General features: G+C 69.5%; 53 protein-coding genes and 1 pseudogene (1 of these 54 only partly in view). 35 read left to right on the top strand and 19 right to left on the bottom strand.

The genetic code is table 11. The annotated features are described in order from the left end of the window. The 5 genes from purN to murQ all read left to right on the top strand — a co-directional run. Positions 1–560, top strand: partial view of a phosphoribosylglycinamide formyltransferase gene (gene purN / locus ACJ8AN_RS37360; protein WP_407760378.1) — the 3' portion only. It extends 103 nt beyond the left edge of the window; 560 of the gene's 663 nt are visible here — the last part of the coding sequence; its start codon lies beyond the left edge, outside the window; its stop codon occupies positions 558–560. 219 nt (positions 561–779) lie between these two features. Then, positions 780–1,541 carry an arginyltransferase gene (locus ACJ8AN_RS37355; protein ID WP_407760377.1) on the top strand — a complete coding sequence of 254 codons (762 nt, stop codon included), beginning with the start codon at positions 780–782 and terminating at the stop codon, positions 1,539–1,541. Between the two features lie 159 nt (positions 1,542–1,700). Beyond that, complete coding sequence (locus ACJ8AN_RS37350) at positions 1,701–3,221, top strand: NAD(P)-binding protein (protein ID WP_407760376.1); 1,521 nt, start codon at positions 1,701–1,703, stop codon at positions 3,219–3,221. Between the two features lie 101 nt (positions 3,222–3,322). After that, complete coding sequence (rpmB, locus tag ACJ8AN_RS37345; protein ID WP_407760375.1) at positions 3,323–3,514, top strand: 50S ribosomal protein L28; 192 nt, start codon at positions 3,323–3,325, stop codon at positions 3,512–3,514. A 7-nt stretch (positions 3,515–3,521) separates the two neighbouring features. Beyond that, a complete protein-coding gene (murQ, locus tag ACJ8AN_RS37340; protein WP_407760374.1) occupies positions 3,522–4,436 on the top strand; it encodes an N-acetylmuramic acid 6-phosphate etherase in 915 nt (304 codons plus the stop codon). Between the two features lie 99 nt (positions 4,437–4,535). Here the strand turns inward: murQ and ACJ8AN_RS37335 are convergent, their stop codons facing one another. Then, complete coding sequence (locus tag ACJ8AN_RS37335; protein WP_407760373.1) at positions 4,536–5,474, bottom strand: TraB/GumN family protein; 939 nt, start codon at positions 5,472–5,474, stop codon at positions 4,536–4,538. A gap of 70 nt (positions 5,475–5,544) precedes the next feature. Between ACJ8AN_RS37335 and ACJ8AN_RS37330 the strand changes: the two genes are divergently transcribed. After that, entirely contained in the window at positions 5,545–6,696 is a 1,152-nt protein-coding gene (locus ACJ8AN_RS37330; RefSeq protein ID WP_407760372.1) for a hypothetical protein, read from the top strand. A 9-nt stretch (positions 6,697–6,705) separates the two neighbouring features. On the opposite strand, the gene ACJ8AN_RS37325 is transcribed toward ACJ8AN_RS37330, so the two are convergent. Both ACJ8AN_RS37325 and ACJ8AN_RS37320 read right to left on the bottom strand, forming a co-directional pair. Beyond that, positions 6,706–7,890 (bottom strand): DUF6051 family protein, encoded by a 1,185-nt coding sequence (locus ACJ8AN_RS37325; protein WP_407760371.1) that lies wholly within the window; start codon positions 7,888–7,890, stop codon positions 6,706–6,708. 475 nt (positions 7,891–8,365) lie between these two features. After that, positions 8,366–9,154, bottom strand: coding sequence for a hypothetical protein (locus ACJ8AN_RS37320; protein ID WP_407760370.1), 789 nt, complete (start codon positions 9,152–9,154; stop codon positions 8,366–8,368). A 212-nt stretch (positions 9,155–9,366) separates the two neighbouring features. Between ACJ8AN_RS37320 and gstA the strand changes: the two genes are divergently transcribed. Further along, entirely contained in the window at positions 9,367–9,975 is a 609-nt protein-coding gene (gene gstA / locus ACJ8AN_RS37315) for a glutathione transferase GstA (protein ID WP_407760369.1), read from the top strand. A gap of 38 nt (positions 9,976–10,013) precedes the next feature. Here the strand turns inward: gstA and ACJ8AN_RS37310 are convergent, their stop codons facing one another. Next, positions 10,014–11,363 carry an alpha/beta fold hydrolase gene (locus tag ACJ8AN_RS37310; RefSeq protein WP_407760368.1) on the bottom strand — a complete coding sequence of 450 codons (1,350 nt, stop codon included), beginning with the start codon at positions 11,361–11,363 and terminating at the stop codon, positions 10,014–10,016. Between the two features lie 244 nt (positions 11,364–11,607). On the opposite strand from ACJ8AN_RS37310, the gene ACJ8AN_RS37305 reads away from it, so the two are divergent. Continuing rightward, entirely contained in the window at positions 11,608–12,936 is a 1,329-nt protein-coding gene (locus ACJ8AN_RS37305) for an amidohydrolase (RefSeq protein WP_407760367.1), read from the top strand. Between the two features lie 38 nt (positions 12,937–12,974). On the opposite strand, the gene ACJ8AN_RS37300 is transcribed toward ACJ8AN_RS37305, so the two are convergent. Continuing rightward, positions 12,975–13,382: a DoxX family protein gene (locus ACJ8AN_RS37300; protein ID WP_407760366.1), complete on the bottom strand. Its 408-nt coding sequence runs from the start codon at positions 13,380–13,382 to the stop codon at positions 12,975–12,977. A 90-nt stretch (positions 13,383–13,472) separates the two neighbouring features. After that, on the bottom strand, positions 13,473–13,928 hold the full coding sequence (locus ACJ8AN_RS37295) for a MarR family winged helix-turn-helix transcriptional regulator (protein WP_407760365.1): 456 nt from the start codon (positions 13,926–13,928) through the stop codon (positions 13,473–13,475). 356 nt (positions 13,929–14,284) lie between these two features. Here ACJ8AN_RS37295 and ACJ8AN_RS37290 point away from each other — a divergent pair, with 356 nt between their 5' ends. Together ACJ8AN_RS37290 and ACJ8AN_RS37285 are read left to right on the top strand one after the other, a co-directional pair. Then, positions 14,285–15,391, top strand: coding sequence for a hypothetical protein (locus ACJ8AN_RS37290; protein WP_407760364.1), 1,107 nt, complete (start codon positions 14,285–14,287; stop codon positions 15,389–15,391). Positions 15,392–15,535: 144 nt separating this feature from the next. Beyond that, positions 15,536–16,192: a M12 family metallopeptidase gene (locus tag ACJ8AN_RS37285; RefSeq protein WP_407760363.1), complete on the top strand. Its 657-nt coding sequence runs from the start codon at positions 15,536–15,538 to the stop codon at positions 16,190–16,192. Positions 16,193–16,214: 22 nt separating this feature from the next. Here the strand turns inward: ACJ8AN_RS37285 and ACJ8AN_RS37280 are convergent, their stop codons facing one another. Continuing rightward, complete coding sequence (locus ACJ8AN_RS37280; protein WP_407760362.1) at positions 16,215–17,276, bottom strand: patatin-like phospholipase family protein; 1,062 nt, start codon at positions 17,274–17,276, stop codon at positions 16,215–16,217. Between the two features lie 217 nt (positions 17,277–17,493). Between ACJ8AN_RS37280 and ACJ8AN_RS37275 the strand changes: the two genes are divergently transcribed. The 4 genes from ACJ8AN_RS37275 to ACJ8AN_RS37260 are packed head-to-tail and all read left to right on the top strand — an operon-like array spanning position 17,494 to position 21,253. Beyond that, positions 17,494–18,639 carry an anhydro-N-acetylmuramic acid kinase gene (locus ACJ8AN_RS37275; RefSeq protein WP_407760361.1) on the top strand — a complete coding sequence of 382 codons (1,146 nt, stop codon included), beginning with the start codon at positions 17,494–17,496 and terminating at the stop codon, positions 18,637–18,639. Continuing rightward, positions 18,636–19,826 (top strand): GTP-binding protein, encoded by a 1,191-nt coding sequence (locus ACJ8AN_RS37270; protein WP_407760360.1) that lies wholly within the window; start codon positions 18,636–18,638, stop codon positions 19,824–19,826. The genes ACJ8AN_RS37275 and ACJ8AN_RS37270 overlap by 4 nt, the downstream gene beginning before the upstream one ends. Positions 19,827–19,885: 59 nt before the next feature. Then, positions 19,886–20,602: a hypothetical protein gene (locus tag ACJ8AN_RS37265; protein ID WP_407760359.1), complete on the top strand. Its 717-nt coding sequence runs from the start codon at positions 19,886–19,888 to the stop codon at positions 20,600–20,602. A gap of 39 nt (positions 20,603–20,641) precedes the next feature. After that, on the top strand, positions 20,642–21,253 hold the full coding sequence (locus ACJ8AN_RS37260) for a hypothetical protein (RefSeq protein ID WP_407760358.1): 612 nt from the start codon (positions 20,642–20,644) through the stop codon (positions 21,251–21,253). A 12-nt stretch (positions 21,254–21,265) separates the two neighbouring features. On the opposite strand, the gene ACJ8AN_RS37255 is transcribed toward ACJ8AN_RS37260, so the two are convergent. Next, entirely contained in the window at positions 21,266–22,348 is a 1,083-nt protein-coding gene (locus tag ACJ8AN_RS37255) for a DUF4388 domain-containing protein (RefSeq protein ID WP_407760357.1), read from the bottom strand. 38 nt (positions 22,349–22,386) lie between these two features. Between ACJ8AN_RS37255 and ACJ8AN_RS37250 the strand changes: the two genes are divergently transcribed. The 3 genes from ACJ8AN_RS37250 to ACJ8AN_RS37240 all read left to right on the top strand — a co-directional run bounded on the left by ACJ8AN_RS37250 (position 22,387) and on the right by ACJ8AN_RS37240 (position 24,827). Then, positions 22,387–23,322 (top strand): metalloenzyme, encoded by a 936-nt coding sequence (locus ACJ8AN_RS37250; protein ID WP_407760356.1) that lies wholly within the window; start codon positions 22,387–22,389, stop codon positions 23,320–23,322. A gap of 47 nt (positions 23,323–23,369) precedes the next feature. After that, on the top strand, positions 23,370–24,200 hold the full coding sequence (locus ACJ8AN_RS37245; protein WP_407760355.1) for a hypothetical protein: 831 nt from the start codon (positions 23,370–23,372) through the stop codon (positions 24,198–24,200). Between the two features lie 111 nt (positions 24,201–24,311). After that, the gene (locus tag ACJ8AN_RS37240) at positions 24,312–24,827 is read left to right on the top strand and encodes a GbsR/MarR family transcriptional regulator (RefSeq protein ID WP_407760354.1); all 516 of its coding nucleotides are present in this window, start codon (positions 24,312–24,314) and stop codon (positions 24,825–24,827) included. Between the two features lie 61 nt (positions 24,828–24,888). On the opposite strand, the gene ACJ8AN_RS37235 is transcribed toward ACJ8AN_RS37240, so the two are convergent. Then, on the bottom strand, positions 24,889–25,812 hold the full coding sequence (locus ACJ8AN_RS37235) for a hypothetical protein (protein ID WP_407760353.1): 924 nt from the start codon (positions 25,810–25,812) through the stop codon (positions 24,889–24,891). Positions 25,813–26,214: 402 nt separating this feature from the next. Further along, complete coding sequence (locus tag ACJ8AN_RS37230) at positions 26,215–27,144, bottom strand: hypothetical protein (RefSeq protein ID WP_407760352.1); 930 nt, start codon at positions 27,142–27,144, stop codon at positions 26,215–26,217. Between the two features lie 445 nt (positions 27,145–27,589). Between ACJ8AN_RS37230 and ACJ8AN_RS37225 the strand changes: the two genes are divergently transcribed. The 5 genes from ACJ8AN_RS37225 (at position 27,590) to ACJ8AN_RS37205 (ending at position 32,799) form a co-directional block, all read left to right on the top strand. Beyond that, a complete protein-coding gene (locus ACJ8AN_RS37225) occupies positions 27,590–28,804 on the top strand; it encodes a Dickkopf N-terminal cysteine-rich domain-containing protein (RefSeq protein WP_407760351.1) in 1,215 nt (404 codons plus the stop codon). A gap of 170 nt (positions 28,805–28,974) precedes the next feature. Next, positions 28,975–30,213: a di-heme oxidoredictase family protein gene (locus ACJ8AN_RS37220; RefSeq protein ID WP_407760350.1), complete on the top strand. Its 1,239-nt coding sequence runs from the start codon at positions 28,975–28,977 to the stop codon at positions 30,211–30,213. A 26-nt stretch (positions 30,214–30,239) separates the two neighbouring features. Beyond that, positions 30,240–31,256, top strand: coding sequence for an EfeM/EfeO family lipoprotein (locus tag ACJ8AN_RS37215; RefSeq protein WP_407760349.1), 1,017 nt, complete (start codon positions 30,240–30,242; stop codon positions 31,254–31,256). 5 nt (positions 31,257–31,261) lie between these two features. Further along, on the top strand, positions 31,262–31,822 hold the full coding sequence (locus ACJ8AN_RS37210) for a hypothetical protein (RefSeq protein ID WP_407760348.1): 561 nt from the start codon (positions 31,262–31,264) through the stop codon (positions 31,820–31,822). Between the two features lie 158 nt (positions 31,823–31,980). Next, positions 31,981–32,799 (top strand): carboxypeptidase regulatory-like domain-containing protein, encoded by an 819-nt coding sequence (locus ACJ8AN_RS37205; protein ID WP_407760347.1) that lies wholly within the window; start codon positions 31,981–31,983, stop codon positions 32,797–32,799. An 83-nt stretch (positions 32,800–32,882) separates the two neighbouring features. Here ACJ8AN_RS37205 and ACJ8AN_RS37200 read toward each other — a convergent pair whose 3' ends face one another. Then, the gene (locus ACJ8AN_RS37200) at positions 32,883–33,710 is read right to left on the bottom strand and encodes an Ig-like domain-containing protein (protein ID WP_407760346.1); all 828 of its coding nucleotides are present in this window, start codon (positions 33,708–33,710) and stop codon (positions 32,883–32,885) included. Positions 33,711–34,023: 313 nt separating this feature from the next. Here ACJ8AN_RS37200 and ACJ8AN_RS37195 point away from each other — a divergent pair, with 313 nt between their 5' ends. Then, entirely contained in the window at positions 34,024–35,619 is a 1,596-nt protein-coding gene (locus tag ACJ8AN_RS37195) for a serine hydrolase domain-containing protein (RefSeq protein WP_407760345.1), read from the top strand. Between the two features lie 21 nt (positions 35,620–35,640). Here ACJ8AN_RS37195 and ACJ8AN_RS37190 read toward each other — a convergent pair whose 3' ends face one another. Beyond that, positions 35,641–37,221 carry a flavin-containing monooxygenase gene (locus ACJ8AN_RS37190; protein ID WP_407760344.1) on the bottom strand — a complete coding sequence of 527 codons (1,581 nt, stop codon included), beginning with the start codon at positions 37,219–37,221 and terminating at the stop codon, positions 35,641–35,643. A gap of 224 nt (positions 37,222–37,445) precedes the next feature. Between ACJ8AN_RS37190 and ACJ8AN_RS37185 the strand changes: the two genes are divergently transcribed. From ACJ8AN_RS37185 to ACJ8AN_RS37175, 3 genes are all read left to right on the top strand, one after another. Next, positions 37,446–38,345, top strand: a complete 900-nt coding sequence (locus ACJ8AN_RS37185) for a helix-turn-helix domain-containing protein (protein WP_407760343.1) — start codon at positions 37,446–37,448, stop codon at positions 38,343–38,345. A 56-nt stretch (positions 38,346–38,401) separates the two neighbouring features. Next, positions 38,402–39,022, top strand: a complete 621-nt coding sequence (locus tag ACJ8AN_RS37180) for a hypothetical protein (protein ID WP_407760342.1) — start codon at positions 38,402–38,404, stop codon at positions 39,020–39,022. 140 nt (positions 39,023–39,162) lie between these two features. Then, positions 39,163–40,557, top strand: coding sequence for a dihydrolipoyl dehydrogenase family protein (locus ACJ8AN_RS37175; RefSeq protein WP_407760341.1), 1,395 nt, complete (start codon positions 39,163–39,165; stop codon positions 40,555–40,557). Here ACJ8AN_RS37175 and ACJ8AN_RS37170 read toward each other — a convergent pair. Both ACJ8AN_RS37170 and ACJ8AN_RS37165 read right to left on the bottom strand, forming a co-directional pair. After that, a complete protein-coding gene (locus ACJ8AN_RS37170; RefSeq protein ID WP_407760340.1) occupies positions 40,545–41,042 on the bottom strand; it encodes a VOC family protein in 498 nt (165 codons plus the stop codon). The two genes, ACJ8AN_RS37175 and ACJ8AN_RS37170, sit on opposite strands and share 13 nt — an antisense overlap. Positions 41,043–41,098: 56 nt before the next feature. Beyond that, positions 41,099–41,731 (bottom strand): hypothetical protein, encoded by a 633-nt coding sequence (locus tag ACJ8AN_RS37165; protein WP_407760339.1) that lies wholly within the window; start codon positions 41,729–41,731, stop codon positions 41,099–41,101. 107 nt (positions 41,732–41,838) lie between these two features. Here ACJ8AN_RS37165 and ACJ8AN_RS37160 point away from each other — a divergent pair, with 107 nt between their 5' ends. Beyond that, the gene (locus tag ACJ8AN_RS37160; RefSeq protein WP_407760338.1) at positions 41,839–42,186 is read left to right on the top strand and encodes a DUF2845 domain-containing protein; all 348 of its coding nucleotides are present in this window, start codon (positions 41,839–41,841) and stop codon (positions 42,184–42,186) included. Positions 42,187–42,188: 2 nt separating this feature from the next. Here the strand turns inward: ACJ8AN_RS37160 and ACJ8AN_RS37155 are convergent, their stop codons facing one another. Then, a complete protein-coding gene (locus ACJ8AN_RS37155) occupies positions 42,189–42,842 on the bottom strand; it encodes an NAD(P)-dependent oxidoreductase (RefSeq protein ID WP_407760337.1) in 654 nt (217 codons plus the stop codon). Between the two features lie 173 nt (positions 42,843–43,015). Between ACJ8AN_RS37155 and ACJ8AN_RS37150 the strand changes: the two genes are divergently transcribed. From ACJ8AN_RS37150 to ACJ8AN_RS37140, 3 genes are all read left to right on the top strand, one after another. Further along, entirely contained in the window at positions 43,016–43,330 is a 315-nt protein-coding gene (locus tag ACJ8AN_RS37150; RefSeq protein ID WP_407760336.1) for a hypothetical protein, read from the top strand. Positions 43,331–43,489: 159 nt separating this feature from the next. Continuing rightward, the gene (locus tag ACJ8AN_RS37145; protein ID WP_407760335.1) at positions 43,490–44,869 is read left to right on the top strand and encodes an L-serine ammonia-lyase; all 1,380 of its coding nucleotides are present in this window, start codon (positions 43,490–43,492) and stop codon (positions 44,867–44,869) included. Between the two features lie 34 nt (positions 44,870–44,903). Next, positions 44,904–45,563, top strand: a complete 660-nt coding sequence (locus tag ACJ8AN_RS37140) for an SRPBCC family protein (protein WP_407760334.1) — start codon at positions 44,904–44,906, stop codon at positions 45,561–45,563. 61 nt (positions 45,564–45,624) lie between these two features. On the opposite strand, the gene ACJ8AN_RS37135 is transcribed toward ACJ8AN_RS37140, so the two are convergent. Beyond that, positions 45,625–46,104, bottom strand: a complete 480-nt coding sequence (locus ACJ8AN_RS37135; RefSeq protein WP_407760333.1) for a tetratricopeptide repeat protein — start codon at positions 46,102–46,104, stop codon at positions 45,625–45,627. A gap of 68 nt (positions 46,105–46,172) precedes the next feature. Here ACJ8AN_RS37135 and ACJ8AN_RS37130 point away from each other — a divergent pair. Next, positions 46,173–46,307 (top strand): annotated as a pseudogene (locus tag ACJ8AN_RS37130) (carbohydrate-binding module family 20 domain-containing protein); the annotation flags it as partial. On the opposite strand, the gene ACJ8AN_RS37125 reads toward ACJ8AN_RS37130, so the two are convergent. Together ACJ8AN_RS37125 and ACJ8AN_RS37120 are read right to left on the bottom strand one after the other, a co-directional pair. Next, positions 46,285–46,716, bottom strand: a complete 432-nt coding sequence (locus tag ACJ8AN_RS37125; RefSeq protein WP_407760332.1) for a hypothetical protein — start codon at positions 46,714–46,716, stop codon at positions 46,285–46,287. The pseudogene ACJ8AN_RS37130 and the gene ACJ8AN_RS37125 overlap by 23 nt on opposite strands. A 148-nt stretch (positions 46,717–46,864) precedes the next feature. Next, complete coding sequence (locus ACJ8AN_RS37120) at positions 46,865–48,736, bottom strand: hypothetical protein (RefSeq protein WP_407760331.1); 1,872 nt, start codon at positions 48,734–48,736, stop codon at positions 46,865–46,867. A 479-nt stretch (positions 48,737–49,215) separates the two neighbouring features. On the opposite strand from ACJ8AN_RS37120, the gene cglD reads away from it, so the two are divergent. Continuing rightward, positions 49,216–51,924, top strand: a complete 2,709-nt coding sequence (gene cglD / locus ACJ8AN_RS37115; RefSeq protein ID WP_407760330.1) for an adventurous gliding motility lipoprotein CglD — start codon at positions 49,216–49,218, stop codon at positions 51,922–51,924. A gap of 60 nt (positions 51,925–51,984) precedes the next feature. On the opposite strand, the gene ACJ8AN_RS37110 is transcribed toward cglD, so the two are convergent. Then, the gene (locus tag ACJ8AN_RS37110; RefSeq protein WP_407760329.1) at positions 51,985–52,473 is read right to left on the bottom strand and encodes a hypothetical protein; all 489 of its coding nucleotides are present in this window, start codon (positions 52,471–52,473) and stop codon (positions 51,985–51,987) included. Positions 52,474–52,797: 324 nt separating this feature from the next. On the opposite strand from ACJ8AN_RS37110, the gene ACJ8AN_RS37105 reads away from it, so the two are divergent. From ACJ8AN_RS37105 to ACJ8AN_RS37095, 3 genes are all read left to right on the top strand, one after another. Continuing rightward, a complete protein-coding gene (locus ACJ8AN_RS37105) occupies positions 52,798–54,258 on the top strand; it encodes a hypothetical protein (protein ID WP_407760328.1) in 1,461 nt (486 codons plus the stop codon). Positions 54,259–54,395: 137 nt separating this feature from the next. After that, positions 54,396–54,989 (top strand): SRPBCC family protein, encoded by a 594-nt coding sequence (locus ACJ8AN_RS37100; protein ID WP_407760327.1) that lies wholly within the window; start codon positions 54,396–54,398, stop codon positions 54,987–54,989. Between the two features lie 211 nt (positions 54,990–55,200). Next, positions 55,201–55,545, top strand: a 345-nt coding sequence (locus ACJ8AN_RS37095) for a hypothetical protein (RefSeq protein ID WP_407760326.1), incomplete at its 3' end; no start/stop codon positions are given.

Here is a 55,545-nt window from a genome sequence, read left to right as displayed (position 1 = left end):
CGCGGGTGGTGTCCAATGTACCCACGGCCTTCGCGCTCGAGCGGGCGAGGAAGGCCGGCGTGCCGACGGTGGTGTTGGACCACAAGGCCTTCGGCTCGCGGGCGGACTTCGAGAAGGCGCTGGTGGAGACGCTGGTGTCGGCGGGCGTGGAGTGGGTGTGCCTGGCGGGCTTCATGCGGCTGCTGGGCGCGGACTTCCTCGGGCGCTTCCCGGGGAAGGTGCTGAACATCCACCCGTCGCTGCTGCCGGCCTTCACGGGGCTGCATGCGCAGCGGCAGGCGCTGGAGCGCGGGGTGAAGCTGGCTGGGTGCACGGTGCACTTCGTGGACCCCGGCATGGACACGGGCCCCATCATCGCGCAGGCGGCGGTGCCGGTGCTGCCGGGGGACGACGAGGCGGCGCTGACGGCCCGCATCCTCAAGGAAGAGCACCGGCTCTACCCGTTGGTGGTGAAGTGGGTGGCCACCGGGGCCGTGCGGATGGTGGGCGGGCGCGTGGTGTCGACAGTGGGGCCGGCCGTGGGCGAGCAAAGCCTGCGCAACCCTGGTGAGCCGGACTGAGCGACTCCGGCTCCGTCTCCGGCATCTCCGGCGCGGTGGGCCTGGACCTGTCTGCGCGGCCTCCAGGCCATTCGCCGTCCGAGCACCCGGAGTGGGCCCATGCGCCTGCTCCCGGCGTTGTCGTGCGGGCGGCCGGCCAGCTGCGTCCACGGGCCATTCCCTCCAAGGGCGTTCCGCTTGACGGGAGGGCCGCCATCCCCCAGGAACGAGGGAGCATCCATGGCCATCATCCTGGGACATACCGTCGAGCCACCCGGCCCCTGTAGCTACCTGCCAGACCAGCGCTCCTCCCTGGAGCACGTGGTGATGCAGGACGTGAGCGCCGAGGAGTACGAGCAGATGCTCGTGCGCGGGTGGCGCCGCTTCGGGCCGCAGTACTTCCGCCCCGCGTGCCGGGCGTGCACGCAGTGTGTCTCGCTGCGCATTCCCACCGCCCACTTCCAACCCAATCGCAGCCAGCGCCGGGCCCGCGCCGCGTGCGCGCACCTGCGCATCGAGGTGGGCCCGCCCCGCGTGGACACCGAGCGCTTGCGCCTCTACCACTCCTGGCACGCCGAGCGGGAGCAGGCGCGCGAGTGGGAGGCCTCGCCGCTGGGCCCGCGCGAGTACTTCATCCAGTTCGCCTTCCCCCACCCGGCCGCGCGCGAGGTGGCCTACTACGACGACACCGCCGAGGGCGGCTCGCGGCTGGTGGGCCTGGGCATCTGTGACGAGACCCCCAACGCCTGGAGCGCGGTGTACTTCTTCTACGACCCGGCCTACGCGCGCCATTCACCGGGCTCGGCCAACGTGGTGTTCCAGGTGGAGCTGGCGCGGGCGCGGGGGATTCCCCACGTGTACCTCGGCTACCGCGTCCAGGGCTGCGCGTCCCTGCGCTACAAGGGGACGTTCCGCCCCCATGAGTTGCTCGAGGGCCGCCCCAGCCCCGAGGAGCCCCCGCGCTGGCGTGCGACGGAGCCCCCCGAGGAGCCCCAGCCGTAACGCCCCCGCCCCTACCGGCCGGCCTCCAGCCGCCCGCCCCAGAGCTGACCGTACTGCTCGCGAAACATGCTGGAGCGCTGCTCCTCCCGGCCTTTTTGGGCCCCTTTACCGGGAAAGCGCTGCCGGGCCCACGGCAACGTGTGTAGTGTGCGCCCCGCGATGCCGACGCCAGTGACCAAATCCAAGCCGCTCCCCTCCGCCACGGCCCCGTCCAGGCACGTCTATGACGTGATCATCCTGGGCAGCCAACTGGGCGGAGCGCTCGCAGCGGCACTGCTCGCCAAGCGGGGATACAGCGTGCTCCTGGTGGAGCACGATGGAACGGGGCCGGGCTACGAGCACGATGGCTTCGTGCTGCCCTACGCCCCCTTCATCGCCCCGGCGCTCAAGACGATGCCCGCGGTGGAGGAGGCCTTCACGGAGCTGGGCCTCACCACGATGCTCCAGCGCAACCAGCAGGCGCACACGCCCGAGCTGCAGCTGGTGATGCCGCGCCACCGGGTGGACCTGCACGCCGACAAGGCCCGCCGCCGCGCCGAGCTCGTCCGCGAGTTCGGCCCCGAGGGCGAGCGCATCCAGGCGGACCTCGCCGCCACGGCCATGCAGCACGAGCCCTCCGACGCCTTCTTCAAGGAGCAACCGCCGCTGCCTCCGGACGGCCTCTTCGAGGGCTGGAACCTCAAGAAGCGCGTGGGCCAGCACCCGGGACTCCAGACGGAGCCGCGGCTGGCCGGTGAGGACGAGCCCTCCAAGCTGCTGCGGGGCCTGCTGCCCTTCGTCAACCACCTGGATCAACCCACCTCGCCCCTGGCGCGCACCCGCCCCCTGTCGCAGGCGCTGCAGACGCCCTGGCGCTACCCGGGTGGACGCGACGGCCTGCGCAAGCTCCTCTTCGAGCGGCTCACGGAGCTGGGCGGAGACCTGCTCAGCCCCGAGAACACGGACACCTACGTGGTGGAGGAGCTGCACTTCGAGGGCGGCCGCTTCGCCGCGGTGAAGCTGCTGCGCTCGGACACGCTCTACCGGGCCTCGTGCCTGGTGTCCGCCACGGACGCCGGAGCGCTGCGACGGCTGATGACGGACCGCAAGAAGCACCGGGGCCTGAGCGAGCAGCTGGACCTCTCCACCCTCAAGTCCTTCCTCTTCACGGTGAACTGGGTGCTGCCGGAGGCGGTGCTGCCCCGCGGCCTGGGCGAGCTGCTGCTGGCGGACACGCAGGACCCGGAACTGGGCCCGCTGCTGCTCCAGCAGCACCCCGCTCGCACCACCGAGGGCAAGGACGACGCCTCGCTGCGCGTCCTCTGCGCGGGAGGCTTCGTGCCCGCCAGCGTGCGCGACCTGGGCGAGCCCTATCTCCAGACGCTGGCCATGCGCATCGACGCGCACCTGGACGCGCTGATGCCCTTCGCCAAGAGCAAGCGCCTGCTGCGCTCGGCTCCCTACCTGGATGCCGGCGCGGTGCGGGGCAGCCGGCTCATGCCCCACCCGCACTACGTCTTCGACTCGGAAGCGGTGCTGGGAGTCACGGGGTTGAAGCAACAAACTCCCACGAAGAACGTGCTGCTGGCCGGGCGGGAGGTCCTCCCCGGCCTGGGGCTCGAGGGGGAGTTCCTCGCCGGCGCGCGCGCCACGCGGCTGGTGCAGGAAATGCTCAAGAAGAAAGCGGTCCTCAAGCGCTGAGGCCCGATCAGACTGGATTTTCCATTGGTTTGTAAGGTAGGTTCCGCCCCTCTCTTAGGGCGGGCTCTCATTTCGTCCCTGATTTCAAGGAGTTAGCTGTCATGGCCTGGAAGTGTGACATCTGCGGGAAGCGGCCGCTCGTGGGCAACAACGTCAGCCACGCGAACAACAAGACGAAGAAGCGGACTTTCCCGAATCTCCAGAAGATCCGGGCATCCGTCGAGGGCCGCACGGAGCGCGTGTTGGCCTGCACCCGCTGCATCAAGGCGGGCAAGGTGACGAAGGCGGCCTGAGGAAGCCGTGAGCTCGCGGGTGGGAAGATCGCGTTCGAAGAAGACCGCGCTTCCGCCCACCGAGCGGCAGCATCCCCGGTCGGACGACCTGGACCTCGTTTCAGCCGAGGAGGTTGTCCGCCGTCTGCATCAAGAAGACGAAGCCGCCGTCCGTGCGGTCCGCCCCGCGTTGCGTGAAGTAGCGCGAGTGGCGCGGACCGTTGCGGAAGCATTGCGGGCGGGCGGCCGTCTGCTGTACGTGGGAGCGGGAACCAGCGGGCGCCTCGCGGTGCTCGACGCGAGTGAGTGTCCCCCCACGTTTGGAGCCTCCCCTTCCCAGGTGCAAGCGGTGCTCGCCGGTGGACGCCGGGCGATGACGCGCGCGGTGGAGGGCGCGGAGGACGACGCCGAGGACGGCGCCGCGTCGATGGGCCGGTTGCGCGTGGGGCCTCGGGACGTGGTGTGCGGCATCTCCGCGAGCGCGCGGACCCCCTTCGTATTGGGCGCGCTGGACGAGGCGAAGCGGCGGGGAGCGCGCACGGTGCTGGTGTGCTGCAACCGGCCGGGGGCGCGGGTGGAGGCGGACCACCTGCTGCTGGCCGAGACGGGGCCGGAGCTGGTGGCGGGCAGCACGCGGCTGAAGGCGGGGACGGCGACGAAGCTGATCCTGAACGCGCTGACGACGACGGCCTTCGTGACGCTGGGGAAGGTGTACCGGGGGCGGATGGTGGACGTGCGGCCGACGAACGAGAAGCTGCGCGAGCGGGCGGCGCGAATGGTGGCGGAGCTGACGGACCTGACGCCGGCGGCGGCGAAGAAGCTGCTGGAGCAGGCGGGCAACGAGGTGAAGGTCGCGTTGGCGATGCACTTCACCGGGCTGCCGGCGAGAGAAGCCAGGCAACGCCTGAAGAAAGCCACGCTTCGGACCCTGGCGGACACCTGAAGACAACCACCCCTCTCCCACCGGGAGAGGGACGGGGTGAGGGTATCTGGGACACCCGGGTCCAATCGCTGTCACAACCCGCGGGTCAATGTCTGCTCATTACTCGCGAGGAAGCTGGCGCACCTGGAAACCCTTGCGCGCCATCAAATCGAGCAGTCCGCCCTCCCCCACCAGGTGGCCGGCGCCCACGACGGCGAAGTGCGTCTCTGGCTCATCCACCAGCGCGGCCAGCTTGTCCGCCATCTGCCGGTTGCGAGCGAAGAAGAGGGCCTCGTAGAAGGGCTTGTAGACGGGGTCGTCCTTCTGGGTGAAGAGCACCTTGGCCAGCACGTCGGGGTTGCCGCCCTCCCAGGCGGTGGCCACCTGCGCCATGCTCACCTCCGTCATCTCCGAGTTCTTGAGCTGCTCCCTCAACATGAGGTCCTGCAGCTCCTCGGGGAAACCCGCCAGCATGTGCATCTGTCCCTCGAGCGTCTCCAGCTCCACGATGCGCTTGCCGCCGCGCGATCGGGTCAACAGCAGCCGATCGATTCCCCCCGCCTCCGAGTACCCCGCCTTCTGCATCTCCAGCACGGAGAGGGTGATGGACACGAGCCAGGGCCGCATGCGCTCGACGGCCGGCGCGGGGAGGCCCATCCGCTGGAGCGCCTCGGGCAGCAGCGCGCGAGTCTCCGGGCTCAGGTGCGCGCTCAGCGTGTCCGGCGGAGAGAAGAGGCCCAGGCGCATCACCAGTTGCTGCGTCTGCTGCGGAGGTGCCTTGTCCGGATCCAGCTCCACCACGAGGGCCTGGGAGCGCTCGAGCGCGGACTCCATCGAGGGCGGGAAGACGAACTGGCCGGGCCTGCCCAGGTGCACCGAGCCCGTGAGGTAGAGCGGCTTGTCCGGCGCACCCGGGCGCGTCACCTCCCAGAGGAAGGCGCGCGGCTGGGCCACGGCGGCGGAGGGCGCCGGGGAGGCGGAGACGTCCCTCGCCGGGGTGGTGGCACAGGCGGTGCCGAGCAGTGCGACGAGGGCCAACAACAATCGGGTCGGGCGCATGGTTTGTCCGTGAAGGGTCGGGCCATTATGCTCGCCCGTGCGCGGCCGGCGCACCCGTCAGGAGGGGAACATGATTCGAGATGCGATTCCGCGACACCTGCGTCTGCAGGCGCTCATCACCCTTGTCGCGATGCTGACGAGCGGGTGCCTCGGCCACTTCTATGAGGTTCCCCGGACGGAGCTGGAGCGGTTGGCGCAGACGCCGCCCGAGCAGCGCGGACAGGCCATCTACGCCGTGCAGCAGTTCTCCACGGCGGACGAGCCGGAGCCGGCACCGCCCTGGGTGCCCGTCTCGGGTCAGCCGCCGCCGGGCTACTACTTCGACGTGCGCGGCTACTGGGTGCCCGACTTCTACGTGCAATACGGCGCGCCCTACTACGAGCCGCCCCCCTACCAGTCCCCCGAGGTCCACGATGCCTCGCCCGTCACGGCGAATGGCTCGTCCGGAGGCTCGGCGCGCTCCTCCTCGGGCTCGCCGGGGAACATCGGGAACATCGGCAAGGTGGACGAGCTCCTGGTGGTCGTGGTCGTCGTCGGTGTCGTGGTGGGGCTCGCGCTGGCCGCCACCGAGGGCGCCCGCTACGAGGGCCACGTCGCCGTGCACCCGCACCACCCGCTGCACCTCCTGCACGGCAACGGCTCGCAGAGCATCGTCCCGCTCGACGAGCTCTCCCTGACCGACTTGACCACCGTCGACAGTGCCACGCTGTCGGGCGCCGAGGGCGCTGGCATGTGGCTGCGCGGTTCCGCGCCCATCAACCGCCACGGCTTCTCGTACCAGTTCGGCGGCGGCTACGACAGCCTGGCGCTGCCCGGCCTCCAGAACTACCGCAGCCTCGGCTTCCACTTCGCGCTCGGCTACTTCCCCACGCGGACGTTCGGCCTCCTCGCCCACTCGCGGCTGCAGTTCGCCGATGAATCGCTCGGCAGCTTCTACAACGTGCGCCTCGGCATGGAGGCCCAGTGGTACCCCATCTCCCTGTGGCGCCTGCACCTGGGCCCCTTCGTGGGCGGCGGGCAGTCGTGGTCCGCCTCGGCCGGAGCGGCCATGCCCACCACCTCGGGCCAGCGCCCCTATCTCTCCGCGGGCGCGCTCGCCGAGTTCGAGATCTCCACCCGGCTGGGGCTGACCTTCCGCTTCACCGAGGACTATCTGCCCACCGCCGGCCCCGACACCCACCGCTTCATCAACTCGTGGTCGGTGGGGTTGGCGGTCTACTGACGGACGCGCTCACCCCTCCAGCCAGGACACGGCCCGCTCGAACACGGCCGTGAAAGCGCGCTCGACCTCCACCTCGTCGGCGCCCTGGACCGGGAACGGGTTCGCGTGCTCGTAGGCGTACGGCGGGTCGAGCAGCTCGACCCGCGCGCCGCTGCCCTCCAGGGTCTCGGCCACCGCCAGGGCCGGCATCACCCGGTCGCCGCGCATCGAGATCGCGCTCACCCGCGAGCCGATCCGCTGGAGGGCGGCGCCGCGCTCGGCCTGGTGGCGGTCGGTGCGCACCATCAGCTCGAAGGCCCGGCCGGCGGCGTCCTCCGAGAACAACCGGCCCAGCTCGGGCCGCAGCTGCTTCTCCTGCTCGAGGTTCTCGAAGAACCGATGCACGGAACGGGCGGCCGCGCTGTCGAGAATCTCCCGCGCCAGGGGCGCCGTCTGAGACAACAGGCATCCGCCGCAGAAGGTCACCAGCCGGGACTCGGCGAACCGCGCGCCCTCGTCCGCCATGAGGAGGATCTCCGCGAGGAACGCGCCGATGGAGTACGCGAAGACATCCAACCGCGCCCCGGGAGCCAGCAGCGGCTCCTCCCCGCGATGGATGCTCTCGGACAGGCGTGAGAGATCCCTCAGGGTCCGCAGGCCGGACCAGACGAAACGATCTGGCCGCGCATGCAGGCGGGTGCTCAACGCGGCGTTCGCGAAGCTGGAGGCCTCGAGCTCCGGGATGCGGCGCATGCGCTCGCGGCTGAGCTGCCGCATCGTCCTGGGCTCGGCCCAGAGCGCGGGAGAGCGGTCCATGTGGAAGGCGACGGGAAAGAGGATGACGGGCACCCCGAGCCCCTCGACGAGCGCCTTCGCCCACGGCAGGTACTTCTCCCAGCGGCGCTCGTTGAGCCCATGGAGCACGAGCACCCCCCGAGCGCTCCGCTCGCATCCGGCGGGCGCGAGGATGCGGTACGGAAAGTCGAGGTTCTCCTCGACGCCCTCGTCGCGATCCAACAGGCCCTTCAGGGACTCCGGCTCGAGCGCGTCCACCGCGGGCGGGCGCGCCGCGAGGGACCCCACGTCCGGGCCAGCGCCCAGCTCCTCGGAGCGGAACCGGCGCTGATGCAGCACGAGCCCGGCGTCCAAGGCACCGGAGGCCCTCCCGTCCTGGAATGCCTCGGCGAGTCTGCGGAACGTCCCCACGTAGCTCATGAAACTCCTCCCGGTGGGGATACTCGCATCCCGTGGAGCCGACGTGGCGCGTCATCCGTCATGACGGGCCGTGTCAGGGCGCTCATCGACACCGGAGCGTGACACGGGCGAGGTGTGACGGGGACCAGACCAGGAGCGCGAATCCCCTGCCCTGGCCCCGTTTCACCTCACGGGCACGCCGCTACGGAGCGGAGCAGTCAACCCCTGACATCGATTCCGGCTTGCCCTCCGTCCCGAGGGCAAACGTGCCGTGGGAGCAAAACGACAACCCATGCAAAGCCATGCATGAATTGCGGTGTGCAAGACTTGCGGTGTGCAAGACTTGCGGAGCCGCGGCCCTGGACGGCCTCGCGCCCATAGGGGGTTCTTCGTATCGCCGCCGTGGGCTTCAGGCGTGGTTGAAAAATACAAAAGGGCCCGGAGAGGTCTCTCTCCGGGCCCTGTCATCAGAAACCGAGCCACGCCCGGCTACCGCTCACGGGCATTTGAGATCGTAGTTCTTCGTGCTCCCGTCGGGGGCGGTCACCTTCGCGGTCGAGGTGCCGTTGAACTCCGTGGTGAAGGCGCCGTCCTTGTTTTCCACCGTCACCTTGCCCGCGGTGGGGCACTGATTCTGGCAGCGCTGGTAGTTGGCCACGGTCGCGGTGGTGGTCAGGTCGCCCTTGGTGCTACCGCCCTGGCCGTTCATGGTCACGCATCCGCTCCCCTGCTCCCAGGTGACGGTCATCTGCTCGTCCCGGGTGCTGGCCTGCTCCGGAGAGCGGCTGTGCGAGGTCATCGTCACCACCCGCTGGGTACCCGAGCGCGTGGCGACCCCGTTCACGTCGAGGATGAAGGGGACTCCGCCCGCGGTCAGGTCCGTGGAGGTGCCGGTGAAGGCCAGCTGGCCGTTGCTGTCCGAGAGCGTGAGCTTCACGCCACCAGAGACCGACTTCAACCCGAAGGCACCCTCGCAGTTGTTGAAGGTGTAATTCACCGTGGCGCCCGAGGCCGTCGCCTGCGCACACCCGGCAGGGGTGTAGTAGGCATCTGCCCGTTGGGCGAGCGCCGCCGCGGCCGCGTTCACATCAATGGCTTGCGCGGACGGGGCGGAGAAATAGTAGACGCCGTAGGGATCGAACCACGAATAGGCGTAATACGCATCGTAGCCGTAGTAGTACGGGTCGTAGTACGCATAGTCGTAGTAGTACGGATCGTAGGTGGTCGCGTAGCACCCGCTCATCGCCAGCGCCACGAGTGAGAGCATCGTCTTGAAGCGTTTCATCGTCGGCTCCTTTGAAGTGCACCGAAGGTAGAGCCCGGTCAGGAGCAATCCCCCTTATGCGCACAGAGAGGTTAAGGAGGGGGGGGAACGCGGGAACGGGGCCCATGGGATGACCCCGCCGTTGGCTTCACGCCTATTCCATGGCGCTCGCGTCGGTCCCCGTGCAGATTGTCCGGCCGCCCACACCCAGGCGTATTCAAGGAGTCCAATTCATGAAGCTCTACTACTCCCCCGGTGCCTGCTCGCTGTCGCCGCACATCGTCCTGCGCGAGGCGGGCCTGAACTTCGACCTCGAGAGGGTTGACCTGCGCACCAAGAAGACCCGGTCCGGCCAGGACTTCAACACCATCAACCCCAAGGGCCAGGTGCCGACCCTGGAGCTGGATGACGGCGGCATCCTCACCGAGGGGCCGGCCATCGTTCAGTACCTCGCGGACAAGGCGCCCCAGGCGAAGCTCGCGCCGGCCAACGGCACCCTGGAGCGCTACCGCCTCCAGGAACTGCTCAACTTCATCAGCACCGAGCTGCACAAGGGCTTCAGCCCCCTCTTCAACCCCGCCTACCCCGACGAGGTGAAGAAGCTGGTTCGCGAGAGCCTGGGCAAGCGCTTCGACGGCCTGGGCCCGGTGCTCGAGAAGGGCCCCTACCTCACCGGCGAGCAGTTCACCGTCGCCGATGCCTACCTCTTCACCGTGCTCGGCTGGACGCAGTGGACGGGCATCGACCTGACCCAGTGGCCCGTGCTCCAGGCCTACCGCACCCGCGTGGCCGAGCGGCCCCACGTGCAGGCGGCCCTCAAGGCCGAGGGGCTGCTGAAGTAACGCGCTGACGTGAAGTCCGACCGCGTCCGGACGCGCCTTCACCCTCCGGACGCGGCCTCCTCGGGCACGAAGAACTCCCACCGGTACGGCTCCGCGAGGCACTCCGCGTCGAGCCCGGTGGCCGAGCCCGCCGAGATGAAGTCCGTCACCACCCGCTCCACGCACGCGTTGCGTTGGATGTGCGTCGCCCCCGGCCGGATGATGTGCCGGCTCAACGGGAGGTGCCGCGCGACCTCCTCGCCGAAGCGCGGCGGAGTCGAGGGATCTTGATCGCCCGACAGCAGGAGCGCGGGCACGGAGAGCGTGGTGAGCTCCCAGTAGTCCTCGGGCAGCGGGGCCCGGGGCCACTCGCTACAAATGACCTGATAGTCCCGGATGAGCTGCTCGCCCAGGAACGTCCCCGGCGTCTCGCGCGCGAGGTCCTCGGGCGTGATGCGGGCGATGTCCTCCGGGCAGACCACCGCGAGCTGCAGGCCGTAATAGATGCGATCCCGGAGGGCGTCCTCGAACGCGACCGCCAGCCGCGCGAAGGGCTCGAGGTTCCCCTGCCCCGCACCGTGGATGAGCGAAGGCAGGTGGTTGGCGAGATTCGGGATGAACAGCACCAGGTGCACCAGCCGCGCGAAACGCTCCCGGGTCATGTGCAGGGTCCGCGGCGCGGCCTCCGCGTCTGGCTTCATGTCTGACTTCATGTCTGGCTTCAGGACCACGTCCACCGGCGACTTCTCCAGCCCGGCGAGGACCCGCTGGAATTCCTCACGGACCTCCGGGAACGCGTGCCGGCACTTCACCTCCGCCGCACAGGTGGCCAGAAGGCGATCGAGCGCGTCCTGTCCCGCGCGGGGGAACGGAAGCGGATTGCGGAAGTCGGGCGGAGAGATGCCACGCAGCACGGCGCTGCGGACCCGCTCCGGATGACGCCGCATGTACACCAGCGCGAGCCTCGTCCCGTAGGAGCCGCCATCCAGGTCGATGCGCTCGGCGCCCAGCGCCCGCCGGACGGCCTCCAGGTCCTCGGCGGCGGAGGGCGTCGTGTAGAAGCGCACGTCCGCCGAGCCCCGGAGGTGCTCCAGACAGTCGCGCGCCATCTTCCGCAGGAGCGGCTCGCCCTCGGCGGACTCGTCCGAGTCGCAGCGCAGCGGGTTGGAGCGGCCCGTGCCTCGTTGATCCACGAGCACGAGATCCCTCTGCTCGCGCGTCCGGGCGAGCGCCTGGGCGAAATCCGCGGCATCGTCGATGGCCGATTGACCGGGACCTCCGGTGAGCACGAAGACCGGATCGGCGGCGGGAGCGGTGCCCGTCGCCTTCAGCACCATGACGCGCAGCGAGATGCGGCGTCCCTCGGCCGAGCCCCAGTCCTCCGGCACCTCCAGGGTTCCGCAGGTCACGGCTCCCCTCACGCCCTCGACGGAACAGGGGGCCAGGGAGAGCGGCGCGAGCGGGCCTCGGACCTCCGGCCAGCCCACGCGGTGCGCACAGCCCGCCAGCAGCAGGATGGAAGCCAGACACCCGGACCATCGGCACCCTCGTGTCATCATGAGCCCTCCCGGCCAGACGGGGAACGAACGCCCCTCGCACTCATATCGTCCCGCGTGCTGTAGTCGCCCCTCCCCTGTTTCCGGAGACAGCACGGTGAAACCCTTCCGCCTCCTCGCCCTCGTCCTCGCAGCGATCGCCTGGCCCCCGGAGGCCGCGCGGGCCGCGACTCCCACGAAGGCCCCCTCCCCCGTCCTCCAGGGCCTCGACGCGCTCTACCCCGAGCTCGACGCCCTCTACCAGGACCTGCACCAGAACCCCGAGCTCTCCCAGCAGGAGGAAAAGACCGCGGCGAAGCTCGCCGAGCGCCTGCGCAAGCTCGGCTTCGAGGTCACCGAGCACGTCGGCGGCCACGGCGTGGTGGCCCTGCTGCGCAATGGCAAGGGCCCCACGGTGCTGGTGCGCACGGACCTGGACGCGCTGCCGGTGGAGGAGAAGACGGGGCTGCCCTACGCCAGCCACGTGACGGCGAAGGATCCTTCCGGGCAGACCGTGTCCGTGATGCACGCCTGCGGGCACGACGTGCACATGACGGCCTGGCTCGGCACCGCCACGCTCCTGGCCCGCTCGAAGGACCGCTGGCGCGGCACCGTGATGATGGTGGGCCAGCCCGCCGAGGAGCAGGGCAGCGGCGCGCGGAAGATGCTCCAGGACGGCCTCTACAACCGCTTTCCCCGCCCCACCTTCGCCATCGCCATCCACAACAGCGCCACCGCGGCCTCGGGCACCGTCGAATATGTTTCCGGTTACGCCCTGGCCAACGTGGACTCCGTCGACGTCACCCTCTATGGCAAGGGCGGGCACGGTGCCTATCCGCACACCACGGTGGACCCCATCGTGCTCGCGGCCCGCACCATCCTCTCGCTCCAGACGATCGTGAGCCGCGAGAAGTCCCCGCTCGAGCCCGGCGTGGTGACGGTGGGCTCCATCCACGGCGGTACCAAGCACAACATCATCCCGGACGAGGTGAAGCTCCAGCTCACCGTGCGCAGCTACAAGCCCGAGGTCCGCAAGCAATTGCTCTCCGCCATCGAGCGCGTGGCGAACGCCGAGGCCCTCGCCGCCAACGCCCCGCGCAAGCCGGACGTGACCGTCTCCGAGGGCACGCCCGCCACCTACAACGACCCCGAGCTGACGAAGCGGCTGGTGGGCGCCGTCACCCGGGTGCTCGGCCCGGAGAACGTCCACGAGGCCCAGCCCGTCATGGGCGGCGAGGACTTCTCCGAGTACGGCCTCGCCGGAGTCCCCGCCGTCATGCTGTGGTTGGGCACCATCGAGCCCAAGCGCTTCGCCGAGGCGAAGGCGGCGGGCGAGACGCTCCCCTCGCTCCACTCCGCCCTCTTCTACCCGGACCGCGAGCGCACCCTGCGCACCGGCGTCACCACGCTGACCACCTCCACCCTGGAGCTGCTGGGCAAGCCGTAGTCCCCGCGCTCAGGGCTGGATGCGGCCCATGCGCCTGCTCATGCACGGACCTCCTGATGGCTCCCGCCCCGGGCGAAGAGCCGGTTGAACGGCGCCACCACCTCGTGCCGGCGCGCGACCCCGACGACCACCGCGAGCACCAGCAGGACGAGCGGCGCGACCACGTGAGAGGCCTCACCGGCCTTCAGGTGCGTCAGCACCGCGCCCACCATGGTGCAGACGAGCAGGAACGCCCCCAGGGTCGCCGTGCGCGGCACGAGCAGCAGCAACGCCGCCCCCACCTCGATGGCCCCCGTCACGTACAGGAACCACAGCGGCAGGCCATACCGGGCGAAGTTCTGAGTGAATTCCGCCGAGCCCGTCAGCTTGGGAGCCCCCGCCCCCAGGAACGCGACCGCGAGCAGCACCGTGAGGACCCACAGACCGATCTTCTTGCCCTTGGACATGAACTGCCTCCCCGATTTGGTTCGAACCTCAATGGTTCGTACTGGAATGAAATGCGCGAACAAAAACTTCGTTGCGGGGCCCCGTGCGGATCAGCTCCCGGACAGGGAGAGCCCCAGCTTCTTGCAGAGCGCGCCGAGCTGCTCCTGCTCCTCGGCGGTCAGGGCCCCCATCAGCGCCGCGATGTGGGCGGCGTGGACCGGGAACACCTTCTCGATGACGCGCTGGCCCTCGGGGGTGAGGTTCACCCGCACCACGCGGCGATCCTCCGGGCCGCGCTCGCGGGCTACCCACCCGTTGCGCTCCAGGGTGTCGAGCAGCGCCGTCATGTTGGGGTTGCTGCGCAGCAGCTTGCGGCCCAGCTCGCCCTGGCTCATGGGACCCAGGTGCAGCAGGGCCTCCAGCACCGCGAGCTGGGGCGGGGTCATCTCGAGGCTGGCGAGGTGCCGCTGCAGGTGGCTCCCCAGCGTCTCCATCGCCCGGGTCAGCTTGACGAACGTGTCGAGCGCCCGGGTCTCCCTCGCGCTGCCCTTGAAGTGCGTCGGCATCCTTCCACCCCGAAAAGTTCGTCCCGCGCCTTTTCCAGCCCGAAAGGTTCGTACTGGAAATAACCCGGCGGGGGCCCGGGCGCAAGGAAGAGGCACTCCGGGGCGCTTCTTCCGGACTCCTCCCGGCCCGTTTTCGCAATCCCAGCTCAATCACATATCAATCCGGAGGCAGCGGCTCGCGACCGCGCTCCCCGGCGGCGGCGTCTCCGTGGCGAGGTGCCGCTAGCACTCTGGCGCCCGCCCGCCCGGCCGGTCAGCAACCAAAGACACACATTCTTCTCCACGGGAGGCCGCCTGGACGGTGTCTGGAAATGCGAGGTACCCTCTGCTCCGCCATGCGTGCAGTGCTTCTCGCTTTGACGCTTCTCCTCCCCGCCCTGGCGTCCGCCACGGACGTGCGGGGAACCCTCTCGGGCCAGACGGTCTGGACGAGGAGTGGCAGCCCCTATGTCCTCCAGGGCGATGTCACCGTGGCCTGGGGCGCGAGGCTCACCCTCGAGCCCGGCGTCCAGGTCGTCGCCGCCCCCTCCGACGCGCTGAAGTCCGGGGCCGACCCCGAGCGCGTGGAGCTCATCGTGGATGGGTCGCTGGTGGTGCGCGGCACCCCGGCGCAACCGGTCGCCCTCTCCTCCTCGGGCGGAGACGGCTCCTGGTACGGCATCCGCGTCCGCGGCGGCCGGGGCACGGTCATCGACCATGCCGTCATCACCCGAGCGCACCAGGGCATCGCCCTCGGCATGAGCGCGGTGGTGCGGAACACCTCGGTGCGGGCCGCCACGCGGGATTGTCTCCTCGTGAGCTGGGGCACCCCCACGCTCGAGCACAATGAATTGAATGGCTGCGGCAAACGCGAGCCGGACGCCCGTGTATGGGCGGACGCCCGGGCACGGCAGCCACTGGTGAAGGACAGCGAGGTCTCCGCGCGTGAGCACACCGTGCGGATGGCCTCGCTCACGCGCCCGCCTCCGAGCGAGCCCAGTGTCCGCGGCCGGCGCATCGTCTTCATGCCGGCCAGCCAGGGCCCGCGGGGCCTCATGGTCGCCACCCGCTTCTCGTGGCACCGCGAGCAGCTCCATTCCACCCCCGCTCCCCTGGCGCAGCGCCCCCAGGATTCGCGCCCCGCCACGGTTCGGCCGCTGGCTCGGACCGGGACGCGTGTCGCGGCCTTCCGCCCCAGGGAAGAGGCCCTCGAGCCCCTCAGGCGAAGACCGTGGAGCCCACTCGCGGCGCTTCCTCCCCTCACCCTCCATTCCGGTACGGGCGGCTCCGCCGCGGGGCCTCCCGCCGTCGAGACATGCTCCCGCGAGCCCCAGGTGCTCGAGGCCCCTGAATGCCCTGGCCTCCGCCGCTGGAGGCAGAACCAGGAACGTCTCGGTGAAGCGATGGGGAGGCCCGGGGAACGAAGCCTGGAGCCTCCCGTCCCAGGCCTCGTGGAACGAGGACGCCTCACGGCCCCTGGCTGAGAGGGCCCCGCCCAACGACATTCACACGCCGCTCCCTCGTACACCAGGCAATCGAGCCCCGGTGACGCCACGGGTCCGTCCATCACACCCGCCTGGACGGCCATCCCCCTGTTGCGTCCAACCCAGGCCACGAAGGGGCTGCGTATGTCGAAAAAGAACCTCCTCCCGCTCTCCCTGTCCGCATTGGGCCTGCTTTTGTCCTCGGCGGCGCTCGCGGCCCCCGTGCGCCAGGGCCACGTCCGGGATGCCGCTGCGTCCGGCCAGGTCCAGGCGGTGCGCTACACCGATGAGCAGGGTCTGGCCATCCTCGAGCGGGACATGGTTCTCGGCCCGGTCCAGCTGATGGAGAAGGCCGAGGAACGGATTCGCATGCGGTCCACCGGTGACTCCCAGGCCCTGGGTCTAGAGACCATGGGCATCCTCCCCGTGCGCCAGCGCTGGCCCCAAGGCGTCATTCCCTATTCCGTCTCGCCGGACCTGCCCCACCCGGAGCGCGTCACCGCCGCCCTCCAGCAATGGCAGCAGCGCACGAACATCCGCTTCGTCCAGCGCACCCGCGACAATGCCTCGCGCTACCCCGATTATGTGCTCTTCACGTCCGGAGAGGCCCGCGGCTCCTACGTGGGGAGGGCCGGCGGTGAGCAGCCCCTCACCCTGACGAACGACAGCGACTCCCGCGACGTCCTCCACCTGGTGGGCCACGCCATCGGCCTGGGGCACGAGCAGGAGCGCGTCGCGAGCGGCGAGGGCCCCGACACAGGCGCCATCGCCGCGGTCGCCGCGCTCTACACCCGCAAGTGAGCCCACCACGGGGAGCCGGCTTTCAGGCGCGAGCCTCCGCCCTTCGCTGGTGGAACTGCTCCGCCACCACCTCGCGCCGGCGCTCGCTCCGGCCCTTGCGGAACTCCTCCTTGTAGGCCTCGAAGTCCCAGTGGGCGAGGAAGTCCTCCGCCGCGTCCCGGCCGGATTGGTAGAGCTTCTTCGCACGATCGTTCGAGAGCTCGAACTCGACCGTCCCCACCCCCAGCGTGGGAATGCTGATGGTCCGCGCGAACTGGGCCCGCTCCAGGTAGAGCCGGTCGTGGGCCTCCAGCGCCGTGTGCAGCAGCCCCGACAGCAGATGGCCGAGCCCCTTCAAGCCCTTGGGCTCGTGCTCCACCTTCGGCATCCGCTCCGAGAGCGGCGTCCTCGGATCCGGCTCGACGAGCAACATTCCGAAGGTGGGCCACCGCAGCTCCTGGTCCTCGCCACAATCGAAGAGCCAGACGGGGAAGTTCGACAGCATGCCGCCGTCCACCAGCAGGTGCTCGCGGTTCGTCTTCGGGTTGATGAACCTCACGGGCTCGAAGAACAGGGGGATGCTCATGCTCATCCGCACCGCCAGGGCCACCTCCAATTCCAGCGGCGAGTCGAACCCCAACCGGGCCGCATCGCGCGGCAGCACCAGCAGCTCGCGCGCGGTGAGGTCGGAGACAATCACCTGCAGGCACGACGCCCCGTCATCCACCGGCAGGTCCGCGAAGGTGCGGACCCCCTTGTTCGCGAGCAGCCCGCGCATCCACTCGTAGAAGAAGCGGCCCTCGAAGATACCCTGCTGGAACAGGATGCTGAGCATGGGCCCCGCCCCCGGAATGCGATCCTCCCAGCCCTTGTCCTTGAACTGGTTGAAGTCGAAGGGGCCCGTCTCGGGGAGGAGGACCTGCTTCACCTCGGCCCCCGTGTAGCCCGCGGCGATCAGCGCGGCGGTGATGGCGCCGGCCGAGGTGCCAGCGATCCGCTTCGGTCTGTAGCCCCTCTCGTAGAGGAGGGACCAGGCGCCCGCCAACCCGATTCCCTTCACCCCGCCGCCCTCGCACACCAGATCACAAGAGAGTGCCTCCGCCATGATGAGCTCCTTCGCGACGTGCTCATCGGTAACGATGCGGCGGGTGCGCAGGGGCCGCCACGGCCCTCGAAACATCCCTCCCGCAGGACCGCTCTCCGGGGGTCCGAGCAGCGCCCTCGGGAGGCGGCCCGAGGGACAGGTCCGCAAGTGGGGGATTCTCGTCGTTCCAACCCGGGGGTCCCGGCATCCGTGGGAGCCGGGCCTTACACTGATAGGCATGGACCCGAGCGCCCCTCCCCCCAATTCCCGTCTGTGCGTCGGACTGCTGTCGGGCACCAGCGTGGACGCGGTGGAGGCCGTGCTGTGCCGGATTGAGGGCTCCGGCCCCGAGGCCCGCATCACCCTGCTGGCCCACGTCTCCCGGCCCTTCACCCCCGAGTTCACCCGGCGGGTGCTCGCCGCCGACGACGCGCGCTCCCTGTGCGAGCTCAACTTCGCCCTGGGTGAACGCTTCGCCGAGGCCGCGCTGGAGGTCATCGCCCGCGCCGGCCATCGCCCCGAGGACGTGGACGTCAACGGCTCGCACGGCCAGACGGTGGCCCACCTCCCCGCGAGCCTGTCGGAAACGCCCTCCACGCTGCAACTGGGCGAGCCCGCCGTCATCGCCGAGCGCACCGGCATTCCCGTGGTGAGTGATTTCCGCACCCGGGACGTGGCCGCGGGAGGCCAGGGCGCGCCCCTGGTGCCCTATCTGGACTGGGTGCTCTTCCGGAAGCCGGGCATGGCCCGGGCGCTCCAGAACATCGGCGGCATCGGCAACGTGAGCGTGGTGAGCGACCGGCTCGAGGACACGGTCGCCTTCGACACCGGGCCGGGCAACATGGTGATGGACGGGCTGGCCCGGCTGGCCACCGGCGGCCGGCTCCAGTGCGACCTGGACGGGAGCCTCTCGCGCCAGGGCAAGGTGATGCCGGAGCTGCTGGAGGAGCTGCTCGCGCACCCCTTCCTGGCCCTGCCTCCGCCCCGCAGCGCCGGCCGAGAGGGCTTCGGCGACGCGCTGGTGAAGCGGCTGTGGGAGCGCCACGGGGCCTCGCGCCCCCCTGACTTGCTGGCCACGGCGGTGGCCTTCACGGTGGAGGCCACGGCCCGCGCCTACGAGCGCTGGCTGCTGCCTCGCTTCTCCCTGGAGGCGGTGTACGTCTCCGGCGGCGGCACCCGGAATCCGGTGCTGATGGAGCGCCTGACGGCGAGGCTGGCTCCCCTGCCCGTCCGCCCCCTGGACGTGCTCGGCCTGCCCGAGGGGGCCAAGGAGGCGGTGTGCTTCGCCCTCCTGGCGAACGAGCATCTCTCGGGCACCCCCGCGAATGTTCCATCGGCAACTGGCGCGAGGAGGCGAGTCGTTCTAGGTAAGCTGACACCGTGAGCAGCGTGAACCTGGTGGCCCGCGAAGTGGCCGTGAAAATCGTCTTCTACGGACCGGGCCTGTCCGGCAAGACGACGAGCCTGCGCAAGGTCTACGAGACCGTGCGCCCCGCCCACCGCGGCGAGATGATGTCCATCGCCACCGAGGGAGACCGCACGCTCTTCTTCGACTTCCTGCCCGTGAAGGTGGAGCGGGTGAACGACTGCACCGTGCGGCTCGCGCTGTACACGGTGCCCGGCCAGGTCTTCTACAACGCCACGCGCAAGCTGGTGCTCCAGGGCGCCGATGGCGTGGTGTTCGTGGCGGACTCGCAGCCGGAGATGATGGACGCCAACCGCGAGTCGCTGGCCAACCTGGAGGAGAACCTGCTCGAGCAGGGCATCCGCATGGAGCGCTTCCCGCTGGTGTTCCAGTGGAACAAGCGCGACCTGCCCAAGGCCCTGCCGGTGACGGAGCTGCGCACCGCGCTCAACCCGCGCGGCGTCCCCGACTTCGAGACCGAGGCCCTCAGCGGCCGCGGCGTGATGGATGCCCTCAAGGCCATCACCCGGCTCGTCATCCAGGATTTGCGCGTCAAGCGCATCGTCCCCCCGCCCCGCCCCACCACCCCGGTCACGCCGTCCATCCCCTCGCTGGGCGGCGCCGCCAAGAGCGCCAGTGGTGGAGGCCTGGAGGCCCAGCTCAGCCAGCTCGCGGGACGTACACCCGCGGTGACGGCCCCCGGCTCGGGCACCGCCGCGGCGGCGCGCCCCATGGGCCCCGTCTCCCGCAGCAACATCCCCGCCATTGGCGCCGCGCCCCCGCCGCCCCAGGTGCAGGTGGCGCCTGCCGTCGCGCCGCCGGGCCTCACCGGACAGCGGCCCCTGGGGCCCGCCAGCGCGCTCGCGCCCTCGGATTTGTTCGACCATGCCCGGGCCGCGGAGGGGGCGTTCTCCGCCGGGGATTATGGGACGTGCATCCAGGCCTGCCTCGATGCCGCCCGGCGCGGGCTCGCCTTCGCGGGCGAGGGCCCCGTGGGCGCCCAGGCCCACCTGCTCCACGTGGACGGGGGAGATCTGCTCAAGCTGCAGACGCTCGCGGCCCGCTCCAGCGGCCGGGTGGATGACGCGGCGTTCGCGCTCTATGTGCTGATGCAGATCTTCACCCGGCTGCACGCGGCCGGGCTGCCCGCTCCCGCCACGGAGTAGCGACACTCGAACGCGGTGGGGTAGCCTCATCACCCTGCGCTGGTGTGTCGAGGGAACAGATGCGGCTCTCCGCGTTCGCGATCATGATCCTGCTGGGGCTCGGATGCGCACCGCCCACGGCCATTCCGGGTGTCGTGCGGCCAGGGCCCGGAGAGAGGTTGGCGAGCATTCCGGGCCCCATGCCGGACTTTGGCTCTTTCGATACGGCCTCGGACGCGATCCAGGCCGCTTGTCCCCTCCTGCTGAGCAAGCCCCACGCGACCGCCGGACGCTCGACCGACGAGAATTTCAGGCTCCGCTGGGCCCTCTCGCAGGAGTACTGCGCATGGCTGTACTACACGCCCGATCACAAATACGAGATGAGCATGCTCGCAGCGGGGACGCTTCAAGACGACCCCGGCAAACGCACCTGCGGGCTCCCCCCTGTCGTCGATGACCCAAGGTATCCGCCCGAGAGTCTCGGATACGTCTTCGTCCTGCACACCCACCCGTACGAGAACGTCCTTTCGGACTTCGACATCCGCTTCATCGTCGCCATGGCGGCCGAACATGGAGTGGTCGTCAAGACACGCACGGGCGCGATCCCCATCTCGATCGTGGCGTTCTTCTCGAGGTCCAGCGACATGGAGAACCCGTCCTGCGATGGGTTCTTCCAGTACATTCCGGGGACGGGGGAGTTGTTACGGTGGACCCATCCTCGAGGAGCCTGGGTCCACGAGCTAATGGGAAAGGTCACCTGGATCGATGCGGACACCTACCACATCGACATGCCCTAGACCGCGTCCGAGCCAACCCATGGCCGAGAGTCTCAGACCATGAAGCGATACCTCCCTCTGATCCTCCTTTGTGTCGCCTCGGCAGGATGCCTTCGACATTTCTTCCAGCGGCCAGTCGCCGTGGAGGACGATCGGTCCATCGTCTTCCCCCAGTTCTTCGAGCGCGCTCCCATCGAAGTCGGTGCCCCTGGCCAGCCCTACCAGTTGGATGGAGTCACACTCAGGGCCATTGCCATCGCGGCCGATGACTTCCTGCCTCAGGCCAGGACCAACACACCGTGCTTCGACCGGCAGGAAGCACATATCTATCGGGTCATCCGGCGGGACGACGTCATCTTCGTGCGCATCGACGAGAATCCCGAGTATTGCGGACAGAAATACGGCGGGCTCGATTCGGGCGCGAAGTACGCGATCAGCACGGATGGCCGAATCCTGAGAAAGGTCCTGGACGGGATGGAGGAATACACAGGCCCCGCGGACGGAAGTACACCCGTGCCGAGTGAGCCGGGCATATCGCCCTCCTTCGATCCCGAGCACCTCCAGTCCCTGCCATTCATTCACCCGGCCCCGCGAGACGGGGGCACAGCCGGTCCCCCGCCCTCCCTACCCTCCGACGACGTCACGAGGGACGGAGGCACGCCCTCCCATTGACGGAGGAGCGCCTCAGCGCAGCCGCAGCAGGCCCATCCGCGTCAGCTTGGCGAGCGTCTTGAGCGTGTCCAGCTCCCGCGAGGAGCTGGCCAGGACGAGCGACGACACGTCCCAGTCGCCATTGATGAGCCCCAGCACCTGCCGCTCCTCGGGCTTGAGCAGCGACTGGGCGGACGGATCCGGCAGCGTCACCGGCACCGCCAGCGGCGGCAGCTCCCCGTAGAGCGCCGCCATGTGCTCGCTCTGCACCATGCGCGCGAACTCGCGCACGCGCCGGTCCGTCGGGTCGCTCGCCAGCAGCGAGGAGCACACCAGCTCCGCCGCGTCGTACTGCCCCTCGCGCACCAGCACCGCGCCCTTCTCCAGCATGTCCGTCACCGGATCCACCACCACCTCCGGTGCCCCCTCCACCTCCACCTGTCTGGCGCGCAGCAGCTCGAAGACGCGGCGCGTGACGGACGAGCGCGACAGCGCCAGCGACAGCCGCAGCCGCCCCAGGTTCTGCCCCCCCGCGCACATGGCCAGGATGATCCGGTGCAGGAGCACCTGGCGCGGGCCGGGCTGCACCTTGGAGCGCACCGTCAGCGCGTCCCCCGGCAGCACCCGGTCCACGTCCGCCTGTTCATCCACCCAGCGCAGCGACTCGAAGAGCAGCTCCCGGAGGCTCATCTCGCACGGCGCCCACTCCTCGCCCGAGCGGTCCAGGTCCTCCGTCCAGTGGAAGGCGCCGTGGCCGCCGCGCGTCTGGTCCACCATGGAGCCGAACATCTCCTCGCGCACCAGCTCGCGCACCAGCTTTGGATCCACCTTGTGGGCGCGGATGACGGAGTCCACGTCCTCGCCCCCGGGCGGCAGCGCCTTGAGGGCCGCCAGCACCTCGGCCCCATCCGCCAGCTTCGCCAGGGAGAGCACCCGGGCCACGCGGCCCCAGAGGCCCTCGTTGGCCACGGCCAGCACCTGTCCCGAGAGCAGGAAGAGCTTGCGCTCGCCACCCTCCCAGGAAAGGAGCTGGAGCGTCCCCGTCTTGCGGGAGCTATCCAACCATTGGAGCAGTTCGGGGAGGGGGAAGCTGGAGAAGTCGCCGTGGAGGGCCATGGATGTCTCTATCTGCAACGAGGATACAGTCCGGGGCCATGCGCGTCGCGGTCCTCTTCATTGATGGTGTTGGCATTGGACGGAACGACCCGGAGGCCAATCCGCTCGCCGGCCGCGACTACCTCCTGTCCCACTTCCAGGAGGCCCCTGCCCGTCCCCTGCCCGAGGGGGGCGTGTGCATCCCGGTGGACCCCACCTTCGGGGTGGCCGGGCGCCCGCAGTCCGCCTCCAATCAGACGGCCATCCTCACCGGCCAGCCCGCCCCCGTCCTCATCGGCCGGCACGTGCTGGGCTACCCGGACGCGCCCCTGCGCGAGCTCCTCGCGCGCCACTCCATCGTCAAGCGCCTGGTGGCCGCGGGCCGCAGCGCCACCTTCGCCAACAGCTACCCCGTGGCCTACCTGGACGCGCTGAAGCTCACCCGCCGCCCCTCCACCAGCGCCCCCGAGTTCACCCTCCCCCCGGCCGTCCTGCGACGCCTCAAGCCCTCGGCCACCACGCTGGCCTTCGCCGCCGGGGAGGTGCCCCTGCGCACGCTCGAGGATGCCCGGGCCGGCCAGGGCCTCACCCATGACATCACCGGAGAGCGGGCGCGGGCCCGGAGCCTGTCCGCCCCCCAGCGCACCCCGGCCGAGGCCGCCGAGGTTTTCTGGCGGGTGGCCGGCGAGGCGGACTTCACCTTCTTCGAGCACTACCTGGCGGACGAGGCCGGGCATGCCCGGGACTTCGCCGCCGCGCGCGAGGCCCTGGACACCTTCGATGCCTTCGCCCGGGCCGTCATCGCCACCCGCCCGGCCGGGGCGCGGGTGCTCATCTGCAGCGACCATGGGAACGTGGAGGATCTGACTACACGTTCCCACACCCTCAACCGTGTCCCCGTGCTCTACTTCGGCCCGCCGGAGTCTGGGGTGGAGTCACTGGCCACCGTGGCGGACGTGGGCCGCACCGTGCTGCACTGGTTGGACGTCGAATGAGGATGGCGATGCGAAAGGGCAGGCGCGGGCTGGGAGGAGCGGGACTCGTGGCGGTGGGAGTTTTGTCGCTCCTGGCGGGATGCGCCGCGCCCCGGATGTCCGCCCCCGAGGCGGCGCTCGACGCGTCGATGGAGAGCGCCTCCGGCCGGTTCCGCATCGAATACGCCCCCCGGAACGCCCGGGACGCCGCGCTCATCCGCCAGGGCCTGGACGCGGCGGTGCCCAAACTGGCGCGCTGGGGCGAGCTCCAGGAGACCGTCACCCTCAAGGTGATGCCGGACCACCGGGCGCTGGAGGACGCGGTGCGGCAGCGCGGCCTGGACTGGCTGCGCGCCTGGAGCCGCTACGACGAAGTCTTCGTCCAGGCGCCCTCCTCCTGGGGAGTGGCCGGGGCCACCCAGCCGCAAATCAACGAGCTGCTGCTGCACGAGCTCACCCACAGCCTGATGTACCAGCTCGCGTCGGACCGGCTCGGCTGGTCGCGCAAGCAGATTCCCCTGTGGTTCCGCGAGGGCATGGCCTCCTTCACCGCGGACCAGGCGTACCGGTGGGTGACACTGGAGGAGATCGCCCGGCACCTGGAGCGCCACCCCGAGAGCGATCCGGTACAAAAGCCGGACGATTTGTACCGGGACGATTCGAACCTGGTGTACGGGGCGGCGCACTACGCCTTCAGCTTCCTGGTGAAGCGCTACGGGGAGGACGCCGTGCGCGGCACCCTGCGCGAGATGAAGGACGGGAGGGAATTCCCCCAGGCCTTCGAGAGCGCGGTGGGCTTGAGCCCGGACGCCTTCACGCGCGACTTCATCCGGTATGTCCGCTGGCGCGGCTTCCGCAGCGGGCGCACGCTGCCCAGCGTCGGCCCCCCGCGGAACTGAGCCCGGGTGTTCAGAAATATCTGAATGACATTCACCTACAATCGAATCCCATTCGATTGTCACCGAAGCTCCTTCAGTCTCCACCGAATAGCATTCGAAAGGAGCTGGACGATGACGGTGAGCCGTCCCTCGGACACACGCCCCAGCGGGCGCGCCCTGCCCCAGGTGAGGGAGTCCCTGGGCGAGCTCATCCACCAGCTCGGCGTGCCGCCCATCGCGGGCCGGATGATGGCGTGGCTGGCGCTGTCGGAGTCCGGCTGCGACTCGCTGGACGCAATGTCCGAGGCGCTGGGGGCCAGCAAGGCGTCGGTGAGCAGCATGGCGCGGCTGCTGGCGGAGCGCGGTTTCGTGGAGCGGGTGCCGGTGCTGGAGCGGCGGGATTGTTACCGGCTCCGCGCGGACGCCTGGGAGAATATTCTGCGCACCCGCCTGGCGGCGATCGCCAGCGTGAAGGGGCTCGCCGAGGAGGGGCTCTGGCTGCTCGGCACGGGCGAGCACCCCGCCCGCTCCCGGCTCGAGTCCCTGCGGGAATTCAGCGAGCTGTGCGCCACCCTCGAGCGCGACCTGCCCGCGGTCCTCGGGCGCCTGCGCAAGAGCACAAAAAGAGGCGGCGGGTCCCGGCCGTAGCACCGGAGACCCGCCGCCCGAATTTCAGCAAAGCTCAGTCAGGCGAGGACAGCGGCCTGGACTAGAAGCTCATGGCGCAGAAGCCGCCACCCGAGTGCACCCAGTTCTGCTGGATGAGGTACTGGCGGGCGCCCATCGTCACGTTGTACTTGGAGCCGTTGGAGGCCGTGGACTGGGTGCCGAACGTCCAGGCGCACTTGTCCGCGTTCTCCGCGCCCGAGGAGTCATACCAGGCGTTCAGGTCGGGGTCCGTGGCGGCCTCCTCGAGCTCGTGCGCGAGGATGGAGACCATGCCGTCAGCGCCCACGTTGCCGTTGGGGCTGGAGGCCGACTGGGCCGCGCAGGAGGTCGGGCAGCGAGCCGCGTTACCCACGAAGCTGTACTTGATGTCCGAGCCGGCGATGGTGCCGTGCGTGTGCCAGCCGCAGTACTGGGTGCAGAAGCCCGAGGACGCCGTCACGTCCGAGGACGTCAGCACGAAGTACACCGCGTTGGTGTTCTTGGGCAGCGCGGCGGTGTTGATGGCGTTGGCGACGATCGTCTGGATGGTCGCGTCGGACAGCGAGGTGCCGTAGGGGTAGGCCACCGTGGTGCTGCCGCCGTACACCACCGAGTTGTCGACCTTGCCACCGGTGCTGTTGGTGTAGGTGCTGTTGATGTTGAAGTACGGCGTGACACCGATGGCGCGGGCCCAGTCGGTCAGGATGGTGGTGGCGGTGTTGCCAGCCCAGTTGCCGTACCAGATGTAGTAGATGGTCTTGGTGCCGGTCATGATCGGGCCACCGTGGTTGGTGACGTCGACGGTGGCCTGGCCCGTGGGCTTGCCGGCGTAGCCAAACTCGCTGGCGAGGCCGCCGCCCTTACCCGCGGGCTGCACGTCCACGGAGTCCTGCGTCTGCTGCTCGTCCTGGGACTGCTCCTCCATACCACCGCAACCAACAGCCGCCAGCAGGGAGGACAGAATCACGTAACGCACTGCGCGCATGGGGGGACCCTCTCGTTTCGCCTCAGGGTGCCGGCAGGAAGTTTCCGGTCACGGGCGAAACAATGACTATCACTCCCCGCGATTCTTGAAAAGGGGTATCGCGCGAATTGCCGCTCTTTTTATTCTAGCCCGAATTGCTTGACGATGCAAGCATTTGACAGGGAAATCGGGACAATCCGCCCCCCTCTCCCCCGAGCCGTCCGGGAACGCGACACGGGTGTTCATGGACGAGACAGCGCGCGGGCACGCTCGAGGTGCGATGACTTGCCACGTCAATGCTTGTGGATGCAATTGATTGGCATCCCATGACGCGGCGCGGGGGAAAAAGACAGCGGGCCCCCGGTGTTCTCACCGGAGGCCCGCCGCTGACTCTTCAACCTTCTGTCGGGAAAAACCCGGAGCTTAGAAGCTCTTGGCGCAGTAGCCGCCGGACGCGTTCACCCAGTTCTGCTGGATGAGGAAGTCGCGGGTGCCGAGCTTCATGTTGGCCGTGGCGCCGTTGGCGGCCGCGTAGGTGGTGCCGAACGTCCAGGCGCACTTGTCCGCGTTCTCCGCGCCCTTGGTGTCGTACCAGGCGTTCAGGTCGGGGTCGGTCACCGCCTCCTCCAGCTCGTGCGAGAGGATGGAGATCATGCCGTCCGCGCCCGGGTTACCGTTGGGGCCGGCGTTCGGGTACATCTCGCAGGACGACGGGCAGCGGTCCGGGTTACCCACGAAGCTGTACTTGATGTCCGAGCCGCCGATGGTGCCGTGCGTGTGCCAGCCGCAGTACTGGGTGCAGAAGCCCGAGGTGGCGTTCACGTCCGAGGACGTCACCACGAAGTACACCGCGCTGGTGTTCTTGGGCAGCTTGCCGCCGTTGATGGCGTCCGCCACGATCGACTGGATGTTCGCGTCCGTCAGCGCGGTGCCGTAGGGGTAGGCCACCGTGGTGCTGCCGCCGTTCACCACCGAGTTGCTCACCTTCGTGCCGGCGGTATTGGTGTAGGTGGTGTTGATGTTGAAGTACGGAGATCCGCCGATGCTGTTGGCCCAGTCGCCGATGATCGTGGGCGCGGTGTTGCCCGACCAGTTGCCGTAGTAGATGAAGTAGACGGTGTTGGTACCCGTCATCACCGGGCCGCCGTGGTTGGTGATGCCGTTGGCGCCCGGGGCCGCCTGGCCGCCCGGCTTGGCCGCCGTGGAGACGAACTCGCTGGCGATGCCGCCGCCCTTACCCGCGGGCTGCACGTCCACCGAGTCCTGCGTCTGCTCGTCCTGCGACTGCTCCATGCCACCGCAACCAACCGCCGCCAGCAGGGAGGACAGAACAACATAACGAACTGCGCGCATGTGGGGGGACCTCTTCTTTGCCGCGGAGGGCCGGGGAGGAAATTTCCGGTCACGGGCGAAACAATTCTTACCATTCCCAGAAACCAAGCGAAAGAGGGTTTCTTGAGAATTTGCGAATTTGCCCTGAGTCCCAGTTTTCCCCATCCGAGAGTCATTGCGGCGCGTCATGGGACATTCCGCCCCGAAAGCCGCAAGGCATTGCCTGTTCGGCTTCGGACTCGGGGCGTTCTGCCCCATTGTCCTCCCCTCGCCATGAACCGCGAGACATTCTGCCCCGGCGTCGGGCGAGCCGCCGCCTCGAAGACATGCGAAATATTGACAGGCCAATCATTGACATGGGGTGTCACGCCAGGATTCGTGAGGAGCCCCGGCCGTTCCCGGATTCTTTGAATCCATGACAGCGCCCTTCCCTCGGGAGGCCGTGGCTTGCCAGAGTCCGCGACTCATGAACCGACACCTCCCCCTCCCCCGAGTGCTCGTCGTTGCCGCCCTGGCCCTGCTCGCCGCCTGTGGAAAGGACCCCGACGAGACCCCCGACACGCAGCCGCCGCCCACGCCCGTCGTGGCGGAGAAGTTCGCCGAGGAGTACGCGAACGCGCTGTGCGCGCGCGAGCAGCGCTGTGGAAGCCTCGCGCCCTATCTGGTCGATCAGTGCAAGGCCGACGCGAAGGAGCGCATTGGCGCCACGGACGTGCAGAAGGCCGTCGCCGCGGGCCGGCTCACCTATGACGCGGACAAGGCGCGTACGTGTGTCGATGGCATCCAGAACACCCCGTGCTTGAGCAGCAACATCAGTGATGAGGTGCAGGCGACCTGCTACGCCGCGCTCCAGGGCACGGTGCAGAAGGGCGCCGCGTGCTCGTTCCTCTTCGAGTGCGCCGCGGGCACCTGCCAGCTCTCCGACGAGGGCACGTGTCCCGGCGTCTGCCCGACGGAGGAGCGGGTGTCGGGCCTGGGCCAGCCGTGCTCGAACTTCCGCAACCCGAAGTGCGATGAGCGCGCCGGGCTGCGCTGCTCGGGTGGCACGTGCGTCCATCCCGCGGGCCAGGGCGCGAGCTGCATCGACAACAACGGTTGCACGACCGGGTTCATCTGCATCTACCCGGACGGCGCGGAGATGGGCACGTGCACGCCGCTGGCCAAGGAGGGCTCGGGCTGCTCTGAGGATGCCTCGTGCGCGGCGGGCCTGTTCTGCACCGGTGACAGCATCTGCGCGCCGCGCCTGGCCGAGGGCAAGCCGTGCGCGATCGCTCCCGACGACGTCGACGCCGCGCTCCGCGGGGCCGAGTGCCAGGAAGGGCTGACCTGCAAGGGCGGCGGAATCGACACCGAGGGCAACCCCGTCGCGGGCACCTGCGCCAGGATTTCAGCGGAGGGCGGGGCGTGCAAGCCCACCCCGGAGAACACCCAGCTCTTCCTCACGGGCTGCCAGATCGGCCTGGACTGCACGAATGGCGCCTGCGCGCTGCCGCCCGTGAGCGGCACCTGTCCCCAGACGGGCTGCCGCTCCGGCGTGGCGTTCTGTGACAGCGACACCAACACCTGCCAGCTCCTGCGGCAGCTGGGCGCGGCCTGCACCATCCCCCCGCAGTGCGCGAGCCGCAACTGCGGCCCCGAGGGCACGTGCATCGCGGCGGAAGTGCTCTACTGCCACGAGTAGCCTGAGTCGTCCGGGGGGAGCCGGCCTGACCGCCTGGCCGCTCCCTCCGCGCAGTCGCTCCCCTGCCCCATCCCCCCACCCCTTCATTGACAGACACGCCGGGTGCCCCCCGGCGGACGCGACAGGAGCCTCGATTGACAGCCATACAGCGGATTCCATCTACTGCGCCCATGCGAAACAGCAGGAGCGTGCGTTGGCTGGGCGCGGTGGTGCTCGCGCTCTCGGGGCTGGCCTGTGGTGAGCCCCAGACGGACCCGGACACCCTCACGGTGAAGACAGAGGACGGCACGGATCTCCCGCTGCGCGAGGCCACGCCGGAGCTCCATGCCCGCTTCAAGGAGGGCGATGCGCTCTTCGACTTCACCTACAACGAGGCGGATGGGCTGGGCCCGCTGTACATCCGCGCCGCCTGCTCCTCGTGCCACCAGGCCGCCGCCAAGGGGCCGGGCGCGGTGCAGAAGATGGCGGTGGTGGACGCGGATGGCGTCACCTCGGCCGAGGACCAGAGCGCGCTCGCCTGGGGACACACGGTGCGCCCCTACAAGACGGCCGGTGCCACGCAGACCATTGGCGTGCCTCCGGGCGGGGCCAACCTGAAGCTGTCGCTGCGCGTGGGCCCGGCGGTGTTCGGCCGCGGCTACCTCGAGGCCATCGCCGACTCGGAGATCGAGCGGATGCAGGCCGAGCAGGCCACCCGGACCGACGGCATCCACGGGCGCATCAATCGCGTCACCTACCACTCCCAGCCCAATCCGGGTCAGCCGTTCCAGGCCCACCAGCCGGGCGACACCAACCTCATCGGCCGCTTCGGGGTGAAGGCCCGCATCGCCTCGCTCGACGAGTTCACCGCGGACGCGATGCAGGGAGACATGGGCATCACCTCGCCCATGCGGCCTGGCGAGCCCGTCAACCCGGATGGGCTCACCGACGACGGCAAGCCCGGCGTGGACGTGGACCTCGCCCGCGTGAACGCGGTGGCCGACTACATGCGCCTGCTCGAGATTCCCAGCCGCGCGGCGCCGGGTGCCGACGGGCCGCGGCTCTTCTCGGAGGCACGCTGCGCCGTGTGCCACGTGCCCTCTCTCAAGACGCGCGGCGACTACCCCTTCGCGCCGCTCGCCGGCCGCGATGCGCCCGTGTACTCGGATCTGCTGCTGCACGACCTGGGCACCGGCCTGGCCGACGGCATGGTGGATGAGAGCGCCACCTCGCGCGAGTGGCGCACCGCCCCGCTCATCGGTCTGCGCTTCTTCACCACCTACCTGCACGATGGGCGCGTCAAGACGATCCGCGACGCCATCCTCGCCCACCAGGGCCCCGGCTCCGAGGCCAATGACTCGGTCACCCGCTTCCAGCAGCTCTCCGCCCCGGAGCAGACCGCGCTGCTCGACTTCGTCTCCTCCCTGTAGTGCCGCCCCCACCCGACGAGAACCCCATGTACCGCCGCCTCCTCCCCGTCCTCCTCCTCGCCACCGCGTCTTGCGGCCCCGACGTTCCTCCGCAGGACCAGGCCCTGCTCGACGTGAAGAGCTACATCCAGACCAACCTGGACGCGCTCCACACCGCGGTGGTGGACCTGCAGAACGACGCCCCCGCCCCGGATGCCGACGGGTGGAGCGCCTCGAGCGACGCCGCCGCGGTGCAGAAGATGCGGGCGGACTGGGCGCGGGCCCGCATCGCCTACGAGCACATCGAGGGCGCCATCGCCGTCCTCTTCCCGGAGCTCGATCTCTCCACCGACGACCGCTACGACGGCTTCATCGCCACCGGCGCGGATGACAACCTCTTCGACAACGAGGGCGTCACCGGCATCCACGCCGCCGAGCGCATCCTCTGGTCCAACGCCATCCCCCAGCGGGTGCTCGACTTCGAGAAGGGCCTCCCCTACTACCAGCCGGCCGCCTTCCCCGCGAACGAGAACCAGGCGCGCGAGTTCAAGGAGAAGCTGCTCGGGCGGCTGGTGGCGGACGTCAAGACGATGAAGACCCAGTTCGGCCCGCTCGCGCTGGACACCGCCTCGGCCTTCCGCGGGGTGATCGGCTCCATGAGCGAGCAGATCGAAAAGGCCAACCGGGCGGCCTCCGGCGAGGAGGAGTCGCGCTATGCGCAGTACACGCTGGCCGACATGCGCGCCAACGTCGAGGCGGGCGTCTCCATCTACGCCGCCTTCAAGCCCTGGCTGCTCGAGCAGAAGGGTGGCAAGGAGCTGGACGGGAAGATCGCCGCCGGCTTCAAGCACATCCAGGACCACTACGCCTCGCTGCCCGGTGACGCGCTGCCCGAGGTCCCCTCCACCTGGAGCTCCGAGCACCCCTCGGCGCAGGACCTGGCCACGCCCTTCGGCCAGCTCTACCAGACCCTCACCAACGAAGCGGAGCCGGACACCGACGGCACGCTGGTGAACTCCATGAACGCCGCCGCCGACGCGCTCGGCATCCCCCTCCTGCCCTGAACCCCATGCGCTCCTTCCTCCTCCTTGGCCTCCTGGCCGCCGCCGGCTGTGGCGGCGGCACGACCGGCGAAACGACGACTCCCGAGGCCGTGGACGACACGCCCTTCATCGCCCTGCAGCGCGACTTCCAGTCCTTCTCCACCTGGGAGCACTTCCACCTCGAGGGAGATGGCAGCGGCACGCCGCACACTGGCGGCAACCGCGACATCTACCTCAACAAGCGTCCGGCCAAGGGGGCCACGCAGTTCCCCAACGGCACCATCATCGTCAAGCGCACGGACGGGGTCGGGGACCCGGACAACGGCGGCCCGCGCACCTTCGCCATGGTCAAGCGCGGCGGGGACTACAACCAGAACGGCGCGCTCAACTGGGAGTGGTTCGAACTGGTCCAGAGCGATGTGGAGAACCCCAGCAGCCCCTGGCTGATCTCCTGGCGGGGGCTCGGCGCGCCGGCGGGTGGCGCGTACGGCTCGACCGATGGCGGCTGCAACGGCTGCCATGCCCAGGGCTCGGCCAACGACTACGTGCAGGCCGTGGTGCTCCAGCTCTCCGCGCTGGCGCGCTAGCACGCCCGCCACCTCTGGGGGCTCCCGGGCGCCAGGTTGCCCCCGGAGCCCCCTACCCCATTGGCCCATCGGCCCGCTTTTCTGTTACGACAGGCGCGGACATTCCCCACCCAGGCGCGCGGCCCCCACGCGCACCGGGAGTGTGAGGAGACTGCACGATGAAGCTGCGTACGCTGGGCCTGACGGTGCTCGGTGCCGTGGGGCTCTCCGCCCTGCCGGCCTGCAAGAAGGACGAGGCCGCTCCCGCCGCCGCGCAGGCCACGGCCCCGGCCTCCATCAAGGCCGCGCCGCTGCCCGCCGACACGCCCCTGCCCAAGGACGCGGAGGAGACCGCCGAGGCCCCCACGGGCGGCGGCACCCTCCACGGAGTCGTCACCTTCAAGGGCAAGCCCCCGGCCCCCATGCCCATCATCCCGGGCACGGATCCCAACTGCGACGGCATGGAGCTGGAGGAGCAGCCCGTGCGCGTGAAGGACGGCAAGCTGGCCAACGTGCTGGTGCGCGTGCGCGGCGAGGTGCCCGGGCAGAGCACCCCGCCGCCGGGCGCCATGGTGGTGGTGGACCAGAACCGCTGCCAGTACCTGCCGCGCGTGCAGGGCGCGGTCATCGGCCAGCCGCTCGTGCTGATGAACAGCGATCAGACGCTGCACAACGTGCGCGGCATGGCCGGGAGCAAGCAGCTCTTCAACGTCACCCAGCCGCCGCTGAAGACGAAGGAGGCCCAGCCTCCGAAGGACTCGGACGTCGTCCGCCTCAAGTGCGACATCCACCCGTGGATGACGGCCTTCGTGGTGCTGAACCCGAATCCCTACTTCGTCACCTCGGGCGAGGACGGCGCCTTCTCGCTGCGGGGCGTGCCGCCGGGGACGTACACCCTCGAGGCCTGGCACGAGACGCTCGGCACCCGCACGGCCCAGGTCACGGTGAAGGAAGGCCAGGACGCCGAGGTGTCCTTCGAGTTCGTGGCCGCGAAGTAGCCCCGCGCGGCCCCGGATACACCACGGGCCCCGAGGGGTGTTGCCCACTCGGAGCCCGGGATGGATGCGGCGGGTGCCGCGCCCTACTTCTTCTTGATGGTCAGCTTCGTCTCGGCGGCCTTGCTGCCACCCTCGGCCTTGAGGGTGACCGCGCCCGCCTTCACGGCCGTCACCTTGCCGGTGGCGTCCACGGTGGCGACCTTCGCGTCGCTCGTGGTGTAGGTGAAGGACACGCCCTTGATGGCCGCGCCGTCCGTGCCCTTGGCGACCACCGCGAGCGCCGCGCTCTCGCCCACCTTCAGCGTGGCGGGCACCGTCTCGAAGGCCACCGCGTCCACCTCGGGCAGCTTCACGGTGACGGGAATCTCCTGCCTGAGCTTGCCGGAGGTGGCCGTCACGGTCGTGGTGCCCACGGCCTTGGCGATGAACTTGTTGCCCTCCACCGCCACCACGTTGGCGTCGGCGCTGGCGTACTCCAGCTTCGCCGTCTTCACCGGGCGGCCGGCGTCATCCTGCACCTCGGCCTCCACCACCGCCTCCGAGTCCAGGCCCGTGAGCGTGAAGGGCGCGCCCTTGACGGTGATGGCCGAGGGGATGACGACCTCCACGGGGGCCATGGCGCGCACCTCGCCCGTCGTCACGGAGATGGTGGCCGCGCCGCTCTTCACCGCGCTCACCTTGCCCGTGGCGTCCACGGTGGCGACCTTCGCGTCGCTGGTGGTGAACTCCAGCTTCGCCTTCTCCACCGGCTCGCCCTTGGCCGTCACCGCCACGGCCGACAGCGCCACCGCCTGGCCCGCCTCGGACAGCTCCACCTTGGCCGGCTTCACCTCGATCCGCTCCACCTTCTGGCACGCGGACGCGAGCAGGACCACGGACGCGGCCATCAGCGGATTGAACAGCCTCTTCATGATGAATGTGCCTCCCACCCGCCCGGGGGCGAGTGCTTGATGTTGGGGATGGGGAACTTTGGGCCCAAAGGACCCGGGTGATGAAACCCGTCTCGCCTCAGCAATCCGTGTTCCATTTCCGACATCCCTCTGAGCCCCCCCGGCGGCCGTGGAGAAAAGGGACGGTCTACGCAAGGGGTTGTCCTTTTTCTCCACGTTCGCACGCCGCATCCGAAATCCGTCTACCGTGGGGAGCAGCGGCATCACGCGACATGCATTCCGAATTCAGAGCCAGACAGACGCACGCCGGGTGCGAGACCCGGAGGGACAGGTGGTGAAGGGACTGCTGCTTGCGTTCCTCCTGCTCGGCCTCACGGTGGGGGCGGCCCCCCCGGCCGTGCCGGTGTGCGAGCGGCCCCACGTGCCGGCCCCGGAAGTGGAGCGGCCCTTCCCCGAGGACGTTCAGCGGGCCCTCGAGGCGCTCGTGCGCGCGGAGCTCGCCCGGGAGCCGCACGCGGGGCTCGCGGTGGGCGTGGTGCACGGGAGCCAGCGCTGGGTGGGCGCCCATGGCCTGCGCGATGTGAGCCGCGGCCTGCCCGCCACGACGAGGACCACGTGGCGCATGGCCTCGATCACGAAGACCTTCACCGCGGTGGCCGTGCTCCAGCTCGTGGAGCAGGGACGGTTGGAGCTCGATACGGACATCCGCACGTGGGTACCCGCGTGGCCGGAGAAGCGCTGGCCGGTGACGGCGCGGCAGCTGCTCGGGCACCTGGGCGGCGTGACGAACTACGGCCGCTTCGGCCCGAGCCATGACACCGGCCCGCTCGACACGGCGGGCTCGGTCGCGCTCGTCGCGGGCTACGAGCTGGAGGCCGAGCCGGGCACCCGCTTCATCTACAGCACCTGGGCCTACAACCTGCTCGGCGCCGCCATCGAGGCCGTGTCGGGGCAGAGCTACGGGGAGTACCTCCAGGAGCACCTCTTCGCGCCCTCCGGCATGGAGCACGCGGCGCTGGATGATCGCCGCACGCGCGACGAGCAGCACGCCGCCGGCTACCGGATTCGCGAGGGACAGCTCGTGCCCTCCAGGCTCGTCGACGTGTCCGGCCGCTTCGCCGGCGGAGGCACGCGCGCGACCATCGAGGACCTGCTCGGCTTCGGGAAGGCGCTGCTCGACGGACGGCTGCTCTCTCGCGACAGCGCGGGGCTGATGCAGCGCTCGCAGAGCACCCGGGACGGGCACCTCACCGACTACGGCATGGGGCTGGCGACCTGGCCGCTCCGGGGGCACTACGTGGTGGCCCACGCGGGAGCCCAGCCGGAGACCTCGACGCTGCTGCTGCTGCTGCCCGGGGAGGACGTGGCGATCGTGCTCGCGAGCAACGTGGAGGGCCAGGGCGACGTCCTGCGGCGCATCGCCTACGGCATCATCGAGCTGCTGCTCGAGGGCGAGGGCTCCCGGTTGAACGCGCGGTTGAGGGACCCGGTGGACGCGGTGGTGAACGAGGGGCTGGGCCGCGTCTTCAGCCAAGGGCTCGCGTATTACCAGTGGGCGGCGCACGGGCCGGGGACACTGCCCGGGACGGGCGGACTGCCGGAGTCCTTCGAGCAGGTGACGCGGATGCTCGACCGGACGGAAGTCTCACGTGCTCCGGGAGCCGCGCGCGAGCGCCTCCTCGCCGCGCACGGGCCGAGCGGCAATTGGCTCCTCGTGCAGGTGGGCGCCCACATGGCTCGGACGCTGGAGGAGGCGCTGGGCCCCGAGCGGCTGAGGACCTACTCCTCGCGGGGCGCCCTCGCCTTCTTCAACGACTACCTGGCCGTCTGCGAGTCGCGGGACTGCCCGGAGCCGTTGCGCTTCAACGAGGTGCTGCGCGCGGACCTGCGCCGCTTCACCGGGGGAAACCTCGAGCCCGCGAGGCAGTGACTCCGGAGCAACCTCCGGGCTTCAGGCGGCGTCGCGGGAGCCCACCGCGCCGCGCTGGGGCTGCTCGACGCTCGCGGGCGGCAGCGCCGGCGCGCGCGAGAACCGCATGGTGCCATCGTCGACCTTGCCGAAGCTCAGCGTGAACAGGTCGAGCATGTAGTTCTGGTAGAGCCGCCACGGCCGCTTCGAGCCCTGCTTGGGCATCATGCTGGCGGCGCGCTGGACGTAGCCCGACGTGAAGTCGAGGAAGGGCCGCTCCTCGACGGAGGGATCATGGCGCGGCATGCAGATGCTGTCGCCCGTCCGCGCCAGGTGGTTGAGCAACCGGCAGACATACTCGCTGGTGAGGTCCACCTTCAGCGTCCAGGACGCGTTGGTGTAGCCGAACGAGTAGGCGAGGTTCGGCACGTCGCTGAACATCATGCCCTTGTAGCAGAGGGTCTTGGAGATATCGCACCGCTCGCCGTCGATGGAGAACTCGATATCGCTCAGGAGCTGCAGCTTGAGACCGGTGGCGGTGACGATGACGTCCGCCTCGAGCTCCTGGCCCGAGCGGAGCTGGAGGCCCTTCTCGGTGAACGTGTCGATCTGATCCGTGACGACCGAGGCGCGGCCCTGCTTGATGGCCTGGAACAGGTCGCCGTCGGGAACGAGGCAGACGCGCTGGTCCCACGGGTTGTAGCTCGGCGTGAAGTGGGTCGCGACGTCGTAGTCGGAGCCGAGGTGCTCGCGCACCATGCCGGTGAGGAACCGCTTCACCTGCTCGGGCCGCTTCCGCGACAGGTTGAAGAAGAACAGGCTCAGAACCACGTTCTTCCATCGCGTGATGCCGTAGGCGAGCTTCGCCGGCAGCCAGCGGCGCAACGCATTGGCGAGGCGGTCCTCGGCCGGGCGCGACACGACATAGGTCGGCGAGCGCTGCAGCATGGTGACGTGCGCGGCCGTCTTGCTCATCTCGGGCACGAGGGTGACGGCGGTCGCTCCGCTGCCAATCACCACGACGCGCTTGTTCGTGTACTCCAGGTCCTTCGGCCAGAACTGCGGATGGACGACGGTGCCCTGGAAACGCGCCTCACCGGGGAACTCGGGCCGGTGGCCCTCGGCGTAGTTGTAGTAGCCGCTGCACATGAGCAGGAAGGTGCAGGTGTAGCGCACGAGTTCCTTCTCGGGACCGCGCTCGGCCTCGACCGTCCAGCGCGCCTGCTCGGAGGACCAGGAGGCCCGCTTCACGTGGTGGCGGAAGCGGATGTGCCGGTCGATTCCATACTCGCTCGCCGTCTCGCGCACGTAGCGGAGGATGGATGGCCCGTCGGCGATTGCCTTTGGGTCGGTCCACGGGCGGAACGAGTAGCCGAGCGTGTACATGTCCGAGTCCGAGCGGATGCCCGGATAGCGGAACAAATCCCACGTGCCACCGATGGCCTCGCGTCCCTCGAGGAGGGCGTAGGACCGGCCCGGGCAGTTCGTCCGCAGGTGATAGGCCGCGCCGATGCCGGACAGGCCCGCGCCGACGATGATCACGTCGAAGTGCGCCACCGGGGCTTCCGTCCCCGCCCCCAGGGAGCCAGCCGAGTGTTCGATGGGGGCTGATGGGTGGGCCATGGAGATCTCCTGTCATGCCTCATGCAAGTGACACGACGCGTTGTCAATTTAGGGACCTGCTCGCCCGGACGCTCGACCCGCCTGGGAGGAGCAGCGAGGCCGACGAGCCCCTGCTTCGCGCGGGCGTGGTCGGCGGCATGGCGGGAGTTCCGGCGGATCGCCCGGGACGAGCGCGTCTCCTCCGAGGTTGAGCCCAGGCGGTGTGAGCCGCTACGAAGGCGGTGATGACGAGAAAGAAGACCGTGCCCGGAGCGAAGAAGCCGCGGCCCTCTCGCGAGGAGTTCGAGCAGCACCGCGTTCCCGTGTGGGTGGAGCGCTACGGGCTTCACGGTCCCACCTGTGGGGGAACCGCCGTCCATTCGTACGCCGTCATCGTCCTCGTGAAGCGGGGGAAGTCGAAGGTGCGGCACACCGGAGAGCTCGTGCTGCGCGCGGGGGACGTGCACCTCATTCCTCCGGGGGACCCGCACGGGGCCCTGCACTTCGAGGACATGGAGGGATGGAGGCTCGCGTTCCACCCGGAGGCGTTTCCCCACGATGACCCGAGCTGGGGCAGCCAGGCGGAAGCGTGGTTGGGCCCGTTGCTGCGGGTCAGGAGCGGATGCCATCCGGTCCTTCGTCCGAACGCCGCTCAACGCCGGCGCCTCGAGCGGTGGTTCCGGCTCCTCGAGTCCGAGCTCGCTGGCGACGACAGGTCTCGCGACGAGGCCGTGAGCGCCCTGCTGCGGCTGGTGTTGATCGAACTGGAGCGGATGAGCGGCCCCGAGGCCCTACCCGACGCCACGGGCCAGGGACTGGCCCGGCGGGCGCTCACGCACATCGAGGCCCACGCCCTCGAGCCGCTGTCGCTCGCGGAGGTGGCCCGAGCCGTCGGACGCTCCGCCACACATGTGGCCGGCGTGGTCCGCGAGGAGACAGGCCGCACGGTGGGGCAGTGGATTCTGGAGTACCGCATGGCCGAGGCCCGGCGGCGGCTCCGGGGGACGGACGAGCGCGTGGACATCATCGCCGAGCGCGTGGGCTACGCGGACGCGACGCATTTCATCCGCCTCTTCCGGCGGGCCCATGGCCTCACGCCCGCCGCGTGGAGACGCCACGCAACTCTTTCTCTCGCCGGCCGATAATTCCACGAATCGACGATGAACCGGCGCCCCAGGCGGTGCCAGGGGACGCACGCACCATGGACATCCGGCTCAAGGGGACCACCACCAGCAGGGCCACGCCCGTCGCCGAGCAGGCCGCTGCGACCTCGAACACCGTTGCGGCGAAGGCTCCCGAGCAGGCGGTGATCGCGCCGAAGGGGGATGTCTTCGAGGCGCGTCCGGGGGCCGCGGCCGAGGCGCTCCAGAGGGCGGCGAGCGTCGCCGCGGTCCAGACGCGCCCGGTGGACGCGGCGCAGCAGATGAGGGACTACCTCACGGGCGTGCTTCCGCCGCCAGCCGACTTCAAGAAGGTCATGGGCTACGAGCCCATCCGGGTGGAGACGAAGCACGGGACGCGGATGCAGGATCCGAACGGCAGCGCATCGGCGCCGTACGGCATCGGTCCCGACCAGGACTTCGACGCGATGGCCAAGACGCACGACTACGGCTACGACCTGCTGCGCTACTTCGGACGGACGGGCCAGCCGCTGGGCCCCGAGGCCCGGAAGGCCGCGGACGCGCAGTTCCGGCAGGACCTCTTCCACCACGCCAATGACAAGAAGGGCCTGGTGGAGCGTTGGAAGAGCCGCAGCTGGGCGCAGATCTACGCCGTCGCGGTGGAGCTCAATTCCAAGCGGCAGAACTACGGCGTGCCCTAGAACCTCACGACCGTTCACTCCAGCAGCCCCCACCGTCGCGAGCGTCGCCTTTCGGATGAACGCTGCGCCATTGGCCGCATGGTGTCGCGGCTCGTGCTCCCCTACTCCTTTCCCAGGGACTCGCGGCACGGAGAGGACACATGGCGGACGCATTCGACGTGGTGGTCATCGGTGGAGGCCCGGCCGGAGAGAACGCGGCGGCGCGCACCGCCGCGGGAGGACTCTCGACGGCGCTGGTGGAGGTGGAGCGGCTCGGCGGCGAGTGCTCCTACTGGGCCTGCATCCCCAGCAAGGCGCTGCTGCGGCCTCCCGATCTGGTGTGGCTCGCCCGGCACTCGTCCGGCGTCCGCGAGGCCTTCAAGGGCCCCATCGACGCCGCGAAGGTGCTCGAGCGCCGGGACGAGCTGGTCCACCACTACGACGACAGCTCCCAGGCCGAGTGGGCTCGCAAGGCGAAGCTGGAGGTGGTGCGAGGGCACGGCCGGCTTGGGGGGCCTCGCACGGTGCGGGTGACGTCACGCGACGGCGGCACGCGCGAGCTGACGGCGCGCCGGGCGGTGGTGCTCGCCACGGGCAGCCGCGCGCGCATCCCGGACGTCCCCGGGCTCCATGAGGCCAGGCCGTGGACGAATCGCGAGGGCACGGGTGCCAAGGACGTTCCCCGGCGGCTGGTGGTGATGGGAGGCGGCGTGGTGGCGGCGGAGCTGAGCCAGGCCTGGCGCGCGCTGGGCTCCGAGGAGGTGACGCTGTTGGAGCGCGGGCCGCACATCCTCGGGCGCGTGGAGCCCTTCGCGCGCGAGCTCGTGGAGAAGGCCCTGCGCGAGAGCGGCATCACGGTGCGCACGGGCACCCAGGTGACGCGCGTCCACCGTCCCGGCGGACAGGGCGAGGTGACGGTGACGCTCTCCACCGGGGAGACGCTGAGCGCGGACGAGCTGCTGGTGGCGACGGGCCGGGTGCCCGCCACGCAGGACGTGGGACTGGAGACGGTGGGCCTGACGCCGGGCAAGCCCGTGGAGGTGGACGACGAGCTCCGGGCCTGGGGCGTGGAAGGCGGCTGGCTGTACGCGTGCGGAGACGTGAACGGGCGCAACCTGCTCACGCACATGGGCAAGTACCAGGCGCGGCTCGTGGGGGACAACATCCTGGGCCGGCAGAGCCATGCGTGGGCGGATGCGCGGGTGACACCGCAGGTCATCTTCACGCATCCACAGCTGGCCTCGGTGGGGCTCACCGAGGTCCAGGCGCGCGAGCGGGGCTTTCCGGTGCGCACCGTCCAGGTGGGCATGGACTCGGTGGCGGGCACGGCCCTGCTCGGCGAGGGCTTCGACGGAGCGGTGAAGCTGGTGGTGGACGAGAAGCGGCGCATCCTCCTCGGAGCCACCTTCGTGGGCCCCGAGGCCGGCGAGCTGCTGCACGCGGCCACCGTCGCGGTGGCCGGCGAGGTGACGCTCGACACGCTCTGGCACGCGGTGCCGGCCTACCCCACGGTCAGCGAGGTGTGGCTGCGGCTGCTCGAGGCCTACGGCTTGTGAGCCGCCGACGCCTTCGCGAGGGTGTCGAAGGCGGAGATGACCTCGGCGGGGGCCTGCACCAGCTCGATGAGCACGCCCTCGCCCCCGAGCGGGAACTGCTCGTTGCCCTTGGGGTGGATGAACGTCACGTCGAAGCCGGCCGCGCCCTTGCGGATGCCGCCGGGAGCGAAGCGCACGCCCTGCCCCTCGAGCCAGCTCACCGCCGCGCGCAGCTCATCCACCCAGAGGCCCAGGTGGTTGAGCGCGGGCTCATGCACGCGCGGCTTGCCGTTGGGATCCACCGGCTGCATCAGGTCCACCTCCACGCGGAAGGGCCCGACGCCAGCCACGACGATGTCCTCGTCGACGTTCTCGCGCTCGCTGCGGTAGGTGCCGTGGGGCTCGAGGCCCAGCACCTCCACCCAGAGCTTGCGCAGGGGTGCCTTGTCCGGCCCGCCGATGGCTACCTGCTGGAGTCCCAGGATGCGAAAGGGTCGTGTCGTCATGGCGGCGCACCGTCGCAGAGCGAGCCGGGACAGGCAAGGGTCCGCGCTCGGGCGGCTCAGAAGCCCGGCGGCACCCGGCCATGCAGACACGTAATGGTGTTGGGCTCGCGGGGCCCCGACCACAGCGCCTGCCTCGGGCCCGGGCGCGTCTCGGGAGGAACGCCCTCCTCCACCGGCCAGTGGGGCTCCTCGCCGGGGCGCAGCGAGTGCAGCCCGCTCTGCCAGGGGCCGATGACGTAGGTGTGCCCCGCGGCGCGGCAGCCGAAGAAGCGCGTCCAGGCCTTCGCGAAGGTGTGCCCCCGCGCCGTCCCGAACGTCTCGCAGGTGCGGAACCACCAGAGCGCCTCGCCGCCGGGCACGAGCCGCTCGCGCAACGCCACCAATCGCTCGTGCCACGGGTGGTCCGGCACGAGCGCCCGGACGTCCATCGGCACGCGATGGACGAGCACACGGCCCCAGTTGCCGTGGCCCCAGAACTGGATTTCGGCGATGCGCTCCTCGCGCGAGCGTTCGAGCAGCCAGTCGAAGGCCTCGGGCCAGCTCGCCACGCCCTTCCAGTCATCGAGCCGGCCGAGCGCGCCATACAGCACGCCGCCCACGCGCCACGAGAAGGAGAGGCCCGGCAGCCCCCAGCGGCCGCCGCAGGTCCGGTCGTACACCATCAACCTCGAGCCCGCCGTTCGAGCCATCGCCAATCCTCCCCGGCACAAGGTATCCCCGGCCCTGGCGGATGAATATCTCCAGGGGCTGGGACGTCCCGCTCATCCCCCGTACGAACCTTCCCAGGAGCCCCCTCATGCGAGCCCCACTGGCCACCCTCTCCCTCTCGATCCTCTTCTTCCTCCCCGCCACCAGTGACGCGGCCACGCTCCGCTGTGGCAACGAGCTCGCCTCGGACGGCGCCTCCAAGTCCGACGTCCTGCTCAAGTGCGGAGAGCCCCAGTCCAAGGACTCGCACACCGAGGCCGTGGGCGAGAAGACGAAGCAGAAGACCGAGGGGGCTGGCACCACCACCTCCGAGCACGTCGTCTACAAGACCGTGGAGGAGTGGACGTACAACTTCGGTCCCCGCCGGCTGATGCAGGTGGTGGTGTTCGAGAACGGCCATCTCGTGGACGTGAAGAGCGCGGGCTACGGCCGCTAGTCTCAGGCCGACAGCGCGACCGTCCGGAAGAGGAACTGGTCGCCCCCCACCACCGAGGCCAGGAAGCGCCCCACGTCATCCCGGGGAACGGTGTTGTGATGCACCTCTCCCGTGGTCGAGGCCAGCACCTCCCCGTGGGGCCGCCCATTGGTGAGCCCCACCGGCTGGACGATGATCCAATCCAGGCCGCTGTTGCGCACCAGTTGCTCCTGGCGCTCCTTGTCGGAGATCTGCTCCTTGAGCAGCAACCGGTAGGCCGTCCTGAAGGGCCAGGGCAGCTTCTCGCGCGTCTCCCCCACACCGTAGGCCGAGACCACCACGAGCCTGCGCACCCCCACCCGGTGCATGGCCTGGATGATGGTGCGCGTGCCCTCGGAGCAGACGTTGGTGGGCGTGCGCGAGCGGCGGAGCAGACGCACCTTCAGCGGGTTGTCGTTCACCCCGAGCGACACCACGGCCGCGTCCTGTCCGGACAACACGCCCTCCACGTCCTCGGGCCGCAGGGCATCTCCCGAGACGAGCCGCAGCCGCTCCGAATGGAGCTCGAGCCGCTCGGCGTGCCGGGAGAACGCGGTCACCTCGTGGCCACCGTCCAGGAGCTCCCGCACCGCCGCGCGTCCCGTTCCACCCGTCGCACCGAAGACGACGACCTTCATGGCTCACCCCCGTCCCCGTACCCGTGGGGATGGCGTCCGCGGCTGGCAACCCGCCGCCCCCGTACGCACCGCCATCAGGGAGGCGGCCGACCCCCGCACTGTGGGTCTCCATGCAAACGGCACCCGGCCCCCCTTCCCGCCAGCCTCCCCCGCCCGCACCTTCTGGGGAAGCCATGAACCTCCTCACCTCCTCTGACCCTTCCACCAGACGACGCTGGCTCGCACTCGCGGGCGTGGTCGCCGTTCCCGTCTATGTCCTCCCCGTGGGCCTCTTCGGCCTGCGTGCGCTCTGGCCGCGCACCCTTCGCACCGCCACCTCCGGCGCCATCGCCCTGGGCGTGGTGTCCCTGGTGGGACTGGGCCTGCGAGGGCTCGCCCGGGTGAAGGCCGAGCAGCCGAGCGGTGGGGGGCCCGAGCGCTGGAAGTTCCCCTTCCGCTGGCCCACCATGCCGGAGGAGTTCGCCGCCTCGGCCGCCTCGGGCCACTGAGCTCGTTGCACCTCCGACGCATGACGCGGGCCGTCAGAGGCCTCCGTCCGAGAGCGCACACGGCCTGGCCGTGAGGACGCTGCTCACACAGGGGACTGGCGCGGCGGGAAGCCTCCGCTTGGGGTATAGGTTCGCCAGCCCTCGGGCGGGAGGCAGTTCGTGGCACTCAGTGTCTTCGACATGTTCAAGATCGGTATCGGGCCGTCGAGCTCGCATACCGTGGGACCGATGCGTGCGGCGCGGCAGTTCGTGGAGGCCCTCGCGAAGGCGGAGGGAGGGCTGGAGCGCGTCGAGTCCGTGAAGGCGGAGCTCTTCGGCTCGCTCGGACACACGGGCAAGGGGCACGGCAGCGATATCGCGGTCCTCCTGGGCCTCGAGGGCGAGCGGCCCGAGGAAGTCGACTGCGACGCCGTGCCCGCCCGTATCTCGGCCATCACCGAGACGGGGAAGCTCAAGCTGCTCGGCCAGCAGACGGTGAAGTTCAAGGTGTCCGAGGACATCGTCTTCCACAAGCGCCAGTCGCTGCCGCGCCACCCCAACGGCATGCGCTTCACCGCGGTGCTCGCCCACCAGAGCGAGCCCTTCGCGCGCGCCTACTACTCGGTGGGCGGCGGCTTCGTCGTCAACGACGACGGCACCGCGACGCAGGGCCCGGGCTCCGGCGACTCGCGCATCCCCTACCCCTTCAAGACGGGCGCGGAGCTGCTGGCGCTCTGCCATCAACACGGGCTGTGCATCAGCACGATGATGATGGAGAACGAGAAGGCGCTGCGGCCGGAGGCCGAGGTGCGCGCCGGGCTGCTGCGCATCTGGGAAGTGATGCAGGCGTGCGTGAAGCGCGGCTGCGAGCGCGAGGGCATCCTCCCGGGCGGGCTCAAGGTGAAGCGGCGCGCCGCGGGCATCTACCGCAAGCTCAAGGGCGACATGCGCGGCAACGCGGACCCGCTGCTGGCCATGGATTGGGTGAACCTGTACGCGCTCGCGGTGAACGAGGAGAACGCGGCCCAGGGGCGCGTGGTGACGGCGCCCACCAACGGCGCGGCCGGTATTGTCCCCGCGGTGCTGCACTACTACCGGCGCTTCGTGCCGGGCGCGGACGACGAGGGCGCCATCCGCTTCCTGCTCACCGCGGGAGCCATCGGCATGCTCTACAAGCTCAACGCCTCCATCTCCGGTGCCGAGGTGGGCTGCCAGGGTGAGGTGGGCGTGGCCTGCTCCATGGCGGCGGCGGGCCTCACCGAGGTCATGGGCGGCACGTCCGAGCAGGTGGAGAACGCGGCGGAAATCGGCATGGAGCACAACCTGGGGCTCACGTGTGACCCCATCGGCGGCCTGGTGCAGGTGCCGTGCATCGAGCGCAACGCCATGGGCTCCATCAAGGCCATCAACGCCGCGCGGCTGGCGCTGCAGGGCGATGGCAAGCACAAGGTGTCGCTCGACAAGGTCATCGCGACCATGCGCCAGACGGGCGCGGATATGATGACGAAGTACAAGGAGACCGCTCGTGGCGGTCTCGCCGTGAACATCATCGAGTGCTGAGCTCCCCCCCACCTCCCGACTTCCAGGAGATGACATGTTGAAGAAGGTCTTCCTCGCGCTCGCCGTCGCCGTGGTGGGCTTCGCCGCCGTGGTGGCGTCGCGTCCGTCCACCTTCCGCGTCGAGCGTTCCATCACCATCGCCGCCCCGGTGGATCTGCCGTTCGGCATCGTGAACGACTTCCACAAGTGGCACTTCTGGTCGCCGTGGGAAGCGCTCGACCCGAACATGAAGAAGACGTTCGACGGGCCGTTCGCGGGCCCCGGCGCCATCTACGCGTGGTCCGGCAACGAGGCCGCGGGCGAGGGGAAGATGACCATCCTCGAGTCGAAGCCCTACGAATCCATCCACATCGAGCTCGAGTTCCTCAAGCCCTGGCCGGGCAAGAGCCTCACCCTCGTCACGTACCAGCCGGTGCCCGAGGGCATCCAGATGACCTGGGCCATGGAGGGGCAGAACGACTTCATGGGCAAGGCCGTCTCGATGTTCATCGACATGGACGCCATGCTGGGCAAGGACTTCGAGAAGAGCCTGGCCACCATCAAGACGCTGACCGAGCAGGAGGCGAAGAACCGGCTCGAGCGCGAGGCCCGGCTCAAGGCCAAGGCCGAAGCCGAGGCCGCCGCGAAGGCCGCGCAGGCGGCTCCGGCCGCGGTCCCCAATGGTCCGGCCCAGGCGGCCACGACCACGCCCTGAGTGAGTCGTACCGGGGCAGGAGGCGCTGAAGGCCCCTGCCCCGCGCCGTATGCGGGAGACGTCAGTGGCCGCCCACGTTGGCGCAGGCCCGCGAGTCCCCCGCATCACACGCACGCTGGAGGAGCTTCGTGGCCTCGGCGTCGTTCTTCTCGGCGCACGTGCCCGTCCTGTGGCAGATGCCGGCGCTGAAGCAGCCCGCCGCATCCCCTCCGTCACACGCCCGCATGTAGAGCGAATAGGCCCGGGCTGGATCCGCGCTCACGCCCCGCCCCTGCCAGACGAGCGTGCCCAGCACGTTGCACGCCCGCGCCACGCCCGCGTCACACACGCGCGTGTACAGCTCCACCGCGCGCGCCGGGTCTCCCCTGCGATCGGCCTCCGTGGCCGCGTCCAGGCACCCCTTCACCGTCCCACCGGGGCACTTCTCGTCCTTGCCCGCCAGGGCCGCCGCGGCCTTGTCCTGCGTGGCCCCTCCCCCCTGTCCCTGCTTCTCCGAGCACGCCACCACCGAGAGCAGCGCCAGCATCCAGACCCTCTTCATGGACTCCTCCTCGTTCGCGCGACGCACCGCATTGAAATACATCTACCACCGGCGCCACCGTCACCTTCAACGAGACGGCCAGCACCGTGACCGGCCAGAACATCTACGTGGTGGGCAGCATCGCCGCGCGCGGGAGCTGGAACACCAGCTCGGCCATCAAGCTCGAGAAGGACGGCCCGCTCAGAAATCGTAGCGGTTCGTGACGGAACCGCTGAGGTGGTAGCTGTAGTTGCCGACGTAGATCTTGAACATGGAGCCGATCGGAGCGGTGAGGCCATAGGCCAGCCCGGAGCAACCGGTGCAGAGCGGAACGCCGTTCTTGCTCACGTTCCACAGACCGTCCACCTCGTAGGCCGTCGGGCTGCCCGTGACGGAGACGAGCTGGAACTCGTAGAGATCCCCGGTGGGCGCCTTGGCGCGGGCGTTGATGAACGCGTAGCCCGAGACCTCGGTCCAGCTGAAGGAGCAACTGGCGGACGTGGCGACGTAGCTGGCCCCCGGCTCGGAGATCAATCCAGGCTGGGTGGCCCAGACGTTGTGCACGGGGTTGGCGGCAAGGGCCACGGCGGGAAACAAGGCGGACAGCGCGACCAGCAGGGGGGTGGTCTTCATGGTGTCATGCTCTCGTCGAGGTGAGCGCCTCATGGCGGCTCACAGGCCGCGGGGGTGGCCTCGGAGAATGCTCATCCCTGGAATACCTGCAAGTCAATCAGAGCACGGGTTCCGTGCTTTCATGGGACCCTCGAAAGTGTTAACCACCCTACCGCACGGTGCCTCCGGAAGCGCTCGTCAGGGTATGGCTGCCGCTCCAGAGCCGGTTGAGGGTGAGCCATACCAGCCCGGCACTGGCATCCACGGATGCGAAGTAATCCACATCCGCGGTCAGTGGCGCGCCATCCAGATAGAGGCGCCCCGGCACGCCTCCCGGCTTGTGCACCAGGAAGAGGGGATTCCGAATGTCTCCCCCGGCGGCATCGAGCGTCACGGTGAAGTGACCCGTCGCATCCGCCAGGACTTCATAGGCCCCATAGGTGCTGTTGAAACCTGGCACCGGATAGCTCCCGGTGTCCGAGCGGCCCACGCCAAGCGGCCCCTGCGTCACCACCTCGCCCCGGGTGGCGCTGAGCCGCGCCTCGAGCATCCGCTCCACCTGCGTCACCTGCGCCTGGACATCCCCGGTGCTCTGTCTGCCCATGACCATGAAGACGGAGTAGCTCTGATAGGGATGGCCCGAGAGCTGGCCTCCATAGCCATAACTCCAATAGGACGTACTGCCCACGGCGCCATACATCAAACCCCAGGCGAAACGCTTGCTCCGGGTCGGGCTGGAGTCATCCATCTCGTACTGGCAGAGCTGATAGGGCCAGTTCCAATTGGGCGGCATGAGCCAGTTGCCAAAGTTGCCAGTATTCGCCCGATCCTCGGAGGTGTGGCCCCAGTTGTCATGGAACCACGTGCCGCCCGTGTTGTGCTGGAGCCAGTCGAGCGTCTGCACCATCCCCATCTCGGCGTCCGCGCTCCGCGAATACGTCAGGGAATAGGGCACCACGTTCGGCCGCGTGTAGTCCCAGCGGCTCTGGGCCGTGAGCGGCTCGTCGCGGGAGAGGAATTGGTGGTGGTCTCCCCACTTCACGCCATCCACCCACGCGTTGGTGCCATCCCCATCCCAGGCGATGTCTCCGTAGGGCGTCCGCGAATCCACGCTCGAGGACAGTCCACCGGCTCCGGCGGCGCTGGTGTCGAAGGTGACGGCGTAGACCGGATGGTCCCGCCCCGTGGCGAAGAACCAGTGCACCGTGGCCTTGATGCCCGGGGTGCCGTAGAGGGGCAGGTTCCAGGAGAACTCGTGGAGGGCATGGTGCCGGCCCACGAAGACCTGGCGGTAGCTGCCCGGGAGATCCGCGGAGTGGGTCACCGTGTTGTCGTAGTGGTTCACCACGTAGCCCCAGCCGTTCCACTTGCCCATGGCCCCCGTGCCCGAGGCCACGCGCTCCCCCGTGCCCGCGTAGAAGCGGAACTGCCGGAGCATGCCGCCGTAGCTGCCTCCGGGGTCCCGCGTGTCATTGCGCGTGAGGACCGCCGTACGCTGCCTCCGGCCTGAATCCAGCCAACGATAGACATCCGAGTCGTAGTTCCCAGGCAGCTCGTGGCTCCAGGCGAGCGAGGCCCACGTATCCGGAGGGGGATTCACCGTCACCTTCGTGGTCGCCGTGACGGTCCCCGCCTCGTTCGTGGCCTTCAACGTGTAGGTCGCCGTCCGAGCCGGCTGCACCGTCACGCGCGACCCCGTCACGTGGCCCACGTCCGGCTCGATGCTCACCTGCGCGGGTCCCACCAGCTCCCAGTCCAGGGTCGCGTCCTGGCCCACGTCGATCGTCGAGGGGGTCGCCCCGAAATGAAGGATCGCCGGAGGCGTCATCGGCGGAGTCCCCGGACTCCCACTGTCGGGGAGACCGGCGTCCGGAGTCCCGCTGTCGGGGAGCTCGTCCTCGGGCTCCCCACTGTCGGGGAGGTCCCCCTCCTGCGTCCCGCTGTCAGGGAGGTCCACGACCACGGGCGCTGAAACCCTGTCGCAACCCGGCAGGGCCACCAGCAACAGCATCAGCAGCCAGGAGCCCAGGCTCCGGAACATGTCGGCCTCCAACTTCGTCCCACGCACGAAAGGAGGCGTATGACAAACCCCCTGCCCGCTCCGCGCAACAACGCCGTGGTGACACCTTCCGGAACGGCCGGCGCTCCACCTCGCGCCCACCTCGGGTGCGGCCCGGCGGTCACTCTCCTCGTCGTGGGGCGCGGGAGGCCTCTTCCGCCACGAAGCACCAGGGCCACGGGCACGGGCGCCCGCCTGCTCGCAGCGCCTCCTCGGCGCCTTCCCGCCCTCTTCAGGAAAACGACAATTTTCCAGTTGGATTGGTTTTGAACACTCTCGTTTGAAGAAGCCGCTTGAACCCTGACATGCCGGGCATTCACTCTCGCCCCGGCCGTAAAATCCCGCTATCAGCGAAACCCAACCCCGCCTACGCCTCCCGCGTATATGCTGCAAGCCAATGCCGCCGGGGGGGCGGTCTCCCAAAAACGCCAGGAGGTCTCTGGCTGGAGGAAGTGCTCCAAATGAATCCGCGACAATTGATTGGCGCAGCCCTGCTCGCGCTGAGCCTGATGACGGCGGCCGCGTGCGGTAACCCGGCCACCGGGGGTCCCGATGCCGGCGGCACGCCCGATACGGGTCCCACACCGCAGCCCACCGATCCCAGCGATCCGAGCAACGCCACCAAGGACACCGACTGCGACGGCCTGAGCGACAAGGTCGAGTACGAGGCCAGGTACGACGGGCAGCAGACGAACCCCGGCCTGGCGGATACGGATCAGGACGGGCTCTCGGACGGGCTCGAGGTGGGCATCACCCAGGCGGTGGCCGGCACCAACTGCACCATCACCCCCGACCTCGGCACCGCCGTGAACACGAGCCCCGTCAAGGCGGACTCGGACGGTGACGGCCTGCTCGATGGCGTGGAGGACGCCAACCACAACGGCAGGGTGGACGACACCGAGACCCACCCGCTGCTCGTGGACACCGACTGCGACGGCCTGCGCGACGGCCCGAGCACCGGCAGCGTGAAGGGCGAGGACCTGAACGGCGACGGCACCCGTCAGGCCAACGAGACCGACCCGCGCCACTTCGACACCGATGGCGACGGCATCTCCGACGGCGTGGAGCTGGGCGCCACCACCAACCTGGACGAGGCCAACTGCACCGGCATCTTCCGTCCGGACGCCAACCCCGGCACCACCACCGACGCCACCAACCCGGACTCCGACAGTGACGGGGTGAACGACGGCGCCGAGGACGCCAACCAGAACGGCAGCGTGGACTCGGGTGAGTTGGACCCCAAGAGCAACGACGCCTCGGGCCCGGCCGGCCAGGTGTGCACCGAGGCCAACCTGCGCCCCGTGTCCTTCCAGTCCGAGAGTGGCGCCGACCTCCGGCTCGCCCTGCCCCCCTCCTTCACCCAGGTCACGCAGATCACGTCGGGCGGCGCGGTGAAGGGCCTGGTGGGCTACGACAGCACCAACAAGGTCTCCTTCCTGGCCTTCCGCACCACGCCTCCCGCGGGCGCCACGGATCCGCTCGGCGACGAGGAGGCCCTGCGTCCCAGCATCGCGGCCAAGGGCACCCTGAGCAACCGCACCGCCCTGACGTTCAAGACCTGGGAGGGCTTCGACGCCGTGCAGGCCTTCTATGATCAGGCCGGCACGACCACGGATCTCAATGACCGCGTCAACCAGCTGGTGGACGCGCTGGTGCCCGGCAGCACGGGCCGCCTGTCCGGCAAGGCGGGCGTGGTGGGCAACTTCCGCCTCCAGACGGCCTTCGTGCACCGCTCGGCCCAGAGCCTCGTGGTGATCATCGCGGTGGCCCCCGTGGCCAACGTGACGGACACCAACCGCAGCACGACCGCGGCCTTCTCCATCAAGGACCTGTCGGATGGCTCCGCGATCGCCCAGTTCGGCGAGCCCACCGCGGTGCAGTGCGAGCGCTTCTCGCTCCCCACTGCCAAGGTGGACTTCCTCTTCGTCGTGGACGACAGCGGCTCCATGTCGAGCTCGCAGAAGGCGCTGGGCATCGCCGCCAAGTCCGCGGTGACCGCGCTCAACGCCTCGTCGCTCGACTGGCGCATGGCGCTCGTCACCTCGAGCTACCACCTGGACCCGAGCAAGAATTCCGAGTGGGGACCGAACGCCCTCAAGCTGCGGCCCTTCACCCGCAACGTGAACAAGGTGATGGCGTGGCTGACGCAGGGCAGTACGTGCTCGTCCAGCACGAAGACGTGCAGCCTCGCGTCTCCTCCGGGCCCCACACCCGCGGACTGCCCCGGTGATACGAGCCAGGGCTCCAATGGTGGCTGCTGGGTGGACATCCAGGGCGCCTCCGCCGAGGGCGTGCTCGGCGCGGCCCGCAAGGCCGTCGACGACATGACGCCGGGCACCGCCCCCACCGATACCGAGTCCGACCTCAAGACGCGCGCCGACGCCACCATCGTGGTCGTGCTGCTCGGCGACGCGGATGATCAGACGAACGGCTACACGACGGCCCTCCAGAATTGCGGCTCGAACAGCACCACCGTGGATGGAGGCAAGTGCGATCCCATCTCCGACTACGTGAGCTTCTTCGGCACCGGCTCGGAGGTGCCCCAGCCGACCAACAAGACGAAGAAGCACATCGTCGTGCACGGCATCGTGTGCCCGGCCGGCTCGGACTGCGGTGAGTACAACCCGCCGAGCCAGCGCCACGTCCAGGTGGTCAACGCCACGGGTGGCATCGTCGGCTCCATCATCAACGACGCCTCCATCTCGACCTCGATGGATGCCATCACGGGCAACACCATCGGCAACGCGGGCTACAAGACGCTCAAGCCGCCCATCGGTGCCTCCATCAAGGTCGCCATGGACAACGTGAGTAATCCCGCCGTCTGCACGACGGGCAACGACATCCCGCGCAGCACGGCCAACGGCTTCGACTTCGACGGCCGGGCACGCACCCTGTCCTTCTTCGGCGCCTGCCGCCCCGCGGCCTCCTCGACCAACATCGCGGTGTCGTACCGCTACTGGATCGACCAGGTGAAGGATCCCAACGGCGGCGTCCCGTGCGAGGACGACCCGGGCTACAGCCCGACCGAGCCGGACCACTGCGCCGGCCCCACGCTCGGCTGCAACGACGCGGGCAACGCGTGCGTCTGCAAGCCCAACTGCGGTGACACCTGCGGCACGGGCGCGAAGTGCAACATGACGAAGTGCGCCTGCGAGGCGATCCTCAACTAGCCGTCCGTGCGCTCCGGGCCCGGTGAGAACCCGGGTCCGGAGCCGCGGAGTCGTGAGCGGCTACTGCGCCGCGCTCGCCAGCGCGAAGAGCAGCAGGGTCGCCTGCTCGGTTGCTCCCCTCGAGAGGAGCTCGGGCGGAACGAAGAGCCGCACGGGAGGCGCCAGCTTGCCGTCGCAGCTGCGCGGCCCCTGGTACCAGCCGTCGGTGTTCGTCAGCTCGTAGCGGCACTGGTTGATGTAGACGTGGAGCTCCTTCGGGTTGAGCCGGAGCGTCACGCGTCCATGGACGAAGCCACCCTCGGCCGTGATGGTGTCGCCCTGCTTGCGGACCTTCAGGTTGATGGGGGTGGCGCCGACGACGCCCGAGGCCCCGTCCTCCTTCAACGTGAGCTGCGCCGCCTGGCCGAGCGCCCTTCCCCGCAGCTCCGTCGCGGAGCGGTGCAGCTGAATGTCCGCGGAGAGGACATCCTCCCCGCTGAGCTGAAGGTTGTAGCTCTCGTAGGGCAGGTGCACGGAGATGACCGGTGGCTCGGACGCGCCAACGGCCACTCCGCCCGCCAGGAGACCGAGACCCAGAAGCGACCCACGGGACCAGGAGCGAAGAAGGGACATGCCGCCAGTGTAGACCCGGCCGGGCCCCGAGGCATGCGCGTCCCCGGCGGCTCCGTCCTCGGACGAACCGGCCCACGGGGTTTCCCTCCCCCGGGCGCTCGCCTGCCCGGCCGCCACGGCAGATGGCCCTCCAGGGGAGGAAGTGTGTCAATCGAGGGAAGATCGCTTCCCACTTCGGGGCCGAGAAGGCCCGCCGCGCGCCCTTCCCGAGGCGGTACGCGGCTTGCTCCTGCGCCCTCCCGGTGAAGAGGGGGACGCAGCGTGATTCGCAAAGTGCTGGGGGCGTGTGGGGCGGCGGTGGTGGTGGCGGCGGCATGGGCGTGCAGTGGCTCGGACGAGACGCCACGCCCACCCATCGATGACGGAGCGAGAGTCGGGGAGCCGGATTCCGACGCGGGCCCTCCGCCCACGGAGGACGCGGGCACTCCGCTCCCCGATGCGGGCGAGCCCTCCGAGGACGCGGGCACCCCGCCAGCCGACGCCGGCACGCCTCCGGACGGAGGCGGTGGCGGCGATGCCGGGACGGGGGACGGCACCGATGGAGGCACCCCCGGCTCGCAAAGGGAGGACCCCTGGCCGAAGGAGGCCTCGGTCAATTACTCGCAGCGCTTCGGCGTGGGCAACCCGCGGGGCGTGGCCGTGGATGACGCCTTCAACATCTGGCTGCTCGACGGCAACCGCATCGGCGTGCTGCGCCCGGGAGCCACGCAGCCCCTCTGGGCGAGCAACCTCGGACAGGCCGGCAGGGGCTTCTCCTCCACCGTCATCTGCGGTGGCGCCGCGGGCCGCGCCTACGTGGGCTACTACGCGCGGGAGCTCGATGAGCCCATGCGCTCGTCCTACAACGACTCCACCTTCACCGAGGGCGACCTGGACGCGGTGAAGCTCACCCCCGAGGGCAGCCTCGTCCTCGAGGAGCACGTCAGCCACTCGTTCCGCCGGGACCGGGAGAAGAACGACGGCAGCATCGGCTGGAATCCGCCGGTCAACACCGGCATCCACAACTCCAATGACTGGCGCTTCGACGAGGATCGCGCGGTGCTCAGCTGCGTGAAGGTGATGCGCGGCCGGGACAAGGGCGAGGTGTATATCGGCACCAACCACGGCGTCACCCGCCTCCGGGGGCTCGACTACAACAGCCACCGGCACCCGGTGTGGTTCGACGAGCACGGCGGCCAGCACATCGGCTACAGCTACGGGCTGGGCATTGCCCAGGATGGCGACGTGCTCATCGCCAACGACTGGACCTTCGGCATCGTCACGCCCAACGCGGACCTCGGGCTCTGGGACGCGATGACGCCCAAGACGCTCAACCCGATGAAGGTGGAGTCCTCGTTCCTGCCGGAGGTCAACCCGCTCGCCGAGTTCGACTACTGGCGCGGCTTCCAGCAGACGAAGGACGGCCGCTACTACCTGGCCAGCAAGGACTACGGCCTGTGGGAGCTGACCATCCTCTCGCGCGGCGATCGCGCGCAGAAGGGCACGAAGGTCTCGGCTCTGCCCACCGACGCGCTCACCTCGCTGGCGGCCACGGATGACGGCTCGCTCTTCATCGGCACGGCGGGCTCGGGCCTGTGGCGGATGGACAAGGACAAGCAGCTCTCGAAGGTGGCGAACGTCCCGGGCAAGGGGGTGCGGCAGCTCGTCTATGACCCCAACGCGAGCCCGGCGATGCTCTACGTCCTCACCGACGCGGGGCTCACCGTGCTGCGCGGCTACTGAGGGGCTCGCGGCCAGGGAGGCAGGGGACCCACCTGCCTCCTCCTCTCCCGCTCCCCCAGGACGTGCATCACGAACAGGGCGGCTCCACTCCATTCAGGAGGAGGCTTTTCCCCTCCCCACGGAAGCGGAGCCAATCCATGCGTCACCCGGGCGTTTCCATCCATCGTCCGTTCAGGCCCAAGTGGCCGCTCGTCTTCGCCCTCACCCCGAGCGAGCAATCCTTCGCGGACCAGGCCGAGTACAAGATCGACAACCAGGCCTTGATTCAAGCGCTCCCCGAGCAGGTCTACGACGAGTTCATCGGACTCGAGAACGGCCTCGAGTGGGTCAAACACCTGGTGCGGTTGGATCTGCTCACGCCCGGCGCGCCGCCGGACCGCCGCATCTACGATGAGACCTGGGCCTTCATGACGGTGAGGATCCGCACGGTCGAGGCGGTCCGTGGACGGCGGTGGGTGGGCTCCATCGACAACAGCTCCCTCCCCCTCTCGCGGCAGATGCTCCAGGTGGTCACCTTCGAGCCCCTGCCCAACGGGTGTACGCACTTCCACTGGCGCCTCTATTACACCCCCTCGCTGCTCGCACGGCCCTTCCTCGGCGGCCTGCAGCGCGCCTTCGAACAGATGTTCCGCCAGGACACGGAACAGCTCGCCGCCTTCTTCCGGGAGACACGGCCGGCAGCGGCTTCGCTGGTGGGATTGTCCTCACCGGAAGAGCCACTGCTCGCCTGACCCGGGTACTCAATTCCTGTCACACACGCACGTACGTCCCATCCTCTGGGGAGGCTCGTGCCTGTGTAGGCCACGTGCGCATTCTTCGCGATAGCTGAAAACGGAGAACTCCGCCCAAGACGTGCAGAGGCCGGGGAGCTCGGAATGCCCGAGCCGTGCCCCCAGGCCTCGCGCACGGGATTGCCTTCAGGGCGAGCACGGGAGCCAGTCCATGAACCAGACACAGGCGTTGAGCCCTCAACCGTACAGACCCGGGCCGGGCGTCTCCGGATTCCTCTCGAGATTCATCCCCAAAGCGCGCGGCGTCAGCTCCCGCTCGAGGCTCCTCTCCAAGCCGCGCGTGTACGGGTTCCTCTCGAAGCTCATCCCCAAGCCGCTCCTCTTCGCGCTCCTGCCGAGCGAGGCCTCTTTCGCGAACGAGGCGCCTCATGTGATTGACAACAGAGCACGGGTGCCCGCGCCCCCCGAGCTCGTCTATGACGAGTTCTCCGAGTGCAAGCACGGTCACGAGTGGTTGCTGGTCTTTGATCGCTTCGACTCGCTCACCCCCGGCGAG

The sequence above is a fragment of the Archangium sp. genome (assembly GCF_045802675.1).
In the GTDB taxonomy this organism is placed as follows: domain Bacteria; phylum Myxococcota; class Myxococcia; order Myxococcales; family Myxococcaceae; genus Archangium.
Note: the sequence above shows the minus strand (reverse complement) of the source record. Positions and strands in the feature narration are given on the sequence as shown.

Bases quoted from the DNA above. Each gene is read 5' to 3' on its own strand.
- ACJ8AN_RS37355 (WP_407760377.1), top strand. From the start codon at position 780: ATGGCCATCATCCTGGGACATACCGTCGAGCCACCCGGCCCCTGTAGC.
- ACJ8AN_RS37350 (WP_407760376.1), top strand. From the start codon at position 1,701: ATGCCGACGCCAGTGACCAAATCCAAGCCGCTCCCCTCCGCCACGGCC.
- rpmB (WP_407760375.1), top strand. From the start codon at position 3,323: ATGGCCTGGAAGTGTGACATCTGCGGGAAGCGGCCGCTCGTGGGCAAC.
- ACJ8AN_RS37335 (WP_407760373.1), bottom strand. From the start codon at position 5,474: ATGCGCCCGACCCGATTGTTGTTGGCCCTCGTCGCACTGCTCGGCACC.
- ACJ8AN_RS37330 (WP_407760372.1), top strand. From the start codon at position 5,545: ATGATTCGAGATGCGATTCCGCGACACCTGCGTCTGCAGGCGCTCATC.
- ACJ8AN_RS37325 (WP_407760371.1), bottom strand. From the start codon at position 7,890: ATGAGCTACGTGGGGACGTTCCGCAGACTCGCCGAGGCATTCCAGGAC.
- ACJ8AN_RS37320 (WP_407760370.1), bottom strand. From the start codon at position 9,154: ATGAAACGCTTCAAGACGATGCTCTCACTCGTGGCGCTGGCGATGAGC.
- gstA (WP_407760369.1), top strand. From the start codon at position 9,367: ATGAAGCTCTACTACTCCCCCGGTGCCTGCTCGCTGTCGCCGCACATC.
- ACJ8AN_RS37300 (WP_407760366.1), bottom strand. From the start codon at position 13,382: ATGTCCAAGGGCAAGAAGATCGGTCTGTGGGTCCTCACGGTGCTGCTC.
- ACJ8AN_RS37295 (WP_407760365.1), bottom strand. From the start codon at position 13,928: ATGCCGACGCACTTCAAGGGCAGCGCGAGGGAGACCCGGGCGCTCGAC.
- ACJ8AN_RS37285 (WP_407760363.1), top strand. From the start codon at position 15,536: ATGTCGAAAAAGAACCTCCTCCCGCTCTCCCTGTCCGCATTGGGCCTG.
- ACJ8AN_RS37280 (WP_407760362.1), bottom strand. From the start codon at position 17,276: ATGGCGGAGGCACTCTCTTGTGATCTGGTGTGCGAGGGCGGCGGGGTG.
- ACJ8AN_RS37275 (WP_407760361.1), top strand. From the start codon at position 17,494: ATGGACCCGAGCGCCCCTCCCCCCAATTCCCGTCTGTGCGTCGGACTG.
- ACJ8AN_RS37265 (WP_407760359.1), top strand. From the start codon at position 19,886: ATGCGGCTCTCCGCGTTCGCGATCATGATCCTGCTGGGGCTCGGATGC.
- ACJ8AN_RS37260 (WP_407760358.1), top strand. From the start codon at position 20,642: ATGAAGCGATACCTCCCTCTGATCCTCCTTTGTGTCGCCTCGGCAGGA.
- ACJ8AN_RS37255 (WP_407760357.1), bottom strand. From the start codon at position 22,348: ATGGCCCTCCACGGCGACTTCTCCAGCTTCCCCCTCCCCGAACTGCTC.
- ACJ8AN_RS37250 (WP_407760356.1), top strand. From the start codon at position 22,387: ATGCGCGTCGCGGTCCTCTTCATTGATGGTGTTGGCATTGGACGGAAC.
- ACJ8AN_RS37240 (WP_407760354.1), top strand. From the start codon at position 24,312: ATGACGGTGAGCCGTCCCTCGGACACACGCCCCAGCGGGCGCGCCCTG.
- ACJ8AN_RS37235 (WP_407760353.1), bottom strand. From the start codon at position 25,812: ATGCGCGCAGTGCGTTACGTGATTCTGTCCTCCCTGCTGGCGGCTGTT.
- ACJ8AN_RS37230 (WP_407760352.1), bottom strand. From the start codon at position 27,144: ATGCGCGCAGTTCGTTATGTTGTTCTGTCCTCCCTGCTGGCGGCGGTT.
- ACJ8AN_RS37225 (WP_407760351.1), top strand. From the start codon at position 27,590: ATGAACCGACACCTCCCCCTCCCCCGAGTGCTCGTCGTTGCCGCCCTG.
- ACJ8AN_RS37220 (WP_407760350.1), top strand. From the start codon at position 28,975: ATGCGAAACAGCAGGAGCGTGCGTTGGCTGGGCGCGGTGGTGCTCGCG.
- ACJ8AN_RS37215 (WP_407760349.1), top strand. From the start codon at position 30,240: ATGTACCGCCGCCTCCTCCCCGTCCTCCTCCTCGCCACCGCGTCTTGC.
- ACJ8AN_RS37210 (WP_407760348.1), top strand. From the start codon at position 31,262: ATGCGCTCCTTCCTCCTCCTTGGCCTCCTGGCCGCCGCCGGCTGTGGC.
- ACJ8AN_RS37205 (WP_407760347.1), top strand. From the start codon at position 31,981: ATGAAGCTGCGTACGCTGGGCCTGACGGTGCTCGGTGCCGTGGGGCTC.
- ACJ8AN_RS37200 (WP_407760346.1), bottom strand. From the start codon at position 33,710: ATGAAGAGGCTGTTCAATCCGCTGATGGCCGCGTCCGTGGTCCTGCTC.
- ACJ8AN_RS37190 (WP_407760344.1), bottom strand. From the start codon at position 37,221: ATGGCCCACCCATCAGCCCCCATCGAACACTCGGCTGGCTCCCTGGGG.
- ACJ8AN_RS37185 (WP_407760343.1), top strand. From the start codon at position 37,446: ATGACGAGAAAGAAGACCGTGCCCGGAGCGAAGAAGCCGCGGCCCTCT.
- ACJ8AN_RS37180 (WP_407760342.1), top strand. From the start codon at position 38,402: ATGGACATCCGGCTCAAGGGGACCACCACCAGCAGGGCCACGCCCGTC.
- ACJ8AN_RS37175 (WP_407760341.1), top strand. From the start codon at position 39,163: ATGGCGGACGCATTCGACGTGGTGGTCATCGGTGGAGGCCCGGCCGGA.
- ACJ8AN_RS37170 (WP_407760340.1), bottom strand. From the start codon at position 41,042: ATGACGACACGACCCTTTCGCATCCTGGGACTCCAGCAGGTAGCCATC.
- ACJ8AN_RS37165 (WP_407760339.1), bottom strand. From the start codon at position 41,731: ATGGCTCGAACGGCGGGCTCGAGGTTGATGGTGTACGACCGGACCTGC.
- ACJ8AN_RS37160 (WP_407760338.1), top strand. From the start codon at position 41,839: ATGCGAGCCCCACTGGCCACCCTCTCCCTCTCGATCCTCTTCTTCCTC.
- ACJ8AN_RS37155 (WP_407760337.1), bottom strand. From the start codon at position 42,842: ATGAAGGTCGTCGTCTTCGGTGCGACGGGTGGAACGGGACGCGCGGCG.
- ACJ8AN_RS37150 (WP_407760336.1), top strand. From the start codon at position 43,016: ATGAACCTCCTCACCTCCTCTGACCCTTCCACCAGACGACGCTGGCTC.
- ACJ8AN_RS37140 (WP_407760334.1), top strand. From the start codon at position 44,904: ATGTTGAAGAAGGTCTTCCTCGCGCTCGCCGTCGCCGTGGTGGGCTTC.
- ACJ8AN_RS37135 (WP_407760333.1), bottom strand. From the start codon at position 46,104: ATGAAGAGGGTCTGGATGCTGGCGCTGCTCTCGGTGGTGGCGTGCTCG.
- ACJ8AN_RS37125 (WP_407760332.1), bottom strand. From the start codon at position 46,716: ATGAAGACCACCCCCCTGCTGGTCGCGCTGTCCGCCTTGTTTCCCGCC.
- ACJ8AN_RS37120 (WP_407760331.1), bottom strand. From the start codon at position 48,736: ATGTTCCGGAGCCTGGGCTCCTGGCTGCTGATGCTGTTGCTGGTGGCC.
- cglD (WP_407760330.1), top strand. From the start codon at position 49,216: ATGAATCCGCGACAATTGATTGGCGCAGCCCTGCTCGCGCTGAGCCTG.
- ACJ8AN_RS37100 (WP_407760327.1), top strand. From the start codon at position 54,396: ATGCGTCACCCGGGCGTTTCCATCCATCGTCCGTTCAGGCCCAAGTGG.